The 55,621-nt window shown below is 43.1% G+C and carries 52 protein-coding genes and 1 pseudogene; 52 read left to right on the top strand and 1 reads right to left on the bottom strand.

The genetic code is table 11. The features are described from left to right. Nucleotides 1-341 precede the first annotated feature (341 nt). The 12 genes from DSBG_RS11915 to DSBG_RS11865 all read left to right on the top strand — a co-directional run bounded on the left by DSBG_RS11915 (nucleotide 342) and on the right by DSBG_RS11865 (nucleotide 15,181). Entirely contained in the window at nucleotides 342-698 is a 357-nt protein-coding gene (locus tag DSBG_RS11915) for a YraN family protein (RefSeq protein ID WP_068964550.1), read from the top strand. A 118-nt stretch (nucleotides 699-816) separates the two neighbouring features. After that, nucleotides 817-1,506, top strand: coding sequence for a response regulator transcription factor (locus DSBG_RS11910; protein WP_068964549.1), 690 nt, complete (start codon nucleotides 817-819; stop codon nucleotides 1,504-1,506). Further along, the gene (locus DSBG_RS11905) at nucleotides 1,506-3,329 is read left to right on the top strand and encodes an ATP-binding protein (RefSeq protein WP_068964548.1); all 1,824 of its coding nucleotides are present in this window, start codon (nucleotides 1,506-1,508) and stop codon (nucleotides 3,327-3,329) included. Before DSBG_RS11910 ends, DSBG_RS11905 begins: the two co-directional genes overlap by 1 nt. Nucleotides 3,330-3,410: 81 nt before the next feature. Then, the gene (locus DSBG_RS11900) at nucleotides 3,411-4,970 is read left to right on the top strand and encodes a YifB family Mg chelatase-like AAA ATPase (RefSeq protein WP_141694300.1); all 1,560 of its coding nucleotides are present in this window, start codon (nucleotides 3,411-3,413) and stop codon (nucleotides 4,968-4,970) included. A 337-nt stretch (nucleotides 4,971-5,307) separates the two neighbouring features. Continuing rightward, nucleotides 5,308-7,497, top strand: coding sequence for a YcdB/YcdC domain-containing protein (locus DSBG_RS11895; RefSeq protein ID WP_083236838.1), 2,190 nt, complete (start codon nucleotides 5,308-5,310; stop codon nucleotides 7,495-7,497). Nucleotides 7,498-7,817: 320 nt separating this feature from the next. After that, nucleotides 7,818-9,047 (top strand): polysaccharide deacetylase family protein, encoded by a 1,230-nt coding sequence (locus tag DSBG_RS11890; RefSeq protein ID WP_068964545.1) that lies wholly within the window; start codon nucleotides 7,818-7,820, stop codon nucleotides 9,045-9,047. A gap of 93 nt (nucleotides 9,048-9,140) precedes the next feature. Further along, nucleotides 9,141-9,839 carry a winged helix-turn-helix domain-containing protein gene (locus DSBG_RS11885; RefSeq protein ID WP_068964544.1) on the top strand — a complete coding sequence of 233 codons (699 nt, stop codon included), beginning with the start codon at nucleotides 9,141-9,143 and terminating at the stop codon, nucleotides 9,837-9,839. Then, complete coding sequence (locus tag DSBG_RS11880) at nucleotides 9,840-11,234, top strand: sensor histidine kinase (protein WP_068964543.1); 1,395 nt, start codon at nucleotides 9,840-9,842, stop codon at nucleotides 11,232-11,234. Beyond that, on the top strand, nucleotides 11,227-12,720 hold the full coding sequence (locus tag DSBG_RS11875) for a hypothetical protein (RefSeq protein ID WP_068964542.1): 1,494 nt from the start codon (nucleotides 11,227-11,229) through the stop codon (nucleotides 12,718-12,720). Before DSBG_RS11880 ends, DSBG_RS11875 begins: the two co-directional genes overlap by 8 nt. Nucleotides 12,721-12,777: 57 nt before the next feature. Beyond that, nucleotides 12,778-12,960 (top strand): hypothetical protein, encoded by a 183-nt coding sequence (locus tag DSBG_RS11870; RefSeq protein WP_068964541.1) that lies wholly within the window; start codon nucleotides 12,778-12,780, stop codon nucleotides 12,958-12,960. 324 nt (nucleotides 12,961-13,284) lie between these two features. After that, on the top strand, nucleotides 13,285-13,422 hold the full coding sequence (locus tag DSBG_RS23100; RefSeq protein ID WP_176716260.1) for a hypothetical protein: 138 nt from the start codon (nucleotides 13,285-13,287) through the stop codon (nucleotides 13,420-13,422). A 1-nt stretch (nucleotide 13,423) separates the two neighbouring features. Then, the gene (locus tag DSBG_RS11865) at nucleotides 13,424-15,181 is read left to right on the top strand and encodes an alpha-glucosidase (RefSeq protein WP_068964540.1); all 1,758 of its coding nucleotides are present in this window, start codon (nucleotides 13,424-13,426) and stop codon (nucleotides 15,179-15,181) included. A 117-nt stretch (nucleotides 15,182-15,298) separates the two neighbouring features. On the opposite strand, the gene DSBG_RS11860 is transcribed toward DSBG_RS11865, so the two are convergent. Continuing rightward, nucleotides 15,299-15,484 carry an alpha/beta-type small acid-soluble spore protein gene (locus tag DSBG_RS11860; protein ID WP_068964539.1) on the bottom strand — a complete coding sequence of 62 codons (186 nt, stop codon included), beginning with the start codon at nucleotides 15,482-15,484 and terminating at the stop codon, nucleotides 15,299-15,301. A gap of 345 nt (nucleotides 15,485-15,829) precedes the next feature. Here DSBG_RS11860 and ku point away from each other — a divergent pair, with 345 nt between their 5' ends. From ku to DSBG_RS21845, 40 genes and pseudogenes are all read left to right on the top strand, one after another. Further along, complete coding sequence (gene ku, locus DSBG_RS11855) at nucleotides 15,830-16,765, top strand: non-homologous end joining protein Ku (protein ID WP_068964538.1); 936 nt, start codon at nucleotides 15,830-15,832, stop codon at nucleotides 16,763-16,765. A gap of 173 nt (nucleotides 16,766-16,938) precedes the next feature. Next, nucleotides 16,939-18,057, top strand: coding sequence for a DNA-processing protein DprA (dprA, locus tag DSBG_RS11850; RefSeq protein ID WP_068964537.1), 1,119 nt, complete (start codon nucleotides 16,939-16,941; stop codon nucleotides 18,055-18,057). Between the two features lie 223 nt (nucleotides 18,058-18,280). Then, nucleotides 18,281-20,371 (top strand): type I DNA topoisomerase, encoded by a 2,091-nt coding sequence (gene topA / locus DSBG_RS11845; protein ID WP_068964536.1) that lies wholly within the window; start codon nucleotides 18,281-18,283, stop codon nucleotides 20,369-20,371. 45 nt (nucleotides 20,372-20,416) lie between these two features. Next, nucleotides 20,417-21,736: a methylenetetrahydrofolate--tRNA-(uracil(54)-C(5))-methyltransferase (FADH(2)-oxidizing) TrmFO gene (gene trmFO, locus DSBG_RS11840; protein WP_068964535.1), complete on the top strand. Its 1,320-nt coding sequence runs from the start codon at nucleotides 20,417-20,419 to the stop codon at nucleotides 21,734-21,736. A gap of 4 nt (nucleotides 21,737-21,740) precedes the next feature. Then, nucleotides 21,741-22,655: a site-specific tyrosine recombinase/integron integrase gene (xerA, locus tag DSBG_RS11835; RefSeq protein WP_068964534.1), complete on the top strand. Its 915-nt coding sequence runs from the start codon at nucleotides 21,741-21,743 to the stop codon at nucleotides 22,653-22,655. Between the two features lie 84 nt (nucleotides 22,656-22,739). Then, entirely contained in the window at nucleotides 22,740-23,270 is a 531-nt protein-coding gene (hslV, locus tag DSBG_RS11830) for an ATP-dependent protease subunit HslV (RefSeq protein WP_068964533.1), read from the top strand. Nucleotides 23,271-23,281: 11 nt separating this feature from the next. After that, on the top strand, nucleotides 23,282-24,667 hold the full coding sequence (hslU, locus tag DSBG_RS11825) for an ATP-dependent protease ATPase subunit HslU (protein WP_068964532.1): 1,386 nt from the start codon (nucleotides 23,282-23,284) through the stop codon (nucleotides 24,665-24,667). Nucleotides 24,668-24,728: 61 nt separating this feature from the next. Next, a complete protein-coding gene (codY, locus tag DSBG_RS11820) occupies nucleotides 24,729-25,526 on the top strand; it encodes a GTP-sensing pleiotropic transcriptional regulator CodY (RefSeq protein ID WP_009622363.1) in 798 nt (265 codons plus the stop codon). Nucleotides 25,527-25,627: 101 nt separating this feature from the next. Continuing rightward, on the top strand, nucleotides 25,628-26,086 hold the full coding sequence (locus DSBG_RS11815; protein WP_068964531.1) for a hypothetical protein: 459 nt from the start codon (nucleotides 25,628-25,630) through the stop codon (nucleotides 26,084-26,086). Nucleotides 26,087-26,242: 156 nt separating this feature from the next. Then, the gene (rpsB, locus tag DSBG_RS11810; RefSeq protein WP_009622360.1) at nucleotides 26,243-26,968 is read left to right on the top strand and encodes a 30S ribosomal protein S2; all 726 of its coding nucleotides are present in this window, start codon (nucleotides 26,243-26,245) and stop codon (nucleotides 26,966-26,968) included. A 227-nt stretch (nucleotides 26,969-27,195) separates the two neighbouring features. Continuing rightward, nucleotides 27,196-27,849, top strand: coding sequence for a translation elongation factor Ts (gene tsf, locus DSBG_RS11805; RefSeq protein WP_068964530.1), 654 nt, complete (start codon nucleotides 27,196-27,198; stop codon nucleotides 27,847-27,849). Nucleotides 27,850-27,953: 104 nt separating this feature from the next. Continuing rightward, a complete protein-coding gene (pyrH, locus tag DSBG_RS11800; protein WP_068964529.1) occupies nucleotides 27,954-28,679 on the top strand; it encodes a UMP kinase in 726 nt (241 codons plus the stop codon). Continuing rightward, complete coding sequence (frr, locus tag DSBG_RS11795; RefSeq protein WP_068964528.1) at nucleotides 28,676-29,233, top strand: ribosome recycling factor; 558 nt, start codon at nucleotides 28,676-28,678, stop codon at nucleotides 29,231-29,233. The genes pyrH and frr overlap by 4 nt, the downstream gene beginning before the upstream one ends. Beyond that, nucleotides 29,230-29,433: a hypothetical protein gene (locus DSBG_RS11790; RefSeq protein ID WP_068964527.1), complete on the top strand. Its 204-nt coding sequence runs from the start codon at nucleotides 29,230-29,232 to the stop codon at nucleotides 29,431-29,433. Before frr ends, DSBG_RS11790 begins: the two co-directional genes overlap by 4 nt. Nucleotides 29,434-29,617: 184 nt before the next feature. Continuing rightward, nucleotides 29,618-30,382 carry an undecaprenyl pyrophosphate synthase gene (gene uppS / locus DSBG_RS11785; protein WP_068964526.1) on the top strand — a complete coding sequence of 255 codons (765 nt, stop codon included), beginning with the start codon at nucleotides 29,618-29,620 and terminating at the stop codon, nucleotides 30,380-30,382. A 10-nt stretch (nucleotides 30,383-30,392) separates the two neighbouring features. After that, a complete protein-coding gene (locus DSBG_RS11780) occupies nucleotides 30,393-31,175 on the top strand; it encodes a phosphatidate cytidylyltransferase (protein WP_068964525.1) in 783 nt (260 codons plus the stop codon). A 10-nt stretch (nucleotides 31,176-31,185) separates the two neighbouring features. Next, nucleotides 31,186-32,295, top strand: coding sequence for a sporulation integral membrane protein YtvI (gene ytvI, locus DSBG_RS11775; RefSeq protein WP_068964524.1), 1,110 nt, complete (start codon nucleotides 31,186-31,188; stop codon nucleotides 32,293-32,295). Between the two features lie 75 nt (nucleotides 32,296-32,370). Beyond that, nucleotides 32,371-33,513 (top strand): 1-deoxy-D-xylulose-5-phosphate reductoisomerase, encoded by a 1,143-nt coding sequence (locus tag DSBG_RS11770; RefSeq protein WP_068964523.1) that lies wholly within the window; start codon nucleotides 32,371-32,373, stop codon nucleotides 33,511-33,513. A 252-nt stretch (nucleotides 33,514-33,765) separates the two neighbouring features. Continuing rightward, complete coding sequence (gene rseP, locus DSBG_RS11765; RefSeq protein ID WP_068964522.1) at nucleotides 33,766-34,836, top strand: RIP metalloprotease RseP; 1,071 nt, start codon at nucleotides 33,766-33,768, stop codon at nucleotides 34,834-34,836. Between the two features lie 33 nt (nucleotides 34,837-34,869). Beyond that, entirely contained in the window at nucleotides 34,870-35,952 is a 1,083-nt protein-coding gene (gene ispG, locus DSBG_RS11760; protein WP_068964551.1) for a flavodoxin-dependent (E)-4-hydroxy-3-methylbut-2-enyl-diphosphate synthase, read from the top strand. A gap of 76 nt (nucleotides 35,953-36,028) precedes the next feature. Beyond that, on the top strand, nucleotides 36,029-37,756 hold the full coding sequence (locus DSBG_RS11755; protein ID WP_068964521.1) for a proline--tRNA ligase: 1,728 nt from the start codon (nucleotides 36,029-36,031) through the stop codon (nucleotides 37,754-37,756). Between the two features lie 704 nt (nucleotides 37,757-38,460). Then, nucleotides 38,461-39,141, top strand: coding sequence for a PspA/IM30 family protein (locus DSBG_RS11750; RefSeq protein WP_068964520.1), 681 nt, complete (start codon nucleotides 38,461-38,463; stop codon nucleotides 39,139-39,141). A gap of 349 nt (nucleotides 39,142-39,490) precedes the next feature. Then, a complete protein-coding gene (gene rimP, locus DSBG_RS11745; protein WP_068964519.1) occupies nucleotides 39,491-39,949 on the top strand; it encodes a ribosome maturation factor RimP in 459 nt (152 codons plus the stop codon). Between the two features lie 42 nt (nucleotides 39,950-39,991). Beyond that, nucleotides 39,992-41,413: a transcription termination factor NusA gene (gene nusA / locus DSBG_RS11740; RefSeq protein WP_068964518.1), complete on the top strand. Its 1,422-nt coding sequence runs from the start codon at nucleotides 39,992-39,994 to the stop codon at nucleotides 41,411-41,413. A gap of 4 nt (nucleotides 41,414-41,417) precedes the next feature. Continuing rightward, nucleotides 41,418-41,681, top strand: a complete 264-nt coding sequence (rnpM, locus tag DSBG_RS11735; protein WP_009624396.1) for an RNase P modulator RnpM — start codon at nucleotides 41,418-41,420, stop codon at nucleotides 41,679-41,681. Then, nucleotides 41,678-41,974: a L7Ae/L30e/S12e/Gadd45 family ribosomal protein gene (locus DSBG_RS11730; protein WP_068964517.1), complete on the top strand. Its 297-nt coding sequence runs from the start codon at nucleotides 41,678-41,680 to the stop codon at nucleotides 41,972-41,974. Before rnpM ends, DSBG_RS11730 begins: the two co-directional genes overlap by 4 nt. Nucleotides 41,975-42,018: 44 nt before the next feature. Next, nucleotides 42,019-44,760: a translation initiation factor IF-2 gene (gene infB, locus DSBG_RS11725; RefSeq protein WP_068964516.1), complete on the top strand. Its 2,742-nt coding sequence runs from the start codon at nucleotides 42,019-42,021 to the stop codon at nucleotides 44,758-44,760. Between the two features lie 24 nt (nucleotides 44,761-44,784). Next, on the top strand, nucleotides 44,785-45,159 hold the full coding sequence (gene rbfA, locus DSBG_RS11720; RefSeq protein ID WP_009616268.1) for a 30S ribosome-binding factor RbfA: 375 nt from the start codon (nucleotides 44,785-44,787) through the stop codon (nucleotides 45,157-45,159). After that, nucleotides 45,152-46,135, top strand: coding sequence for a DHH family phosphoesterase (locus DSBG_RS11715; protein WP_068964515.1), 984 nt, complete (start codon nucleotides 45,152-45,154; stop codon nucleotides 46,133-46,135). Before rbfA ends, DSBG_RS11715 begins: the two co-directional genes overlap by 8 nt. Then, nucleotides 46,119-47,087, top strand: coding sequence for a tRNA pseudouridine(55) synthase TruB (gene truB / locus DSBG_RS11710; protein ID WP_068964514.1), 969 nt, complete (start codon nucleotides 46,119-46,121; stop codon nucleotides 47,085-47,087). Before DSBG_RS11715 ends, truB begins: the two co-directional genes overlap by 17 nt. Before the next feature lie 18 nt (nucleotides 47,088-47,105). Next, nucleotides 47,106-48,032: a bifunctional riboflavin kinase/FAD synthetase gene (locus DSBG_RS11705; RefSeq protein WP_068964513.1), complete on the top strand. Its 927-nt coding sequence runs from the start codon at nucleotides 47,106-47,108 to the stop codon at nucleotides 48,030-48,032. Nucleotides 48,033-48,176: 144 nt separating this feature from the next. Beyond that, nucleotides 48,177-48,443, top strand: coding sequence for a 30S ribosomal protein S15 (gene rpsO / locus DSBG_RS11700; RefSeq protein ID WP_040411474.1), 267 nt, complete (start codon nucleotides 48,177-48,179; stop codon nucleotides 48,441-48,443). 258 nt (nucleotides 48,444-48,701) lie between these two features. Then, nucleotides 48,702-50,849, top strand: a complete 2,148-nt coding sequence (locus DSBG_RS11695; protein WP_068964512.1) for a polyribonucleotide nucleotidyltransferase — start codon at nucleotides 48,702-48,704, stop codon at nucleotides 50,847-50,849. A gap of 89 nt (nucleotides 50,850-50,938) precedes the next feature. After that, on the top strand, nucleotides 50,939-51,694 hold the full coding sequence (locus tag DSBG_RS11690) for a polysaccharide deacetylase family protein (RefSeq protein WP_068964511.1): 756 nt from the start codon (nucleotides 50,939-50,941) through the stop codon (nucleotides 51,692-51,694). 24 nt (nucleotides 51,695-51,718) lie between these two features. Next, nucleotides 51,719-52,870: a D-alanyl-D-alanine carboxypeptidase family protein gene (locus tag DSBG_RS11685; protein ID WP_068964510.1), complete on the top strand. Its 1,152-nt coding sequence runs from the start codon at nucleotides 51,719-51,721 to the stop codon at nucleotides 52,868-52,870. A gap of 27 nt (nucleotides 52,871-52,897) precedes the next feature. Beyond that, nucleotides 52,898-54,169: a M16 family metallopeptidase gene (locus DSBG_RS11680; RefSeq protein WP_068964509.1), complete on the top strand. Its 1,272-nt coding sequence runs from the start codon at nucleotides 52,898-52,900 to the stop codon at nucleotides 54,167-54,169. An 87-nt stretch (nucleotides 54,170-54,256) separates the two neighbouring features. Beyond that, nucleotides 54,257-54,709, top strand: a complete 453-nt coding sequence (gene dut, locus DSBG_RS11675) for a dUTP diphosphatase (protein WP_068964508.1) — start codon at nucleotides 54,257-54,259, stop codon at nucleotides 54,707-54,709. A gap of 106 nt (nucleotides 54,710-54,815) precedes the next feature. Next, on the top strand, nucleotides 54,816-55,118 hold the full coding sequence (locus DSBG_RS11670) for a hypothetical protein (RefSeq protein ID WP_068964507.1): 303 nt from the start codon (nucleotides 54,816-54,818) through the stop codon (nucleotides 55,116-55,118). A gap of 12 nt (nucleotides 55,119-55,130) precedes the next feature. Then, a complete protein-coding gene (locus DSBG_RS11665; RefSeq protein WP_068964506.1) occupies nucleotides 55,131-55,400 on the top strand; it encodes a YlmC/YmxH family sporulation protein in 270 nt (89 codons plus the stop codon). A 110-nt stretch (nucleotides 55,401-55,510) separates the two neighbouring features. Beyond that, nucleotides 55,511-55,621, top strand: a pseudogene (locus DSBG_RS21845) (4-hydroxy-tetrahydrodipicolinate reductase); the annotation flags it as partial.

Raw genomic sequence — 55,621 nt, 5'->3', positions numbered from 1 at the left:
CTATAATAGAACAAACGTCTTAGACAATACAAAAAGGGGCTGTAACTAAACTTGTTATATAAAGTTTGTTACGACCCCTTTTTTGTTCAAAAGTTTATGTCAGCCTAAGGATTGATAATATGCTGAATAATCATCATTCTTTAAGCAGATGTAATTTGAACTTTAGCCAGAGATTTTAGTTGTTGTAACCCCTAATTGTAGGAATATTAGAAAAATCAACGATCTGGTGATATAGTTAAACTAGTTTTTTCGAATTGTAAAGTAATATGTAAAATGCATCAATCATAAGGGAGTACAATAGAAAAAGGAGTACAGAAGAAAAAGGAGTTGTCTGAATTTCAGTGGAGAATAAACAGTCCTTGGGAAAATCAGGCGAAGAATTTGCAGCGCGTTTAGTAACGGAATCAGGGTTATACATAATTCAGAAAAACTATCGGTGTCCTAAAGGGGAAATGGATATTATAGCCCGAGACAGGAAAGTATTGGTATTTATTGAGGTGCGCACTCGACGGTCTGCCTTTAGAGGATGGGGGGAGGAAAGTATAACGCCTCAAAAGGCACAACGCTTACAAGCAATTGCCTCGTACTATGTGTTGCAACAGGGGTATAAAAGCTGGCCAGGACTGAGATTTGATGTGGTTGCGATACGATGGATTGATAAAAACCCTGAGGTAAAATGGATTAAAGCGGCATTATAAATAATCTTTAGTCTTTCATCACAAATTAGTCATGATTGAATGGTAAACTTATTGCAGGGAGATAATTTATGCGATTTTTCCAAAAAACAAATTCAGAGTGGTCATAGGGGGGAAGAAATTGGATCCGATTTTAATTGTAGACGATGAAGAGAAAATCAGGAAGTTAGTTCGTTTGTATCTAGAAAAGGAAGGTTTTGAAGTTGAGGAAGCTGAGGATGGCCGTGTCGCTTTGGAAAAGTTTCGGGCAGGACAATTTTCACTTCTAATCGTGGATCTTATGATGCCTGATATCGACGGTTGGCGTGTTTGTCGCGATATTCGTGAGAGTTCAGCCCTGCCGATTATTATGTTAACGGCACGTGGGGAAGAGTTTGATCGTGTCCTAGGTCTCGAATTAGGTGCAGATGATTATTTAGTTAAACCATTTAGTACTAAAGAATTAGTTGCTCGAGTTAAAGCGCTTTTGCGTCGTTCCACAGGTCAACTTCACCCGGTAACTTCGGAGATAACGGCCGGGAAACTCTGTATCGACAAAGAGCGACATCGTGTTAGCATTGGTGACGAAGTTATTAATTTAACTCCGCTGGAATTTGATCTACTATATTTTTTAGCGAAGAATCGAGGGCGAGTTTTCACACGAGAACAGCTAATGGAAACCGTTTGGGGCTATGATTTTTATGGAGATGCTCGTACGGTGGATACGCATGTCAAAAAGTTACGAGAAAAACTAACTCCTCCAGATATTAAGGGAATGTTAGTTACCGTATGGGGTGTGGGATATAAATTTGATCCCGATCTAGTGCATTAATGAATACAAAAGTGCGTAATTCATGGTCGATTTCAATAAAACTGTGGTTAGCTATGACGCTCCTGACTCTTGCTGTTCTGGGAGGGTTAGGGCTCACGATTACTTGGCTATTTGGGGATTTTTATCTGCAACAGAAGTTAGATTCGCTTAAGACTGAGGCGACAGAAATATCAACTCAATTGGCGGCTATTCCAAGTTGGAGTGAACGGTTAAGCCTATTAGCAACGTTTAAGTTAACTTCTGGGACACAATTAGTACTACTTGATCCACAAGGAAATATTTTAGTGATAGCGGGTTCAAGCTCTCATACACCTCAAGTTCTGCAAGGCGGTATAGGAAGAGACCTTGGAGGACTTATTGGAGGGTGGTCGCGGAACTTGCGACCATCTGACTTTTTTACGGATCAGGATTTGGCACTCGTTCTCTCTGGACAAACTATTAGGATTAATGCCTCACAGGTTAACAGTGGAGGACAGACAATGTTACTTGCTGCCACGCCCGTCGGTTCAAAACCGGTCCAAGGAGTTGTGTTATTAGGGAGCTCTCCCATACCAATTCAAGAGAGTATAGCGACATTTCGCTGGCTTATTCTCTACGCTTCATTAATCGCTGTTTTCTTGGCCACAGTGGTAAGCCTAATTTTTGCAAGACAGGTCACGAGGCCCCTTGCTTTAATGCAGCGAGGAGCGACGCGCATGGCAAACGGAGACTTTCTCCCCATTCAAGGAGTGACGAGTCAAGATGAGATCGGAGAGTTGGCCGAGTCGCTGAATTCTATGGGAGAAAGTTTGAAAAACCACATGGAATGGCTTTCACAGGAGAAAAATCTACTTCAAGGGATAGTGGAAAGCATCAGTGATGCCGTTATCATGTTGAATTGCGATGGATTAATTCTTTATGCAAATGATTCAGCTAAAGCATTATGGCAAGAAAATGAAACCGATCTTCAGGAACGAAAGACCCAAATTGTTAACTTCCTTCAAACAATAACCCAAAATACTGATCAGATTGAAAACTATGCAACGATTACTCTCGGAATTCAGATTCTGCAGGTGGTTATGGCTCCTATGGCGGAGACTGAGAGGATTCGCGGCCATGTTGCAGTCCTGCGCGATGTAACAGCGTCTTTGCGGGCGGAAAAAGCACGACGCGAGTTTTTGGCGAGTGTCACGCATGAGCTTAGGACCCCACTTCACCTAATTCAAGGGTACTTGGAGGCAATTCAGGACGACGTGATACCGGAACATCAACAAGGTGAACACATTGAATTAGTCTTGGAAGAAGCCAAACGCTTAGCTCGTTTAGTTAAGGATCTACAAGATATTAATTGGCTCGAACGTGGACAAAGTATGCAACGAGTTTCTATTGAGCTGGAAGGCTTCATGAGTGATTTGGAGCAACGTTTTCAAGGGCGCGCACAGGAGTTGGGTATAAATCTGGAGATTTCGCAAGGGTCAGGCGAAATATTTGCGGATCCTGATCGGCTCTTACAAGTCTTTATAAATTTATTAGACAACGCAATGAGTCATACTCGCTGCGGAAAAACTGTCCGAGTTTTTCTTGAGGAAGAAGTAAATCAGGTTCGATTTGCTGTCCAAGATGAAGGGGAAGGGATCCCTAAAGAAGCTTTGCCCTACATCTTTGATCGTTTCTTCAGGGTCAATAAAGCAAGGTGTCGAAAAGATGGTGGAATGGGCTTAGGTCTAGCTATAGTGCGACAGATTGTAGAAGCACACGGAGGGCTGATAAAAGTTGAAAGCGATATGGGAATAGGAACGATTTTCTGGATAACTCTTCCACGTAACCCGATAATTAGTTGCTAGAACAATTAATCCATATTTTCATTAATATGGAAGGAATATAGAGCGTTGCAGCGAACATTCTAACCAATGGGAGGGGATGGAATGTACGCTGCAGTATATGGAATGACAGTTATTGGGTTGCAAGCACACTTAATTCGTGTTGAAGTTGACGTGTCAAACGGTCTGCCAAGTTTTGAGATTGTCGGGTTAGCCACGACGGCGGTGAGAGAGGCTAGAGACAGAGTTCGCTCAGCAATTCGAAACTCTGGTTACCAATTCCCCTTACAACGGGTAACCGTTAATTTGGCACCCGCTGATCTACGCAAAGCAGGATCAGGTCTCGATTTGCCGATTGCGATAGGGATTTTGGCAGCGACAGAACAATGCTTATGCTCTACCCTTATTCAATATGTTTTCACCGGCGAATTATCCCTGGAGGGGACACTTCGTCCAGTACCGGGGGTATTGACAATGGCTATCGGATTAGACCGAGAGCATAATAAACATTCAGCGGGGGAGAGAGTCGCTGAATGTTTATGTCTGATTGTTCCTCCCGATAATTTAGCTGAAGCTCGTCTTGTGACTGGTCTTGAAGCGCATAGCATCTCTACATTGAGGAGAATTACTCAGGCACTTGAAAAAACGAGTGACTTTGAAGATGAAATGTTATCTCAACATCCTCAGTCTCAAGTATATAATAGCAGCCAAGTGGATTGGACCGATATTCATGGCCAACAACATGCCAAAAGAGCTTTGGAGATCGCAGCAGCGGGCGGTCACAATGTTGTTTTGGTTGGGCCTCCAGGATCAGGTAAGACCCTCCTGGCCAAGGCATATTCAGGCATACTTCCCCAATTAAGCGAGCAGGAAAGTATAGAAGTTACGCAGCTCTACAGCGTTTGTGGGTTACTAAATTGTAATGGTTCCCTGGTTCAACATCGTCCTTTTCGCAGTCCTCACCATACTATTACTAAGGTGGGGATGATTGGAGGAGGGCGTGATTTGCGTCCGGGTGAATTAAGTCTTGCAAATTATGGTGTCTTGTTTTTGGATGAGTTACCTGAGTTTGCTCGAGAAGTTTTAGAGTGTCTCCGCCAACCATTGGAAGATCGAGAATTGACGATAACTCGTCAATCAGGCAGTATTACCTATCCCGCTCATGTCAGTGTCATTGCCAGTATGAACCCTTGCCCCTGTGGTTTTTTTGGCGATCAGGGACGAGCGTGCCATTGCACACCTATGCAAATTCAAAATTATCGAGGAAGAATTTCTGGCCCACTCTTAGATCGTTTTGATATGCATATCGAGGTTCCAAGGCTGAATTACTCGGAGTTAAAGAGCAGCAATGACAAAGTTCCCTCCAGTGTGGTTAGGGAACGAGTGATGGCAACCCGTCAGAGACAATGGGCTCGGTTAGGATCAGGCAAAACCAATGCAGAAATGACAGCTAAAGAAACGAAGGAATTTGGTAAGTTGACTCCAAATGGAGAGTCACTGTTACAAAGGATATTTGATAGCCAACATCTTAGTGCCCGCGCTCATGATCGAATTTTAAGGGTTGCGCGCACGATTGCTGATCTAGGTGGTTCTTCGGATATTCTTCCAGAGCATCTAGCTGAAGCAATACAATTTCGTGCTTTGGATAAACGGTTACTGATATAATCTTAAAGAAAATGAACCTCGGAGGACCGAGGTTCATTTTTTGTGACTAATGCGCTAGTGACTGCAGCATTTAAAGAAATACAAATACCAATATATGTAAATTAACAAAATCAAAAGAAGGAATATTTTGGTAAATAAAGAATATAAAGTACTTATAGGCAGTGTTAATAAAATGGTTTTTCTATATTTCTTTAATTTAGTAACTAAAGAGAGGGGATGGATTAACTGCTCTAAGTTTACGGAACGTTGTTTAGTTGATTGTATTCTTCTAGAGTAGCCTACTAACAAGGTCAAGGTGAGAAAGGATCGATGGAAATTGTTGAGGAAAATACGTGCTTTGAATAGTCTAGTTGTGTTTATGTTCCTTATACAATTCGCAGTTTATCCTGCAAATGTTTTTGGAATTGAAAAAGAAACAAAAGTGGTTGGTTCTACTCCAGCTAAAATTACAATTACGACAGATCAGGCTGTTCAGCTGGTCAAAGATAACTTTACGATTCCGACAAAATACACACGACTGTCTACAGGATATAATGATTATAACAATCGGGCGACCTATTCGCTCAATTGGAATTCAGTCGACCAACCAAGCGGGAGTTTTAATGCTCAGGTGGATGCTACAACTGGAGAAATCATCAATGTCAGCCAATGGGATGGACCGTTTCAATCGGCATTTAGACTACCTGTTTTATCTGAAGGGGAAGCTGAGAAAATAGCTACTGCTTTGGTCACTAAATTAGTTAGCAAACATCAAACGGAAATGCAACTTGTAAAAGAGGAGCAACAAGGTTTTGTATTAGATAATGCTCAACCTTTTACCTACAATTTTCACTGGATTCGCTTTGTTAATGGTATACCTTTTCCCGGCAATGGTCTGAACGTTGATGTCAGTGGAGATGATGGGGCGATTAAAAATTATAACTTGAATTGGACTGAGGATCTCGTTTTTCCTGAGGCAAAGAACGTTATATTACCAGAAAAAGCTCTTCAGGTTTTTATGGGCACCCCGATGCTCGAATTGCAGTATTACATACCTCAAATGATGGACCCTCAAAGCCAAGCCCCTCAACGTGCGCTACTAGTGTATCAGTTGTCTAATAAATACTGCGGAGGAGCTATCGATGCTCTGAGTGGGAAGCCGGTGACGCTTGGTGCGCAGGAGGGGGCTAATCAAACTATGGCAGGAGCAAGTACTGTTTCCGCAGGAATACCCACAGAAGCGATGTCTCTAGAAATCACAACGCCCGGTCAAAATACTTCAGAGGCTACCCAAATATCTAGAGATGAAGCAGTCGAGATTGTTAAGAAAATTGTTGACATACCTAGTGATCTCGTCTTACGAGGTTCTAACCTGAATCCAGATTGGCAAAACCCTAATGAACAAGTCTGGAATTTGGATTGGAACAATCAGTCTAGTAATATGGGTGAATTTAGCTTTATAAATGCACGTGTGAATGCCAAAACAGGAGATTTTGTCGGTTTTGGTATGTCAAGTCCAGCAAACTCAGGAGATAAGTCTAATCCACTTAGTCGTGCAAGTGCTCAGAAATTAGCCGAGGGCTTTCTCCAACGCGTACAGCCAGATCGGTTTAAGCTTGTTGAATTGGACACCGAGAACTTCTCTGGTGGAGGAACATCTGAAACTATTCAGAATTTCCATTATGTAAGGTTAGTTAATGGTCTTCCTGTTTCACGCAATGGAATGGATCTAACTGTCGATGCAGTCGCAAAACAAGTGATTAATTATAATCTGAACTGGTCAGATCTTAATTTTTCAAGCCCTTTGAATGTGCTCTCTCTTAATCAAGCGACAGAACGATTCTTACACAGACGTCCGCTGGTATTGAATTATTCTCAAGTTTTTCATCAAAACGGACAACAGGAAGTTCGACTAGTCTATCAACCTAATACAGACAACAATATGTACATTTCTGGAATGTTGGATGCGCAAACTGGTGAACCAGTGGATTGGTATGGAAAATTACAATCTCAATGGGCTCTCTCTCATCACTTTACGGATATTCAGGGAAATTTCGCGGAAAAAGAAATAAGTATTATGGGCCTTGCTGGAGCATTCGAGGAATATGGTGATTGCTTCCATCCGGATGAAAAACTCACCGTTGGATCGCTCTTACGGGCTATGTTAATCGCAGGAGGAAATGGTCGGGATCGGGATCTAAGCGATCAAGATATTCTGAAGATTGCCAAAGATCGTAACTGGCTTCAGGAGGATTTGAAACTAGGTTCTTATATAGACAGAGCATCTCTGTCCAAATTTATGATTCGGCTGATTAATATGGAGGCATCCGCTCAGATTAAAGGAATTTATAGTGTTCCGTTTGTTGATGCTAAGATAATTCAATCGGATTCATTAGGTTATATTGCTTTGGCTTGGGGGCTGGGGATTCTAAGTATTGAGGGAGATTACGTGCAGCCGGATAAGACGGTAACAAGAGCAGAAGCTGCTTACGCTTTAGTTCATACCTATGCGGTTGAGCTTCCAAAGAATTACTATATGAAATGGTAACATGCTCTGTTCTATTTGGTAAGAATCTTCTTTAACATGTAAATTCAAAATCGATTGGCTAACCGATTGTTGAGGTTGGTTTGGTTGTGAAAATGTGGATGACTGAGTAATAATCTGAATTCTCATCTAAAAAATATAAATAGTTAAGAAAATATAAGAAAGACCGCGATGTCGGTCTTTCTTATATTTTCTTAACTATTTTGTAACTATTATTAAGAACTTTGTAAAAAAATATTGAGTTATAAAGTGTAATGTAGAAGTATCACGATTCAAGTCTTTTTAGAAGTTGAGAGAAGATGCGGAGAAAAAGGAGAGAGAGCATGTCTAGAATGAAATTAGTAAGCACTACGATATTTACGGTGTGCTTTCTTAGTTTTAGTGCCTTGCTTGTCGGAGTATTTCCGTATTGGAGCATGGCTACACAACCAATAATTCTGCAGTACGATGCGATGTCGTTGAGTAAGGATCTAAAGTCTATGTCCGCCAGTCCAACAGCCACAAATCAGGTAACTGAGACGGCTCCAAATTTTTCACAATCTAATAATGGGGAGTCTTTAACCACAGAATCTTCATCCCAAACTGGCAAAGGCCAGTTGTTACCTGAAGGGGCTCAAACTCGTATAGAGGAAACTCAGACTCAAACAAAGGAATCCCAAACTCAATCAGAGAGTACCAAGGCCCAAAATGAAAGGGCTCAGTCCCAATCTTCAGTCACGAGTTCATCGTCTCCGGTTGAGAATTCTGAGATGCAAACCACCAAGACTCAATCAGTAACAGGGCTACAAGTCCCAGTGATGTTCGTGGATTTGTTGCCTACTCCATCCCCAGGATCTCCGGGAACGCCCATTCATTCCTATTACGATGCTGCTGGAAATCCTCCTACGGCACCAGGCTTAGCTATGCGTCCACGTCAATTCCAGCCTGAACCTGAGAAAGTAGCTTATTTGACCTTTGACGATGGCCCATACCCCAGCACAACTCCCAAGATTCTCGCTATTTTAGCAAAAGAAAATGTTAAAGCCACTTTCTTTGATGTTGGTCAGCAAGTTGAACTTAATCCAGATTTATTAAAGGCAGAATATTTACAGGGGAATGCGATTGGTAACCATACATATTCCCATATTATGGCCGAAGTGTATAAGGGGTCAGAGCCATTTTTATCGGATGTGAAGAAAGCAGAGGATATAATTTATAATACTATTGGAATTCGTCCACAAATAATTCGTGCCCCAGGTGGAACCGTAGGTCATTTTAATATTAATTATTTTAACGCTGTAGATGAAGCAGGCTATCTAATGGAGGACTGGAACATTGACTCAGGGGATACTGATGCCAGTTTAGTACCAGAAAATCTGTTAATCCATAATATTGAACAACAAACGCAAGGGAAAACCCGGGTGATTATTTTGATGCATGATCTTGCTGGTAAAAATACGACAATTCAAGCGCTCCCCACTATTATTGGCCTGTTAAAAAAACAAGGTTTTACATTTGGAGTATTGGGCCCTCATGTTCGGCCTATTGTCTTTCCTGAGGGCTTGCATAATTAAGGTAACAGAAAAGTTACCTATGACGCCTTAGTTGGTTTACAATAAAGAGGCAGGAATGAATAACCTGTAATGCCCAATAAATGGAGTGATCCGATGAACGAGAAAAAGGTAAAAATACTGGTAGTTGAAGATGAAGAATCAATCCGACGCTTTATAACACTCAACCTTAGTGCTGTAGGATACCAGGTAGGTGAAGCTGCTACTGGTGAGGAAGCTATCGCTATGCTTAAGGGGTTCATCCCTGAGCTGGTAGTGCTGGATCTTATGTTACCAGGCATTAGTGGGCTAGAAGTCTGCCAACAGATCAGGGAAACTATGCCTGAAACGTTGGTAATTATGCTGACTGCAAAGGGGCAGGATACTGACAAAATTCTTGGATTGGAACTTGGTGCGGATGATTATATGGTAAAACCGTTTAATCCTTTTGAACTCATTGCCCGAATAAAGGCAGTGCTCCGGCGTAAGGCGGGACTTAAGGAAACAAAACAGGTACTTAGTTATCGAGAATTGTATTTGGATATTACTGCCAATAAATTTTTTAAAAATGATATCGAGATTGAGTTAACTCCTACGGAATTTGCTTTATTGAAGATGTTTATGGAGAATCCGGAGAAGGCTTTAAAGCGTAATGAAATGTTAAATGCTGTCTGGGGGGAAGATTATTTTGGTGATACTAAAACATTGGATGTGCATATTAGGCGTTTGAGGGAAAAAATTGAGGCCAATCCATCTCAACCAAACTATATTAAAACAGTTTGGGGTTCTGGGTATCGATGGCAACAGGAGTCTTAAATGAAAGGTATTAGAGCAAGACTGACTGCTAATTTTATGGTCGTCATTATCATCACAGTTACGATACTTGAGGTACTACTTATTTATACGGTTCGGCAAAATTACTATGGCAGTTTGGAAGGTAGTCTCACAAACCAGATCAAGATCTCGGCTGTTTTGTATGCTAAGTATTTTTCGGACACCTCTCTGCAGGAAAACGTTCTTTATAATGTTGATGCATTCTGGAATCAAAGTAATGCTGAAGTCGAGATTGTAGATCAAGATAGCCACATTGTGATGGACTCGCTGGGTGTGATCCCAGCGGGAAATGTAGACGTTAATGATATCCAAGATGCCTTAAATGGTAAAACTGGGAGATGGATTGGAACATTAAATGGACAAAAGGTCATGGCTGTTGCTTATCCTTTAACAGCCAATAATCAAATAGTGGGGGCTTTACGTTTTATCACTTCTTTGAGTGCCGTTGATCAGGATATACAAAATACAGCGTATATTTTTATTTCCATAGGTTTAGTGGTAGTTTTTATTGTTGGCTTCATAAGCATCTTTTTAGCCAATACAATTATTGTACCATTAAAGGAAGTAACGGAGGCGGCTCAAGAAATGGCAGCAGGCAATTTTAAGGCCCGGAGTGAGAAAACCCATGAAGATGAGATCGGCAAGCTTTCGGATACGCTGAACTATATGGCTGATGAAATTGTAAAAAAAGAACAGTTGAAAAATGATTTTATTTCGTCGGTTTCGCATGAGCTACGAACTCCACTGACATCGATTATGGGCTGGGCAATTACTTTACAAAACGAAAAATTCCAACAGAAAGAGATGCTAAATGACGGTCTAGGTATTATTGCCAAAGAAAGTGAACGATTAACTCATATGGTGGAAGAACTATTGGATTTTTCCAAGTTTGTCTCTGGCCGAATCAAGCTGCAAAACGAAGAGATCAACATGGTCAATCTTATGGAATATATCCACAAACAACTAACCCCAAGGGCAGTGCGAGAAAAAGTCAATTTTACCGTCCAATACCCGGAATATCTGCCATCCCTAATCACAGATTCCAATAGGCTCAAACAGTTATTTATTAATATTTTGGACAATGCTTTCAATTTTACGTCTGCGGGCGGCTGGATTACTTTTAATGTTGAGATTCAAAATGAAGGGTTTATTTTTACAATTACGGATACTGGCTGCGGAATAGCAGATGACGAGCTACCTATGGTTAAAGAAAAGTTTTATAAAGGGAAAAGTTCACGCTCCAAAAATGGAATCGGGCTATCAATTTGCGAGGAGATTGTTAATTTAATGGGTGGTACGTTGGAAATCACCAGTGAGGTTAATCAAGGGACAGTCGTTGTCATTAACCTAATTAAAGGGGCGAGTTCCTGTGGTTAGGATCTATAAGGTGTTGATTGTCGGTCTTGTGCTCCTCTTGCTCAGTGGATGTACCAATCTTTCCTGGACAACAGCGGGTAAAATCATCCCGCCGCTTAAAACCGTTTGCGCGCTGGAAGGGAAATGGACGGTAATCCAAGACTTGAAGAGCAGTGGGAACTCCAGTGAGGGTAATCAAAACTGGGTAGGTGAAAGCGCTCAATTTACACAGAACGCAGCCATGTTGGGTGATTATGTCTGGAGCAATCCTACCTATAAGATCAAAAAGGTAAATTCTACAGATTATCTAATGACTAAATATCTAAATCTTTCAAGCACCTTAGTGCCCGAAAGTGAAGAAGTTGATGTCATTACTGTATCTGCAGCAGAGAATTTCTTGGGTGAATTTATGAAAATTGATGATTCAAAGATTATAGGCTTTATCCAAAACAATGCGCTCTACCTCCAAAAAGTTTCGGATCAGGTGGATAATTCTTTAGCAACGGCCAACCCCAATGAATTTAATACAAACGATCAGAGCAAGCCGGGAACATCGGGTGTTCTGGTAGGGCTTAGAGTACCGTCAGAGTCAGATAGCAACAGCGGACTAGAGAATGACTTCAAGTATCAGACATTGTGGATAGCAGCGGACAATAAAAAGTTGCATTCGGTTTTAACGGATAATAATATTTTCTTCCCGCGTAGTAGTGGCTTTTGGGAGCTTCAGGTGCGTAATGCCCTGAATGGAACAAAAATAGAAAATGAACTATCAGCTCACGACGTTACTACCAAGATACCAGTTAAGCAAGAACGGGTTATGGGAATTAATCAGAAAATAGTTGATAAAGGGACTTTTATTAAAACAATTGATTATGTTGGCAATGATTACGTGGCTATAGAAAACGATTCAAGGGACATTAAGCATTTGCAGGTACTACCCGTGGATAAAATCTCTGCATCAAGTGGAATCAAGCTGTCAGATTTACTGGGGACCAACGGGTTAACTGCTTATAGAAGCGCCAGAGCCCGGCCCCTCAGAGTTTTAAGCAATGAAGGGATTAGCTTGGTCGATGAGGATAAATTTGAGGAGAATTTTGGGCTCACCCGAAAAAATGGGCATTGGTACCTCCAAGGAAGAATTAACTATCAAAACGAAGGTAAACTTCACTATATGGACTACAACGTTAATCTGATTCCTCCAGCTAAATTGACTTATTATGATACATTGTGCTTAAGTTGGCAGAACATTAAAGACCGAATTCCAGACGCTATGGATGCTTTTACCTCGCCCAATCGTGATATTGCCCTGGTTATAACGAAAAGTAAGCTATATGTCTACGGAATCAGTGCTGATTTACTAGATAGTGAGCCATTGACTAAAATCGACATGAACATTGGAGAAACTGTGGTTATGGCTGAGTGGGCCACAGGATCTTATGTCGATAATTGGGAGAAAGCATTTCTTGCCAACGGTGCTAAAGTTATGTCTTATGATAATGAGAAATGACCTCTAGTGTTAATGAACTATTTTAAAAACGAATTCTGGGGAGGAGGGTATTCATTAATGGACTTTGATTTTTTTGTAACGGCCTCCTTGTTTTCAATCTTAGGGTACGGGCTTTGTTATATTACTATGGCACAAAAAAAGGAGATAGCAACAAAAAATCGACGTGAAGTCAAGGGTAACATTGCTGGCCCTAAGCCCGTTGAAACTATGGATCGTGAGGCAATAGAATTAATCTATTAAATAATGAAACCACGTGTGTTTAAGGAGTTAGACAAATGACAAAAATTAAGTTGTCAGTAAAAATGCCGAAAAATGCGGTCCTTGGTTGTTTGAAAACAAGTTGAAAAGGAAGAATTATGGTTTCTATATTGGCTACAGGTGATATGAACCGGATAGATTTCTTTGTGATGCTGAAGACGAATATTGAATATGGGTCGGGCAGGCGCACAGTCACTTACCAGCGTTCATATGCATAATTATGAGGAAATATTGGAATTACTAGCGAGGTTGGTTAAATCACCTAGCACAAGGGAAATAGAATAAAGGCTGGTTTGGAGGAAGAAAATGACCGAACGAGAAAAACAGATTGCAGAAGCTATTTTAGCCTTAGTGGAACTCGAGTCTTTGCAAAAATTTGATGGCATTTCGCCGGATGAGGCTAACGATACATTTACTATATCAACGACTTCAAGGGGTGCCTAAGATGCAAAAAGCTTGGTGGAAAGAGGGTACAGTTTATCAGATTTATCCGCGTAGTTTTCTGGATAGCAATGCTGATGGGAACGGGGATTTAAAGGGAATCATCCAAAAGCTCGATTATCTGCAGTTTCTCGGGGTGAACATTATTTGGCTTTGTCCAGTGTATAAGTCCCCGTATTATGATAACGGATATGACATTAGTGACTATTATAAAATAATGGACGGATTTGGCACAATGGATGACTGGGAAGAGTTATTAAACGAAGTTCATCAACGAGGTATGAAGTTGATCATGGATCTTGTAGTTAACCACACTTCTGATGAACATCCTTGGTTCGTGGCTTCTCGTTCTTCGCTAGATAATCCTTACAGAAACTATTACATTTGGCGAAAAGGTCAAGACAATGGCAGGGAACCAAATAACTGGGCTTCGGAATTTGGAGGTTCAGCCTGGGAATATGATCCAATAACGGGAGAATATTATCTCCATCTATTCTCCGATAGACAGCCGGACCTCAACTGGGAGAACAAAGCTTTACGTCATGATGTTTATGATATGATGACTTGGTGGTTGAAAAAAGGGATAGATGGTTTCAGGATGGATGTTATTAATCTAATTTCCAAGGCTGAAGGACTGCCCGATGCCTCCGGAGCTAAAGAGGGACCTTATCAGTGGGGAAGAGATTATTACCGTAATGGACCGCGTCTACACTATTTTCTACGGGAGATGCATGCAAAGGTTCTCTCAAAGTTTGATATTATGACAGTGGGTGAGACTCCGGGTGTGAATTGTGAAAAGGCTGAGCTTTTGGTCGGTGAAGATCGTCATGAACTTAGTATGGTGTTTTTGTTCGAACTATTAGAACTGGACTATGGCGACGGAGATAAATGGAAAATAGTACCTTGGAAACTTATTGATTTCAAAAGGATTATCAGTGATTGGCAAGATTTTCTTGAAGGAATTGGTTGGAATAGTCTATTCCTCAATAATCATGACCAACCGCGTGCTGTATCCCGTTTTGGAGATGACCATAAGTTTCGGGTACAGTCTGCCAAAATGCTGGCAACAATGCTTCATACTTTACAGGGAACACCGTATATTTACCAAGGTGAAGAGATTGGGATGACTAACGTCAAATTCCCTGATATCTCATATTACCGGGATATTGATACACTCAATTTTTATAAAGAAGCCATTGCCGCCGGAATTAAGATGGAGCAAGTTATGGACATAATACATGCGCGCAGTCGGGATAATGCACGCACACCTATGCAATGGAACAACTCAGAGCATGCAGGTTTTACGGCGGGTAAACCATGGATTAATTTAAATCCTAATTATCCTGAGGTTAATGTCGAAGAAAATTTAGCAAACCCAGACTCAGTTTTTCACTATTATCGTCAACTTATTAAGCTTAGAAAAGAAAAAGCTGTTCTCATTTATGGGGATTACCGTCTCCTATGTCCAAATGATGAACATCTCTATGTATATTTACGTGTTCCCAAATTAAGAAGAGTTCCGGGCTGTGGAAAAAAGAAGCTCGCAGAAATACAAAAGGCTGAAAAGGACATTTTCGGGAATAACAGCGAAGAGAAGATACTTGTCATTCTTAATTTCTCTGCAGAAGTTAAGTGCTTAAATCTCTCTGAAGATATCAGATATCAGGAGAGTCAATTATTGATCAGCAACTACAGTAGCACAAATTTCGCATTAGAAATAGAGGTTAGACCCTTCGAAGCTAGTGTTTATTCTTTAAGCTAATGGTTTTAGCGTAAGGGTAGTATATCTAAAATGTATTTTAGTAATGATACTGAAGATTAAATAGGCCGAGCAAGATAAATATTGCTCGGCTTTTAAAGTGAGATTCAAACCACATTGTTACATAGGGTTGTTCCCGGGGAGTTTGCGTTCTGCCATTTCAATGGCCATTTTCACCATGTTGCCACAGTCTCTTGAAGAAACCCCTCCAAATCCTTCTTGGCGAAGGGTCCCCGCAAAACCTAACTCTTGAGCAATTTGTTCCTTCAACTCGTAAGACATGATGCTTTTACGTTGTCTTGACATGAGAATCCTCCTTCCGATTGGACAGTTTCTTTCAACAACACTGTTGATGAAAGTGATATTAGTATAGCTTGATGTCCAAGATAGTATGTGTGAAAGAACTCGAATTTTCTTGGTAAAGTAGGAACGAGTAACCATAAAATTATCATTGATACCACAGTATAATTAATTTGAGATTTGTTTATGATGAAGTCAAGTAATAACTGTATAATTAACTATACCCCAATAAGGAGAATTTATTAACTTTGTTCAATAAAGAACAGAGTTTTTGTCTTTCTAGGGAGGTCTTTAATGTGGTTGCATTAATAAACCTTTTCATGTTTACACTAAAGTCGGGAGGAATGTTAAATGCATACGTTATGGAAGGGATCAATCAGTTTTGGTTTGGTTAATGTTCCGGTTAAAATGCATGCGGCTACAGAATCTAAGGAGTTTAAGTTTAATTATCTTCATAAAGACTGCCACCACAGGATTCGTTCGATCAAGAAATGCCCATCCTGTGATCTGGAAGTTGAAGCTGCAGATTTAATTAAGGGATACGAATACGATAAAGACCAGTATGTTGTTTTAAATGATGAGGATCTTGCTGCGCTGGAACAACCTATGAGCCGCTCAATTGATATTCTTGATTTTATTGATTTAAAAGAGATTGACCCTATATATTATCAAAAATCATACTATTTATCCCCTGAAGAAACTGCCCAGAAGGCTTATCGTTTACTATGTCAGGCTATGGAGGAGAGTGGGAAAGTCGCTTTGGCACGGGTAACTATGCGTTCCAAACAGCATTTGGCTTGTCTACGTGTTTTTGAACAAGGCCTTGTGATGGAAACGATGTATTATCCGCAGGAAATCCGCCATATGGATACAGTCTGGGAGCGGGTTGTTCCGACAGAAACAGAATTGACAATGGCTCGTCAATTAATTGATAATTTAGCGCGTCCCTTTGATCCTGAAAAATATCACGATGAGTTACATGAACAAATGTCGGAATTAATCGAAAGCAGAGTAACAGGTCAGAACTTTAAAGTAGAGGCTCCAGAAAAAGGAAGAAAAGTAGTCGATCTTATGGAAGCCCTGCGAGCAAGTATTGCGCTGACGGAAAAAGAAAAGGGTAAACTGGCGACTACTGAAGCATCAAACGTAGACAAGCCAGTGTTATCAGAAGCTCCAAAAGCACCAGTTGAGAGTGTAACGTCAGTCGAAGATCAACTTAGCGTTGAGAAACCGAAATCTACCTTGACCCCTCGAAAACGGACAACCAAACGGGCCAAAGGAGCATAGAGGTAAGTAAAGCACAATTTACCATCAAAGTTATGAAGCCAATACGAGTTGAAAAACTGTGGACTACATTGTTTTTGCTGCACTATTTCACCTAAAACAAGAATATTCGACAATTCTCTACGCAGGAGATACATCCTTTTGTCCCGAAAAGGAGGGCAAGGGAGGGAATATGCATGGGGATAGAAGAGGAAAAGATTATTCGAGCGGCTTTCCGCACGATTAAAGGTGTAGGAAGTCAACATTTACGGCAGCTTATTGCTCACTTCGGTAGTGCAGTAAAAGCATGGGAGGCTCCACAAAGCAGCTATCTTCAAGTTGCTAATCAGGAAAAATGGATTAGAGAAATTTTAAAGGTAAGAAAAGACATTGATCCTCAGGAGATTGGAGCGGCACTGAGTCAACAGGGAATTATGCTGATCACGCCGGATGAAAGTAATTATCCCCATCTGTTACTTGAGCTGGCGGGGGCACCCCCTCTGCTCTATTATCGGGGGTATCTTCGAGGTGATGCAGAGGTGTTAGCTTTTGTAGGCTCACGCCAAGCGACCACTTATGGTAAATCTGCAGCACGAGTCTTGGCGCGTGACGCTGCAGCTAAAGGGATTGTCATTGCCAGTGGTCTCGCCAGAGGGATTGATACTGCTGCTCATCAAGGCGCTCTCGACAGTCAGGGGACGACTTGGGCTTTTCTTGGCTGTGGTCTTGACCGAATTTATCCTTTGGAAAACCAGCGCCTAGCTGAAGACATTTTAGAAAAAGGCGCTTTAATTAGTGAATTTACGCCCGGTACTCCACCGAATGCGTTGCATTTTCCTGCGCGTAATCGATTGATTAGCGGGTGTTCTTATGGGGTTGTGGTCGTGGAAGCAGCGGAAAGAAGCGGAGCTTTGATTACAGTTGATTTTGCTTTGGACCAAGGACGAGAAGTATTTGCAGTCCCAGGGCCGATCTTTAGTCCAGTGAGCCGGGGGCCTCATCATTTAATACGCCAGGGAGCAAAAATAGTGGAAAGGATCGAAGATATTTGTAATGAGCTACCGGCATGGTCCAAATATGCGACCCAAATTTCATTGAACAAAGAACTTTTACCTAAAGAAACGGTGCATCCTGCCGAATTGGATCATCTGTCAATTCTACAGCAGTTAAGCGATGTCCCTCTGCATATTGATCAAATTGCTATCCATTCAACATTGCCAGTATCCACCATTTCGCTGGCTTTATTAGAGCTACAATTAGGAGGAAAAGTCAAACAATTACCAGGCCAACATTATGTATTAGCCCGAGAGTGCTAGACATACTATGAAAAAGACGTTAAGATAGGGCTTAGTTTTACCAACGTTCAACCATTATGCTTAGAATAATTGAAATTGGAAATAAGTGTAATATTAGGAATGATACAAACTTTATCTCGTAACCCTTGGTCTTCTTTAATAATTCGAGTTCGAACTTCGCGCATCGCGCCTCGAACCTCGAACTTCGAGTAAGTGTGTCTTTAAGTTTATTTGAGGTGAATTTATGTCAAAAACGTTAGTAATTGTAGAGTCGCCCGCCAAGGCGAAGTCAATCAGTAAATTCCTGGGAAGCCGTTACACGGTTAAAGCTTCAATGGGACATCTACGGGATCTGCCGAAAAGTCAATTGGGTGTTGACTTAGAACACGACTTCGAACCGAAATATATTGCGATTCGCGGGCGAGGAGATTTAATCAAAGATTTACGAGTAGCGGCTAAAGGGGCAGATAAAGTGTTCTTGGCTTCTGACCCGGACCGTGAGGGAGAAGCTATAGCTTGGCATCTTTCCCATTTGTTGAGACTTAACTCGGGTGATAAGAATCGAATTGAATTTCATGAGATTACCAAAGGGGCAATACAGGCGGCTATAAAGCATCCTCGACAGATTGATATGGATCGGGTGGATGCCCAGCAAGCCCGCCGAGTTTTGGATCGTTTAGTCGGTTATCAGTTAAGCCCTTTGCTCTGGCGGAAAATTAAGAAAGGGTTAAGCGCAGGCCGAGTTCAATCCGTAGCTGTACGCTTAATTGACGATCGGGAAGAGCAAATTAGAGCTTTTGTTTCGGAAGAGTATTGGAGTCTAACAGCTAATCTTCAAGCGACCGGAGGGAAATTCTTGGCCAAGCTGTTAAAGAAATCTGGGCAAAAAGTTGCTATTTCCTCGAAAGCTGAAATGGAAATCATTCTAGGAGATATCGCTGGAAAAGATTTTCATGTTTCCGATGTCCGTACGAAAGAAAAGAAAAAGCTCCCTGCACCGCCCTTCATAACGAGTAGCTTGCAGCAAGAAGCTCATCGCAAATTGAGTTTTTCGCCGAAACGCACGATGATGTTAGCACAGCAATTGTATGAGGGTCTTGACCTAGGTAAAGAAGGAACCGTCGGTTTAATCACTTATATGCGTACAGATTCTGTCAAGATCGCCGAAACTGCCCAGGATGAGGCTAAAGAATGGATTCTGTCACACTATGGGAACGATTATTATCCTCCTGAACCTCGCCAGTTCGCAAATAAAGGACGAGCGCAGGAAGCGCATGAAGCGATCCGCCCGACACTGCCCTTACGGACTCCGGATTTGTTAAAGGGCATTTTGTCACGAGATCAGTTACGATTATATCGGTTGATTTGGGAGCGCTTTATTGCGAGTCAGATGAGTGTAGCAATCACGGATACCTTGACGGTCGATGTCGTGGTGGGTGACTACTTATTTCGGGCGAATGCTACAACGGTCCGTTTTTCTGGGTTTTTAGCTGTGTATGAAGAAGGAAAAGATGAAGAGGAGACTGTTGATGAGGAACAGAATTCATTGACGCTTTCCGTTTCTTCAGGAGAAATACTTAAGCTTGTCAAAATTCAAGAGAAACAACATTTCACTGAACCGCCGCCTCGATTTACGGAAGCTTCTCTCGTTCGTAAAATGGAGGAAGAAGGTATTGGAAGACCGAGTACATATGCACCAACTATTGAAACAATTCAAACTCGAGGTTATGTAGTTAAAGAGGAGAAACAACTCCTACCTACAGAACTTGGAGATATCGTGATAACCTTACTTAAAGAATATTTTCCGGATATTTTAAATTTGGAGTTCACGGCTAACTTGGAAGAGAAGCTTGATCTAATTGAGGAAGGTAGCGCACCATGGAAGTCTGTGGTCAAAGACTATTACACGCCATTCGCAGTGACCTTAGCCTATGCTGAAGAACAGATTGGCAAGGTTAAAATTGAGGATCAAGTCTCCGAAGAAATTTGTGACCTATGTGGACGGAATATGGTGATCAAGATGGGACGTTATGGTAAATTTTTAGCGTGTCCTGGATTTCCAGACTGTCGAAATACGAAACCACTGCTTGAAGAAGTGGGTGCGAATTGCCCAAAATGCACGAAACCACTTGTGATCCGTCGCTCAAAAAAGGGGCGTAAGTTTTACGGCTGCAGTTCATATCCAGATTGTGATTTTGTATCTTGGGAAATGCCAGCTCCTGAACCATGCCCAGAGTGTCAGCAGTTAATGGTGATTAAATCTTCAAAACGACAAAAAAAATATGTATGTACAAATCCGGAATGCCGTTATACAAAAATGATTGAAGAAAGCTAGATTTTGGTTGAACGGATTCTATTGAGATAAGGAGAGAATGGACACATGCAGCAATCTATAACTGTCATCGGAGCAGGCCTCGCAGGTTCAGAGGCCGCTTGGCAGCTGGCTGAGCGCGGGGTAAGGGTCGACCTATATGAAATGCGTCCGCATAAAACGACTCCCGCACATCAAACCGACCAGTTTGCAGAACTAGTTTGCAGCAACTCGTTACGAGGGGCTGGTTTAGAGAACGCTGTGGGGCTATTAAAAGAAGAAATGCGCCGTTTAGGGTCCTTCATTATGGGGGCAGCAGATCATAATGCTGTTTCCGCGGGTGGAGCTTTGGCAGTCGATCGAGAACTATTTTCGAGTGAGATTACCCAACGATTAGAACATCATCCCAACGTACATGTTCATCGGGAGGAAGTGCATCAAATACCGCAAGAAGGAATCACTGTGGTGGCGAGCGGTCCTTTGACTTCCGATGATTTAGCGGCAGATATCCGGAGGTTAACCGGAGAAGAAGCACTTTCCTTTTACGATGCTGCTGCCCCGATTGTCACGCTTGAATCAATTGATTTAGACAAGGCTTTTTGGGCTTCTCGTTACGACAAGGGAGAAGCAGATTATCTAAACTGTCCTATGACTAAGGACGAGTACGACTCGTTTTATAACGCGTTGATAGAGGCAGAGACAGCTGAAGTTCAAGGCTTCGAACAGGGGAAGGTTTTTGAAGGCTGTCTGCCAGTTGAAGTGATGGCCAAGCGTGGTCCCCAGACTCTGACGTTTGGTCCCTTAAAACCAGTTGGACTGTTGGATCCTCGAACAGGGCGGAAATCTCACGCCGTTGTACAGCTTCGTAAGGAAAATCAAGCAGGAACACTTTTCAATTTAGTAGGTTTTCAAACTCATTTGAAATGGGGGGAACAAAAACGGGTCTTTTCGTTAATTCCCGGCTTGGAACATGCTGAGTTCGTGCGTTATGGTGTGATGCATAGAAATACTTTTCTCAATGCCCCTAAGGTACTTAAAGCAGATTTTAGTTTAAAGACAAAACCAACGATTTTCTTTGCCGGTCAAATGACTGGGGTTGAAGGATATGTTGAATCTGCAGCGAGCGGGCTTCTAGCAGGCCTTAACGCTTGGCGGCGGTTGAATCAGAGAGATGGCCTCGTTTTCCCAGCAGAAACGACGTTGGGGGGGTTAGCTCGTCATTTGGAGGGTTCTCCAAGTCAGAGTTTTCAACCGATGAATATAAACTTTGGATTGCTCCCACCTTTGTCCAAAAGAATACGGGATAAGCGCGAAAAAAATGGACAAATTTCTGAACGCGCTTTGACTTTTCTTGAGGAGTTCTGTGGGCGGGAGGATTTAGGGAGGTAAGCAAGTGCTGGTCGATGAAGCGTTAAGCTTATTTGCAGGTTATCAATCTTCTCAAAACCGATCAGAGCATACCATTGTTGCTTATCAGACTGATCTAGGTCAATTTTTCCGATTTGCCGCACTCGAACAGGGTTTGGAACCCGAATCACTCATGGTGGATATGATTGATGTCTATATTGTTCGCAGTTTTCTAGGTGTTTTAGCAGAACATGGATTGGCTAGAAAAAGCATGGCGCGTAAGCTTGCTGCGCTAAGGTCGTTATTCAAATTTCTATGTCGTAAAGAAATTCTTTTAATAAATCCGGTACAGCGGGTAGCAAGTCCAAAATTAGGACGTAAACTCCCGCATTTTCTATATCTAGATCAGGTAAAGGTGCTGTTAAAGGCTCCCGATGGTACAAGTCTATTGGGTTCACGCGATCAAGTAATTATGGAGTTGCTCTATGGCTCTGGGCTAAGGGTCAGCGAACTCATTGGCTTAAATCGAGAGGATCTTGATCTAGAAAGCGGGCTAATCAGGGTCCTAGGGAAAGGGAGCAAGGAGAGGGTGGTCCCGGTAACCAACTATGCAATTCAGGCAATTAGGGTTTATCTGGGATTACGTTCAGATGACAATCAGGCTCTTTTGCTTAATTATCAGGGGGCGCGTCTATCGGATAGGTCGGTCCGGAGAGTTTTAGACAAATTGGTCGCCAAGATTAGCCTGGAACAACATGTGAATCCACATATGCTCCGTCATTCATTTGCCACTCATCTGTTGGATGGTGGAGCTGATTTGCGAAGTGTCCAAGAGTTACTGGGGCATCAGAAACTTTCATCTACTCAAATCTATACGCATCTAACTCGTGAACGACTTAAAGACGTCTATGCTCAATCTCATCCTCGAGCGAAGGACTTACGTATGCCAGAAAAAAAGTAAATTTTCACAAAAAGGGGTAAATTGCCTACAATTGACTTGACACGCCGAAAATGCGCGAGTAAACTTCATTAGGGAGGGTTAATCATGTTTCATGCAACGACTATAGTCGCAGTTAAAAAAGGGGAACACGTAGCCATAGCAGGGGACGGTCAAGTGACCTTTGGTCAGGCAACCGTAATGAAACATACAGCCCGGAAAGTCCGTCGTTTGTTTCATGGAAAAGTGATTGCAGGGTTTGCGGGATCCGTTGCGGATGCGTTTACGCTTTTTGATAAGTTTGAACAAAAACTGGAGGAGTATCATGGGAATCTTCAGCGCGCGGCGGTGGAGCTTGCTAAGGAATGGCGAACCGACAAAATGCTAAGGAACCTTGAAGCACTACTTTTGGTTGCGGATGCCCAAAACCTTTTGATTTTATCGGGTTCAGGTGAAGTCATTGAACCCGACGATGGAATTGCCGCAATCGGATCTGGTGGAAACTATGCTTTAGCTGCTGCTCGTGCCTTGGCAAAACATACTGATTTGCCTACTACGGAAATTGTACGTGAAGCGATGCTTGTAGCCGCTTCAATTTGTGTTTATACTAATGAGCAGATCACTGTAGAAACGTTATAGGGGGTGAAACTATGGACAGCTTGACTCCACGTGAAATTGTCCGTGAATTGGACCGCTATATTGTAGGACAAGATGCGGCAAAACGTGCTGTTGCAGTTGCTTTGCGTAATCGTTATCGACGTTCTTGTTTAACAGAGCAATTGCAAGAAGAAATTATACCGAAAAACATTTTGATGATTGGTCCGACTGGCGTTGGGAAGACGGAGATTGCCCGGAGGTTGGCAAAGCTTGTTCGCGCCCCATTCATTAAGATTGAAGCCACGAAGTTTACTGAAGTTGGTTATGTGGGCCGGGACGTGGAAGCCATTATTCGTGATTTAGTCGAAATTGCTTTGCGCATGGTGAAGGTGGAGCGTGCAGATAAGGTTGAGGCGCAGGCGGCGATCAATGCCGAGAAACGTTTGGTTGAGTTATTGGTTCCAGAAAAACGCTCGGAGAGTTCATCAAGCAATCCTTTTCAGATGTTGTTCGGGCAGGGATCAGAGCAAGAAAAGAAAATTGACGTGACTCCGGAAATTGAACAAGAGCGCAAGATAGTGGCGGACCGTTTGCGTCTTGGGGAACTAGAAGAGCATGTTATTGAGATATCTGTTGAAGAAAATACACCACTTTCCGATATGTTAGGTAACAACAACATGATGGAGATGGGCTTGAATATTCAGGATATGATGTCTGGGATGCTCCCTAAGCGGCACAAAAAGAGAAAAGTTACCGTACGCGAGGCACGGAAAATCTTAATTAATGAAGAAACTCAAAACTTGATTGACCAAGATGAAGCAGTTCAAGATGCCATCCGGAGAACTGAGCATGAGGGAATTGTTTTCTTAGATGAAATCGATAAAATTGCAGGACGCGAAAACGCGGGTAGCTCAGACGTTTCCAGGGGAGGAGTACAACGTGATATTCTCCCGATCGTTGAGGGCTCTACCGTCGTCACGAAGTATGGACCGGTCAAAACCGATCACATCCTGTTTATTGCTGCGGGAGCTTTTCATCTCAGCAAGCCTTCCGACCTCATTCCTGAACTGCAGGGAAGATTCCCTATTCGTGTGGAACTTGAATCGTTAAGTGTAGCTGATTTCAAACGTATTCTCACAGAACCTCAATCGTCGTTAATTAAACAGTACAGCGCTTTATTGGGAACTGAAGGAATAAAGGTAGATTTTACAGAGAATGCTATTGATGAATTAGCAGAGGTCGCCTACAAAGTGAATTCTTCCACTGAAAATATTGGGGCCCGAAGACTGCATACGATTGTCGAAAAAGTACTGGAAGAATTATCGTTTGAAGCTTCTGAACTGCCTGATGATTACACTGTCACAATAAATCGCGAATATGTTCAGCATCGTTTGGGTAATGTGGTTCAAAATCAAGATTTGGCGCGCTACATCCTGTAGATAAATGGTTGAAGTAATAATATAACTCATGAAACAAGTTTAAGGAGGATAACTAAAACTTATGGACAAAGCGACATTGTTAGAAAAAACGAGAACCATTAATAAGTTGATCCAGCGTGCTGCTGGAAATCCGGTTGATTTTGAGGAAATGGCTAAAGTTCTCCAGCAAGCTGTGCTTGCCAACTGCTATATTGTGGGACGACGAGGGAAAATTCTTGGGTATAGTTTTATGGACCATTTTGTTTGTGGAACAATGGAGGAAATTGCAAGGAGATCGGAACGCTTTCCTGAAAGCTATAATGAAGGTCTAATGAAAGTCACCGAGACTTTAACGAATACTTGTCAGGTTGCCAATGGCTGTGTGTTTAATTCTAATGAACGATGTCATTTCACTAATAAACTTACTACCGTTGTACCGGTTTTAGGTGGAGGCGAACGCGTTGGGACGCTCGTGTTAGCTAAATACGACGTAGAGTTTAATGAAGACGATCTTGTGCTTGCCGAATACGGGGCAACAGTTGTAGGAATGGAAATTCTGAGGGTAAAGGCGGAACGCGCAGAAGAAGAAGCTCGTAAAAAGGCTGCAGTCCAAATTGCTGTAGGAACCCTATCGTACTCTGAACTAGAGGCAGTAGAGCATATCTTTGCCGAATTGGGGGGCGGAGAAGGACTGTTGGTAGCCAGCAAGATTGCTGATCGAGTGGGGATTACTCGTTCTGTCATAGTTAATGCACTGCGTAAATTTGAATCAGCCGGTGTGATTGAATCCAAGTCGTTAGGCATGAAAGGAACTTATATCCGAGTTCTTAATGATTATTTGCTGGACGAACTTGATAAGCATATCAAACACACTAAGTAAAACGGAGGTCAGAAGGCGGAGGCCAGAGATCAGAAGGGGAATACCCCGTCTGACACATCCGGCATCTGATTTCTGACTTCTATTTACAGGAGGGTAATTTCATGGATGAACATGATTACGTTTACCAACTGAGACCGCTTATTGTGCCAGGCCTCATGTTTCTGATCCTCTATCCCCTTATTATGGGTAGTGTGCATTTCTTTAGAAAGTTGCCGACCATGGAACTAAGGGTGCTTATCGGAATCTATGTTGTTTCCGGGCTGGGAATCCTAGCCTTGTGGGTTATTGGCAAAAGTAAACATGTGCAAATAGAAGAGGAGCAAATTGTCTTTCAATCGTTGCTTGGGGAGCACATCTTAGAACCAAAGGATATTCGAAGAGTTGCGTTTTATTTCGATGGAAAAGGGCAGGAAGTTGCTCAGATTCGTGCGAATGATGAGTTTTATTACGTGAGCGAATTCTATTTCCCCTTTCCCGAACTTATGAGTGACTTGGAAAATTTTATTCAGAAGTACGGCTTACGTTCTAACCTTCAGAGTTATGTGGGCTTGAATAAATAGGTTTGCAATGAATTGTAGAATGTGCTATTCTGTAGTCAGTGTGATTTAATGACACACGCAATGGGATTATAGCGCCAGTTCCCTGTCGGGAGGCAGGGGGCGTTATGAGATGAACTTGCGGAGGAAAAAACAAACAAGAAAGAGGTTTTAAACACAATGGCAGTTATTTCGATGAAACAATTATTAGAAGCGGGTGTTCACTTTGGACACCAAACGCGACGCTGGAATCCGAAAATGGCTCGTTATATTTTTACGGAGCGGAATGGAATCTACATTATCGATCTCCAAAAAACCGTAAAGAAAGTTGATGAAGCTTTTAATTTTGTTCGGAACCTTGCTACTGAAGGCGGTACCATGTTGTTTGTAGGTACTAAGAAGCAAGCCCAAGAATCTGTCAAAGATGAAGCTGAACGTTGCGGTATGTATTTTGTGAACGAGCGTTGGCTCGGTGGTATGCTGACAAACTTCCAAACGATCCAAAAACGTGTCGACCGTTTGCGTGTTTTGGAACGGATGGAGGCAGAAGGCGTATTTGAAGTGCTTACCAAGAAAGAGGTTTCCGCGCTTCGTCATGAGATGGAAAAACTGGAGCGCTTCTTAGGCGGCATCAAGAACATGAAAAAGCTTCCTGACGCGTTGTTTATCGTAGATCCACGTAAAGAACGTATTGCGGTTGCAGAAGCACGTCGTTTGCATATTCCAATTGTAGCAATTGTTGATACAAACTGCGATCCTGATGAAATTGATGTTGTCATTCCAGCTAATGATGATGCAATTCGTGCTGTCAAGTTGCTCACTGCGAAGATGGCTGATGCGATTATTGAAGGGCAACAAGGCAACCTAGATGAGGTTGAGGAATCTGGGGAAGTAGCCGAAGGCTAAAATCGATATATGAAGCACGAGGTTCGATTACCACGCATAGTGCTTCGTGAATATAGTTTTAATGAAGGTTCGAGGTTCGAATATCGCGCCTCGGACCTCTATACGTGCAGAGGCATAAAATATCGCAGATTGCCTCGAACATAGCGCATCGAGCAAAGTACATCGAACTATAGCTCAACTAATTTTACTTATCGTGCATCGTGCATCGAATTATAGGAGGGGTAAGTATGGCAGACGTAAGCTCAGCTCAAATTAAAATGCTCAGGGAACGTACTGGTGCTGGTATGATGGATTGCAAAAAAGCACTTGTCGAGTGTAATGGTGATACAGAAAAGGCTTGTGATTTTCTTCGGGAGAAAGGACTCGCAGCCGCCGCGAAAAAAGAAGGTCGTGTTGCAGCAGAAGGAACGGTTGAGTCCTATATCCATGGTGGAGGACGAATTGGTGTATTGCTCGAAGTAAACTGTGAGACAGACTTTGTGGCTCGTGGAGATGAATTTAAAGTATTAGTTCGCGATCTTGGGTTGCATATTGCAGCAGCGAACCCACAATATCTGACAAAAGAAGATGTTCCAGCAGCAGTACTCCAACATGAGAGAGACATTTTGAAAGCGCAAGCTCTTAATGAAGGCAAACCGGAGAAAATCATCGAGAAAATGGTTGAAGGTAGAATTGAGAAATTTTACAAAGAAGTTTGTTTAATGGAACAGCCTTTTGTCAAAGATCCTGACAAGAGCATTCACGACTTAGTTCTTGACAAAACGGCCATAATTGGTGAACGTATTGTTATTCGCCGGTTTACTCGTTATGAGCTTGGTGCAGGAATTGAGAAACGACAAGATGATTTTGCAGCCGATGTTATGAAAGAAATAAATCGATAAATCAAACCTAGACAATCTATTTAGAGAACACCCCGGTGTTCTCTTTTTCGAATCTGAGAGGTTTCGCTCTCTAGGCATAGAATTAGTTTGATGGAGGTTAATCCATGGAAAAACCACGGTATGAACGAGTTGTCCTTAAGATAAGCGGGGAAGCACTTGCTGGTTCTCAGGGCTTTGGGTTGCAACATGACATGCTAGTTACTGTTGCGCAGCAAGTGGCCGAAATTAGAAGTATGGGGGTTGAAGTTTGCCTAGTCGTTGGTGGCGGAAACTTATGGCGCGGCATTGCTGGTAGTGCTCAAGGTATGGACCGGGCAACAGCTGATTACATGGGTATGTTAGCGACAGTGATGAATGCCTTGGCCTTACAGGATGCCTTGGAAAAAGCTGGTTCAGATACTCGCGTCTTATCTGCAATAGAAATGCGGCAAGTTGCTGAGCCCTATATTCGTCGTCGAGCCATTCGCCATATGGAAAAAGGACGCATTGTGATTTTCGCAGCTGGAACAGGTAATCCATACTTCTCGACCGATACGACAGCTGCTTTGAGAGCAGCTGAGATTGAGGCAGATGTCATTTTAATGGCCAAACGAGTGGATGGAGTCTATGATTCCGATCCGCTCAAGAATCCTCAAGCCAAGAGATTTGATCGATTGAGTTATCTGGATGTCCTGAGCAAAGGTTTGGGAGTGATGGATTCTACTGCGACATCACTTTGTATGGATAATGATATCCCGGTTATAGTGTTTGACCTCACGAATGAGGGTAATATTCATCGTGTTATCATGGGTGAATCTATTGGAACATATGTTGGGAGGGATAGTCAATGATCTCTGAGGTGATTAAAGACGCGGAGGAACGGATGCATAAAGGGGTTGACGCGTTACGTAGAGAATACGCCACAATCCGCGCGGGCCGTGCGAATCCTAGTGTCTTAGACAAGGTTATGGTCGAATACTATGGAACTCCAACGCCCATAAACCAGCTGGCGAATATCTCTACACCCGAACCAAGAATGTTAGTGATCCAGTCTTGGGATAAGTCCGTTCTTCCTGCCATTGAGAAAGCAATTATGAAATCAGATTTGGGGCTAAATCCGTCAAGTGATGGCACGGTGATTCGTCTCATCATTCCCCAACTCACAGCACAGCGACGTGCGGAATTGGTGAAAAAAGTGAAAAAAGAGGCGGAAGAAGCTCGTGTTGCGGTCCGTAACGTACGCCGCGATGTGAATGATAAGCTCAAGAAACTGGAGAAAGACCACGATGCCTCCGAAGACGACATCAAGCGGGCTCAAGAAGATGTTCAGAAGATGACCGATAAGATTATCAAAGAAATTGAACACGTGATGGAAACGAAGGAAAGTGAAATCACCGAAGTATGATGGACGCTTGGCTCGGCCGAGACTGGAATGAAGTTGAAATTGAAGTTAAACGTTCGGGTAAACCTTACGCTTTCCAAATTACGCGACCTCATGGTAAAATGGAAGCGTGGGGAAGTATCCGAGTTGTCCGCGTCAGAGAATTTGATGACCGCCTGGACATCGTTATAGCGCATGAAAAATTTTCGCCTAGGCAACCTTAGACCCCTACTCGTTGTTCGATATTCGTAGTTCGTGGTTCGATACTCAAATTAAGAACCACGAAAGTACGAATTACGAATATCAAATAGGGGTCTTTTCAAGGTTCGTGATTCGTAGTCCGAAGCTTGTAGTTTGAATTTCGAACAACGAATATCGAACTACGAACATCGAGTAGGGGGTGGGATGATGTGGTTCAAACCTTGGAAACAAAATAATGCAGAATCATTGAACCAGGTTGCTAGGGACCGCCTGCCTCGTCATATTGCCATTATTATGGATGGTAATGGGCGATGGGCCCAGAAACGAGCACTACCTCGTTCAATGGGGCATCGGGCAGGTGTTGAGGCCTTACGCAAAATTGTTAAGACCTGTTCTAAGCTGGAAATTGAAGTTTTGACAGTTTATGCATTTTCTACAGAGAACTGGCGAAGGCCTAAAGATGAAGTAGGCGTGCTCATGAAATTACTCACAGAATATCTGAAAAAGGAACTTGCGGAGCTTGACCAAAACAATGTTGTGATTCGAGCGATAGGGAAAATTAATGACCTCCCTCGTGAGGCGCAGCATGAATTAGAGCAAGCGGTGGAGAAAACTCAAAATAATACAGGACTCATTCTCAATCTGGCCTTAAATTATGGTGCGCGATCTGAAATTATAGATGCCGTTAAAAAACTTAGTAAAGATGTCATTAGTGGCAAGCAACGTATTGAGGAAATTGATGAGGAACGATTTAGTAAAGCGCTCTTTACAAGTGGGCTTCCTGATCCGGATTTACTTATTCGGACCTCAGGAGAAATGAGGTTAAGCAACTTCTTACTCTGGCAGCTTGCTTATACAGAAATTGTCGTTGTCGAGGAGCTTTGGCCAGATTTTGGTCAAAAGGCTTTACTGGATGCAATTGAAGTGTACCAGAAACGGGATCGCCGTTTCGGAGGAATACATACAAATTGAGGAGTAGCACATGTTTAAAAGAACAATTAGTGCATTGATTGGTGCTCCAATTTTTTTGGGACTAATATATTTAGGTGGACCATATACGGCTTTTCTAGTTGCTGTGTTAACCTTATTATCGTTGCAGGAATTTTTGCAAATTGGTAAGCATATGGGTATGCGCGTTTGGTATAAACTAACGATGTTGGTCACGGTTGTTTGGCTGATCAATCTGTTTGCCGGTGGTCAACAATGGATGATGCTGGTTCTTGTTTTCTGGCTTCTCATCGGGCTTGGACGGCTTGCCTTGACTTATCCGAAGACGCCATTATTAGAAGCAAACTTTAATTTGTTATCGGTCTTGTATGCAGTGGTTTTGTTATCGCATATTTATCTGCTTCGGCAACTGCCGAGAGGAATGGAATGGACTTTTCTTACGATTCTGATGGTATGGGCGACGGATATTGGTGCATACCTTATAGGGAGACAATTCGGACGTCATCTTTTAGCACCTCAGGTTAGTCCAAAGAAAACTTTAGAAGGTTCTTTTGGAGGACTCGTATTTTGTATTACGGTGGCTTTAGTGTTTGGGCACTTAATTGGCGGCGCTTCCTGGATTACGTATATAGTATTGGGTGGGGTTGTTGGAATCAGTTCCCAAGTAGGTGATTTGTTCGAGTCGGCCTTGAAAAGAAGCGCAGGGGTAAAAGATTCTGGAAAGCTTATTCCGGGGCATGGGGGGGTCTTGGATCGGTTCGATAGTCTTATCTTCGCACTTCCGTTGGTATATTACGGCGTGATCCTATTATCGTGAGGTGAAAGAGTTGAGTTTCAACCATAACCATCCTCTGTGGGCAAGTATCAATAGGCTTGCAGTGGTTACAAGTGCACTTGTCCTGTTGAAAGTTTTTACATATTTCTTCCAAGAATTCTTGCCTGTTTTTGGCGAGGTCATTGGTAAAACGTTTAGCGCCTTTTTACCGTTTATTATTGCTCTCCTTTTGGCCTTTTTACTTGAACCGCTTGTTGTGCGTCTGATGAGATCTATACGCATTCGTCGGCCGTATGCGGCGGTACTTACGCTCAGTTTGGCTATTGCAGTATTGAGTCTTTTTGTTTTTTTGATTGTGGCCCGCCTTTATACAGAGTTATCAGAGTTGGCGATTACGTTGCCTAATTATGGCTATGTTGTGGATTTAGCAACGAAGCAAATAGACTCAGTTGAAAGATTCGTAAAGGTTAATCCTCAAATTCAAAGCACTCTATTTACTTCGACAGAGACCTTGGCTAGAACTCTGCAAGAGTGGGCTAAATCGGGGAGTGTGTTTCTGCTAGGTTTTCTGGCGGCGTTACCTCGTGTATTTATTGTCCTCATTGTGTCCCTGGTTGCTACATTGCTTATGAGCTCAAGTTATCCAAATGTAAAACAGTTTATTTCTGACATTTTTCCCCGTCGTTGGCACGTCAGTGCTCAGGCAATTAGTGAGGGTTTGGGAGCAGCAGTCGTGGGATATATACGGGCTCAAGCTATTTTAGTATCCGTGACGGCGCTTACGACAATCGTCGGTCTGTTGCTCATTGGCAATCGTTATGCAGTTACACTCGGGGTGCTGGCTGGATTTTTAGATTTGGTGCCGATTGTTGGTACAGGCATTTTGTTTGTACCTTGGATCATCGGGTTACTAATCTTAGGATCGTTTGGAGAAGGACTAAAGCTGTTAGTGATGTGGTTTATTACAGTTGTCGTACGTCAGTTTCTGGAGCCTAGAATCATGGCTAAAGGAATTGGGCTCCATCCGCTGCCAACCCTCATTTCGATGTACGTCGGCCTCCAATTGCTTGGAGGAGTTGTAGGTCTTATTGTTGGACCCGGGCTAGTGATAAGTTATGAAGCCTTACGCAAAGCAGGTGTTTTTGGACCTCCTAAAGACTAAACTATTTATTTATAGGTTGCTTTTGTTACCAGTTGGATGAGTACAAACTTTTAAGTACAGGAAGAGATGATTTACGTGAAAACGCTGACTCTATTAGGATCAACAGGCTCGATCGGACGACAAACCTTGGATGTCGTTCGTCACGCTGAAGGGCGCCTTAAGATTCATGCCTTGGTGGCAGCCAAAAGTGTCGAACTTATGGAAGAACAGGCTCGACTTTTTCATCCCGCCGTTGTCGTGATGATGGACGAGGCCGCAGCTCGTGAACTTCGTGGTCGGCTGAGAGATTTGTCGATTAAGGTTGAGCAAGGCATGGAGGGTATTGTTAATTCTGTTATCGATGAACAAGTGGATACGGTTGTCACGGCCCTTTCCGGTAGGATTGGATTGGAACCTACTCTTGCTGCTATAGAAGCCGGTAAAACGATTGCCCTAGCCAATAAAGAAACATTGGTGGCTGGTGGAGAATTGGTTATGTCTACTGCTAGGAAGATGAATTGCCGAGTCTTGCCTGTGGATAGTGAACACTCTGCCATTTTTCAGTGTTTGGAAGAAAGTCCAGAAACCATAGAAAAGATTATGCTGACCGCTTCTGGAGGACCTTTCTTTGGCTGGTCTAGAGAAAAATTAGCGACAGTCACATTGCAGGAGGCTTTAAACCATCCCAATTGGGATATGGGTGCTAAAATTACGATTGATTCGGCAACGATGATGAACAAAGGACTTGAAGTAATCGAAGCGCACCATTTATTTAATCTGGATTATGATGCAATTGAGGTCCTTATTCATCCCCAAAGCGTGATCCACTCCATGGTCGCTTATCAAGACGGTTCAGTGCTTGCTCAGTTAGGAAGACCCGATATGCGGTTGCCAATCCAATATGCTTTGAGCTATCCAACTCGCTGGAAGAACTCTTTTGAACGCCTTGATCTGCGAGGAAAGACGTTAACCTTCCATGAACCAGATCTGGCAGCTTTTCCAGCGCTAGCTATGGCTTACCGGGTAGGACGACGTGGTGGAACCCTTCCTGCGGTGATGAATGCAGCCAACGAAGTTGCTGTTTCAGCATTTCTTCAGAAGAAGGTCTCGTATCTAGGTATCCACGACGTTGTCGAAAAGGTATGTTCGGAACATAATGTGTTAGATAACTTGGATTTGGGAAACATACTTGATGCGGACACTTGGGCACGTTCTCGAACCGAGGAACTTATTTCGTAGTGCGCTATTCGTTGTTCGACCTACGGGAATGAACAACAAACTCGGATGTACGGGATTCTAACTAAGAATCACGAGATGCAATTAACTCATTCAGCTAAAGCTGAACAGAGACTTCGTGGGAGAGTGAACCCTTACCTAAGCAAAATAAAGAACACCCACATATAGAAGTGAGTGTTTCGGAATAGATTAACATAATCGATATTTGACAATTAGACTTTACGGACTTTGAACCACGAGAAAGGGGGGGGTAAAGTGCTGACGACGCTCGCCATTATTTTTGTCTTTGGAAGCATGGTCATGATTCATGAACTTGGACACTATATGGTCGCCAAATGGATCGGGGTTAAGGTGATTGAATTCAGTTTCGGTTTTGGTCCGAAAATTGTGGGTTATCAGGGCAAAGAAACACTTTATGCACTACGTATCATCCCTTTAGGCGGATTTGTCAAACTTTATGGCATGGACGCTGAAGTAGATGAAAATGGCCGGACGGTTATCGCCCCGATAGAGGATGCGCGGAGTTTTATGAATAAACACGTTTGGCAGCGCATGGCGGTAATCGTGGCGGGGCCGATCATGAACTTTGTTTTGGCTATGATTTTGTTTGTGGGTGTTTTTGCTTATCTGGGGATTCCATCCCCGGGGGACACAAATATGGTTGGTTCCTTAGTTAAAGGAAAACCAGCTGCCACTTCGGGGATTCAACCAGGAGATAAAATCCTTGCTGTGAATCAAGAGCCAACACCTGATTGGAATCGTTTAACAGAGGTCATTCATGCCAGTCCGGACCAAGCTTTAAGTTTAACAATAGAACGGGTTAACGGAAAGCAACGGCAAACTGTGTCTGTGAAGACAGAAAAAGATCCTCAAACAGGATACGGTATGATTGGGATTGCGCCAGAAGTCAACTATATGCATGCCTCTATTTTGCAGTCGACTCGTTTTGGATTGGAGCGGACGTTGGATTTCACAAAGTTTATTGTAGTAACTTTAGCCCAAATGTTGACTGGGAAAATTCCGGCCGAAGTAGGCGGACCGGTCATGATTGCCCAAGCAATAGGAGAAGGAGCTCAGGAAGGTTTGTCCAATTTATTGGGGTTAACTGGGGTTTTAAGCATCCAACTAGGAATTATTAATCTGTTCCCAATTCCTGCTCTGGATGGAAGTCGGTTAATCTTTTTATTGATCGAAGGGTTAAGAGGCAAGCCATTAAACCCAGAAAAAGAAAATATGATTCATTTAGTAGGCTTCGTATTGCTGATGGCTTTAATGATCGCCGTTACTTACAAAGATGTCGTACGCTTGTTTGTCAAAGCGGGGTAATGTACGAGGGAGCTGGAGTAGGAGGCTGACATGATTCAAAGAAAGAAAACAAAACCGGTCCAGGTTGGGCCCGTATTGATCGGTGGTGGAGCCTCGATTGTAGTGCAATCGATGACCAATACGGATACCCGTGATGTGACAAAAACATTAACACAGATTCGGGCCTTGGCTACAGCTGGGTGTGAAGTTGTGCGCCTGGCTGTGTTGGATGAAGATTCTGCAGGAGCTTTAAAAGAGATTGCTACCGCGAGCCCACTTCCTGTGATTGCAGATATTCATTTTGATTATCGTCTGGCTTTGCGCGCTGTTGAACAAGGTATCCATGGTTTACGGTTAAACCCTGGAAATATCGGAGCTCGTTGGAAAGTCCAGGAGGTCGTGCGTGCTGTCAAGGAACAGCGGATTCCGATTCGTATCGGTGTTAACGCTGGGTCACTGGATAAAGAACTCTTAGAAAAGTATGGAGGTCCTACTGCCGAAGGGATGGTCGAGAGTGCTTTAGGACATATTCGTTTACTGGAAGACGAGGGATATGATAAAATTAAGGTCTCGCTGAAGGCCTCGTCGGTTCCCTTGATGCTTGAAGCTTATCGCAAAATGGCTGAGGTTACAGATTACCCGCTGCATTTAGGGGTCACAGAAGCAGGAACAGTACGCTCGGGCATGGTTAAATCAGCGATAGGAATTGGGGCGTTGCTTTCCGAAGGGATCGGAGATACGATTCGAGTGTCACTCACAGGAGATCCCGTTCGGGAAATTCCTATAGCCCTGGAAATCCTGCGTGTTCTCGGCTTACGACAGCAGGACGTGGATTTAATCAGTTGTCCGACCTGTGGTCGTACACAGGTCGACTTAGCAATACTCGCCGAAAAAATTGATGAACGGTTATTACAACTCCCGCCACTGGACAAGCCTTTAAAAGTTGCTGTTATGGGATGTGCTGTTAACGGACCGGGTGAGGCCCGTGAGGCTGATTTTGGAATTGCTGGCGGAAAAGGGATGGGAATTTTGTTCCGGAAGGGAGAGATTGTAGCCAAACTTCCGGAAGACGAATTGCTACCAGCTTTGCTCCATGAAATTGAAGAGTATGTTCGCGTTCATGGCAAGGTTAATTAAAGGTAGTTTGATTTAATGAAAAGTTTAAGTAGTAGGGACAATTCATGTATCCCTATAGTAGAAAGGAATGGACATAATGCGCGTCAGCCAACTATTAAATCCAACACTTCGCGAGGTTCCAGCTGAAGCTGAAGTTATCAGCCATCAACTGATGGTTCGGGCAGGATTGATTCGTAAGTCAGCGGCCGGAATATATACCTATTTGCCGCTGGGGTTGCGTATTTTAAGGAAGATCGAAAACATTGTGCGCGAAGAAATGGATGCCAAAGGTGGGCAAGAAGTTCTTATGCCAGTGATACAACCTGCCGAGTTATGGATGGAGAGCGGGCGATGGAGTGTCTATGGTGATGAGCTGTTTCGTTTAAAAGACCGACATAACCGAGAATTCTGCCTTGGCCCGACACATGAAGAAATTATTACAGACCTTATTCGTGGTGAAGTTCGTTCGTACAAACAGCTGCCACTTCTTCTCTATCAGATCCAGAATAAATATCGAGATGAGCGACGTCCTCGCTTTGGTTTGATGCGTGGACGCGAATTTATCATGAAAGACCTCTACTCTTTTGATCGAGATGAAGCAGGGCTAAATGAAAGTTATCAGAAGATGTATGAAGCCTATTGTCGAATTTTTTCACGTTGTGGTTTAGCTTATCGGCCGGTTGAAGCCGACGCCGGGGCCATCGGGGGAACGGGTGGAACTCATGAATTTATGGTATTGGCTGAATCGGGAGAAAATGGTGTTGTTTATTGTTCGGAGTGTGATTTCGCTGCCAATGTGGAAAAAGCGGAGTGCCGTCCTCAAGTGATAGAGAATGATGTTGTGGTTGAAGGTGAACGGAAGTTAGTGCATACGCCGGATATTAGGATCATTGATGAAGTCTGCGAATTTTTAGCTGTGCCCAAGACCAGTCTTGTTAAGTCGTTACTTTATCAAGGGGATGACAAACTGTTCTTGGTGCTGATTCGTGGGGATCGTGAGTTGAATGAAATAAAATTGAATAATGCTCTTGGTGGGTTTGTTTCACTCGAACTCGCTCCACCGCATGTAGTAGAAGGACTATTGGGGTGTGAACCTGGCTCCGTGGGTCCTGTTGAAGTGCCCATTGGTCTAATGGTTGTTGCTGATGAAGAGGTTCCTATGATGAAAAAGGTCGTATGCGGAGCGAATCAGACGGATTATCACATTGTGAATGCGGACCCATGTCTTGAATTCCGTATTGACCAAATCCACGATTTGCGAATGGTTGAGCCGGGTGAAGCTTGCCTTAAATGTGGTGCCCCACTGAAAGAAGCGCGGGGAATTGAAGTAGGTCAAGTTTTCAAATTGGGAACGAAGTATAGCAAATCCCTCGGGGCCACATTCTTAGATGAAAATGGCGAAGAAAAGCCCTGCGTGATGGGTTGTTATGGTGTTGGAGTCAGCCGTTCGTTAGCAGCCTCTATTGAACAGAATCACGATGATTATGGAATTATCTGGCCGATGCCTATTGCTCCATATCACTGTATAATTGTACCAGTCAGCACAAAAGACGCTCAAGTGGTAGCGGAAGCGGATAAACTTTATCATGAGCTTCAGCGTCTAGGGGTGGAAGTTGTTCTTGACGACCGGGATGAACGTGCTGGCGTGAAATTTAAAGATGCGGATCTGGTCGGATATCCACTGCGAGTGACGATCGGTAGTAAAACTCTGGCGAATGGCCAGGTCGAACTAAGAGGACGGAAAACAGGTGAGACGCAGCTCGTAGCGGTTGAAGATGTTGCTGGGCAGATTAAGAGTTTTATTGAGAAAGCTCTTTCAGCCTAACTTTAGCAAATTCCACTTAAGCGCTCTCTAAGCCAAGAAACTTCCTCTGGCTTTGGGGTCGACAGGGGTTAGGAAAGGAAATTTAAGAATGGAGCGTAAGTGAGAAAGCATGAGCTAGCACGCGCTTGAGTGACTGTTGATTCCTTGGGTAAGGTACAGCTGAGTAGGGAGAACTCGGAAATAGGGAAAACGAGCGAAAACCTACTTTGACTTTAAATCGCCTCTCACGTAGAATATTCTTGTAGAGATTCTTCTCCTTCGATTTTGAAGCGGAAGAAGGCATAAAGTAAGGGGAGTAGCGAGCGGCAGAAATGCCGTGGATAGTGTCGACAATCGGTCCGATGTGGACCCGGCCTATCACCGTTTACAAAGTTGCAAGACCTTACCCGAAGCAGGGGGTGAGGTCTTTATTTTTTTAAGTAGGTGGTGAAACAGAGGAAAGAAGATTAAAATTCATGAAAATTTCACAATTAGTTCATGATTTTGTCTAAGCTCTTTGTTACACTCTTATAGTGATGATTCCTATTTACCCCTTATTAAACGGTGCCTACTCCGATACCTGCAAAAGTTCCAAATTAAAGGATTTCATGGAAGGGGTAGAAATCAAACTCTAAAGTCTAATTCCAACTTATATAAAATTAATGATTAAATGCCCTAGAAAAACTTATCGCCTTATAAGGTATAAACGAAGGGAGAACTGGAAAATGGGATTGTTTACTCGGGTGAAAGACTTATTTCAGGCTAACATTACAGATATTGTGAACAAGGCGGAAGATCCAGAGAAAATGCTGAATCTTTATGTGGATCGGACAACAGAGGAAGTGCGGAGCTTCCAGATTCAAGTTAACCGGGCTGTAGCGGATAAAATTCAGCTTGAAGAGCGCATTGTAACTCTGGGTAAAGAAGTTGCTCAACGGACTGAACAAGCTGGCTTAGCTGTGCAACAAGGCAAAGATGAATTAGCACGGACGGCACTAACCCTGAGAAAACAAGCGGAAACCAGCTTGACAGATTATCAAAATCAATTGGCTGATCAGTCCAAAGCAGTGGAAGATTTACAAGCAAACCTATGTGTCTTAACCGAAAAATTAGAGAAGGCTAAAATGGAGCGTAATAATCTTGTGATGCGCCAACGTCGTGCGGAAACGATGAAAAAAGCCAACGAAGCAGTTTCTGGAATGTCTAGCCATGACCCGATGGCCGGTATGGATCGAATGAAGGATCGGGTCGAGCGGATGGAGGCAGAAGCCAAAGCGTCTCGGACGATGGTTAACACCGGAAATACAATCGACGATCAGTTTGCTGAGTTAGAAAAGAGCAGAGCAAACTCAGAAGTTGAAGATGAACTCGCCAAATTGAAAGCGGAGTTTAAAAAAGAGGAATAGACTTGTTGAGTTTATTCATAGCCATTTGGATGACGGATTTGAATAATAACTTAAGATAAATCAGTTGCCTTTTGTTAAGGCGACTGATTTGTTTGCATGAGAGCAGGTCTATTGATGCAATTTCTGCAAAAGGCCGCACTAAGCAGAGAAACTTCCCTTGACTTGGGTTGCAGATGTCTAGGGGATATGCTATATTAGTATAAGGAAATTTGTAGCGTTTGCTGGTAAGGAGTGGGTTCTAGCCCGCTCCTTCGTTTGTTCAAATCGTGGCTTTAGTATAACTCGAGGGCATCTTCGTTAGACTATGAAGAGTACGTTCTTCAGGCCATGTTTAAAGGAGCGATTTCACATGAGTTCAGTTTTAGAGCAACAGATCAGTTCATTGGTTGAGCCACTAGTTCAAGAAAAAGGGCTGGAATTAGTGTATGTAGAATACAAAAAAGAAGGGGCGTATTGGTATCTACGCCTTTATATTGATAAAGACGGTGGTGTGGACATGGATGATTGTGCAGGAGTGAGCCACGTGGTGAGTGAAATGCTTGATCAGAAAAATCCTATTCCACAGGCTTATATGTTGGAAGTGTCTTCTCCTGGGCTGGAACGTCCTCTACTCAAGGAAGAGGACTTTATCCGTTTTCAGGGAAGATTGATTACGGTACACACGTCCTCTTTGTTCCAAGGGTATAAGGAGTTTACGGGGAATCTGATCGGATTGATAAACGATGAAATCGTTTTAGAATATGAGAAAAAGCGTATGGCAATTCCACAAGCCTTGGCAAAAAAAACTCATTTAGCACTAGATTTTTAGTTTTTTCTTTATGTACAATAGAATGAGGAGGAAAATGGAAAAATGAATATGGATTTCATCGAGGCCCTTCATGAGTTAGAAAAAGGACGGGGAATTTCCGCGGAAATTTTATTCGAGGCAATTGAAGCAGCATTGATTTCTGCGTACAAGAAGAATTTTGGATCATTACAAAATGTTCGAGTTCTTATTGATCGCTTAACTGGTGAGTTTAAAGTGTATGCACGCAAGACTGTTGTGGAAATCGTGGAGGATGCTCGGACTCAGGTCGGATTGGAGGACGCACGTAAACTCGATCCTAATTATCAACTTGAGGACATTGTGGAATATGAAGTCACCCCTCGTGAATTTGGACGGATTGCAGCCCAAACCGCAAAGCAAGTTGTTGTGCAGCGCATTAGAGAAGCTGAGCGAGGCATGATTTATGACGAATATGTTAATCGCGAAGGTGATATTGTCACTGGGGTAGTCCAACGTTACGAGCAGAAGAACGTGATTGTTGATTTAGGGAAGGTCGAAGCCGTACTTCCTGCTCAAGAACAAATCCCTGGAGAAGTGTATCAATCCTTCGAACGTCTTAAAACGTATGTTGTGGAGGTTAAAAAAACAACAAAGGGACCGCAAATTATGCTATCCCGAACTCATCCAGGACTGATAAAGCGTTTATTTGAGCTTGAAGTTCCGGAAATTCATGACGGTATTGTTGAAATTAAGGGTGTTTCTCGTGAAGCGGGGGCTCGCTCAAAAATTGCTGTTTACTCACGTGACTCGAATGTCGACCCAGTTGGAGCTTGTGTTGGTCCTAAGGGAGTTCGAGTACAAACCATTGTCACTGAATTAAAAGGGGAAAAGATTGACATTGTAAACTTCTCAACGGATCCCCAAGAGTTTGTAGCCAATGCACTTTCTCCTGCGAAAGTTGTGGGAGTATATCCCAAACCCAATGAAAAAGTTGCAATTGTCGTCGTTCCTGACTATCAACTTTCCCTAGCGATCGGTAAAGAAGGCCAAAACGCTCGTTTAGCTGCCAAACTGACAGGGTGGAAGATTGATATTAAAAGTGAGACCCAAGCGGTTGGGTTAAATATCATAACTCAAGGGCAAGAAGAAGGGTATGAAAATTACGAGGAATACGGCGAATATGAGGAGTACTCTGAATATGATGAATTCGCCGAAGTAAATAACTATCAGGAATACGAAGAAGACGAATTTGCTGAGAATGATCCGACTTTGCATAATAAACAAACTGCCGGAGACGGAACTTTTCAAGCGTATGACGAGAATGATGCATACAATAACAACGAAACATATGATGAATATGCTCAAGAGCCGGAGTTCTTGGAAAGTGAAGTCACCACGAATGGCATCGAAGGAGCGACTGAAACAGCTTTTGCTGATATTGGGGAAGACTTAAAAACCAATGAGCAAGTAATTGTTAAGGAGAAAAAGAAGAGAGGGAAGGGGTGATGGTATGAAGACACGGAAAGTTCCAATGAGGATGTGTTTGGGATGTCAACAGATGAAGCCCAAGAAAGAGCTTTTGAGAATTGTTAGAACTCCAGAAGGGGCTGTTGAACTTGATCCTACTGGAAAACGGAATGGACGTGGCGCTTACCTTTGTCCTGACTTGATCTGTTTCCAAACGGCCGTTAAAGAACGACGATTCCGTAAAGCTTTTGGAGTGGACGTTGATTCTGAAGTATTTGCCAACCTCGAAGGGAAGATTACTTTGTGAACACACGAATCCAGTCGCTAATGGGGATCGCAAGACGAGCGGGAAAAATTGCTTCTGGAGAAGCAGAAGTAGAAGCTATGTTGAAGAAGAGAAAAGGATTTCTTCTTATAATTGCGGAGGATGCTCACGGGGCTCAGAAAAAGTACGACAAGTGGGCTAGTGATATAAAATTGCCAGTGTTTATCACTGGTACAAAGATGGAAATTGGACATTCAATAGGACTTTCGCCGCGTTCAGCAGTACTTATTTTAGATCAAGGGTTTGCGAAGGCTATTTTACTAGCAAGGAGCTGATGCTTGGAGCGTAATGTGGGAGCCGAATATGTGGGGGTGGTTAAATGAGTATTCGTGTTCACGAATTAGCAAAAGAATTAAATTTTAGTAGTAAAGAAGTGATGACAAGACTTGTGGCTATTGGAACAGATGTTAAAAATCATTTAAGTACAGTCGATCAAAAAGATGCTGATTATTTACGGAACCAACTGAAAGGAAAGGAGACAAATTTGAATCATTCTGACCATAAAAATACCGAGGAAACAAAACCAAATACATCCGAAGCGGAGCAAGAGAGTCGGTCGTTAGAACAACCCCGTTCAGGAACAGAAGGGCGTCCCCAGGGAGCACGCTCAGGAAATCAAGGACAGCCGCAAGGTCCACGCTCAGGAAACCAAGGACAGCCCCAAGGTCCCCGTCCGGGATATCAAGGACAGCTGCAAGGTCCCCGTCCAGGATATCAAGGGCAACCGCAAGGTCCCCGTCCAGGATATCAAGGGCAACCGCAAGGTCCACGTCCAGGAAATCAGGGACAACCGCAAGGTCCACGCCCAGGAAATCAGGGACAACCGCAAGGTCCACGTCCGGGATATCAAGGACAACCGCAAGGTCCACGTCCGGGATATCAAGGACAACCGCAAGGTCCCCGTCCGGGATATCAAGGACAGCCGCAAGGTCCGCGTCCGGGATATCAAGGACAGCCGCAAGGTCCACGTCCAGGGTATCAAGGACAGCCGCAAGGTCCGCGTCCGGGATATCAAGGACAGCCGCAAGGTCCACGTCCGGGATATCAAGGACAACAGCAAGGTCCACGTCCAGGGTATCAAGGACAGTCGCAGGGCCCTCGCCCAGGGATGCCTCAGCGTGCTGGTGCTAGTGTGCCGTCGACACCAACCATTACCGAGCAGGCCAAAAGACAACCGCCAGCAAGTAAAAAAGCTCAAGATAAAGCCTATGAACGGAAACGTGAAGTAGAAAAAGAAAGAGAAAATGCGCTGCGTTCACCACATAGACGTTTTCCAAAGCGTCCTAAAAAAGAAGTGCGGGATACGTCACCGAAACACATTGTGATTCAGGAATCCATTTCTGTACAAGATTTAGCTGGTAAAATGAGCCGTAAGGCTGGAGAACTAATTAAACACCTTATGAACCTAGGAGTCATGGCGACCATTAATCAGGAGTTGGACTCTGAAACAGCAACAATCTTGGCAGCTGAAATGGGTGTTACTGTTGAGGTTAAAGCCGAGAAATCAATGGCTGTTATTGAAGAGATAGATGATGATCCGAAGGACCTCGTTTTCCGCCCGCCAGTCGTAACGGTGATGGGTCATGTTGACCATGGTAAAACGTCGCTTTTAGATGCAATTCGTACAACGAATGTGACTGATTCTGAAGCTGGGGGAATTACGCAACACATAGGGGCATATCAGGTGGAGATTAAAGGTCAAAAGATTACTTTCTTAGATACGCCTGGACATGAAGCCTTCACAGCGATGCGTGCCCGTGGTGCAGATGTCACGGATATTGCAGTTTTGGTGGTAGCAGCAGATGACGGAGTTATGCCTCAAACAATCGAAGCGATCAATCACGCCAAGGCGGCTAAGGTTCCGATTATTGTGGCTATAAATAAGATAGATAAAGAAAATGCAACTCCAGAAAAAGTAAAACAAGGTCTGACAGAGTATGGACTTGTTGTTGAGGAATGGGGCGGAGATACCATTGCTGTTCCTGTATCCGCAAAAACTAAACTGAACATCGACCAACTTCTTGAAATGATACTGTTAGTCGCAGAAGTTCGGGACTTAAAGGCTAATCCAAATCGCCCAGCAGTAGGGACTGTCATTGAAGCTGAATTGGATAAGGGCAAAGGACCGATCGCAACTGTTCTCGTTGCTAAAGGTACGCTTAATATTGGTGATGTTGCTGTTGCAGGGTGTGCATTTGGTCGGATTCGAGCCATGGTTGATGATAAAGGGCGACGTGTTAAAAAAGCAGGTCCATCTATGGCGGTTGAAGTTCAAGGTTTATCCGAAGTGCCTCAAGCTGGAGAAGCGTTTTATGTTGTCGCGGATGAGAAACTGGCGAGACAAATTACTTCTGCACGTACAGCTGTGAGGAAAGTGGAAGAATCTAAAAAAACCCTCTTTAAAGTTAGCTTAGAAGATCTTTTTGATAAGATCAAAGAAGGCGAAATCAAAGAGTTAAACATTATTATTAAAGCAGATGTGCAAGGGTCTGTCGAAGCACTACGGCAGTCACTTCTTCGGCTTTCAACAGGTGAGGTACGTGTCAATCCAATCCACGGTGGAGTTGGTGCAATTAATGAAAACGACATTATGCTGGCAGCTGCTTCAAATGCAATAATAATAGGCTTTAACGTTCGCGCGGACTCTAATATGAAAGCGACGGCCGAACTTGAGGGTGTGGATTTACGTCTTTATCGAGTCATCTATGATGCTATTGGAGATGTGAAAGCAGCAATGACGGGTCTACTTGATCCTACTTTCAAAGAAGTCGTTTTAGGTAAAGTTGAAGTTCGTCAGGTCTTTAAAGTTCCTAAAGCCGGAACGGTCGCAGGTTGTATGGTGACTGAAGGCAAGATTATTCGCTCTGCTAAAGTTCGTGTTATTCGAGATGGTATCGTTATTCACGACGGTGTAATGGAATCTTTGCGCCGCTTTAAAGATGATGTTAAAGAGGTTGCCGAGGGTTATGAATGTGGAATTGGTATCGAAAAATTCAATGATGTCAAAGAAGGAGACATCATTGAAGCGTTTATTATGGAAGAGGTTACGCGCACACTATAGTAAATCAGCCCTGGAGGGATAGGTATGTCAAAACATCGGCCCAATCGATTGTCAGAAACGCTCAAAGAAGAAATTTCTCAACTTATCCTTGTGGAGTTGAAAGATCCTCGAATCGGATTTGTAACGGTGACGAGTGTGGATGTTGCCAATGACTTAGCACATGCCAAGGTGTATATCAGTGTTCTGGGAAGTGAAGATGAAGGAAAAGCATCCTTGGATACCTTGAATCGGGCAGCAGGGTTTTTACGAACTGAAATCGGGAAGCGTTTAAGACTTCGACACGTGCCATCTATCGTGTTTGTCTACGATCCTTCCATACAACATGGTGCACACATTGCCAAATTGTTGCGTGATGTTAGTGTATCCGATGATTCAAGTAAGGATGAATCGCATGAATAAAACCACCCCCATGGAAGAGATGGTAGAAGTCTTAAGAAAAGCGTCAACGGTGGCGCTTTTCTCCCATGTCTCTCCCGATGGAGATTGTATTGGTTCAATGTTGGCAATTGGTCTGGCTTTAGAGAAAATGGGGAAAGAAGTCTCCTTCTTCAATCCAGATCCAGTGCCAACTTATTTGACGTTTTTACCGGGCTCGTCCCGTATACGACAGGATTTTCCTAATCCCCAGCCGAAAACTTTAATATTTGTCGATTGTACAGATCTTCAGCGAGTTAACCTTTTAAGGACTGAAATCTCTCAAGAAAGTACGATACTGAACTTAGATCACCACATCTCGAATCATTTTTTTGGTGACATTAATTGGGTTGATGCCCAAGCTAGTGCTAGTGCTGAAATCGCCTTGGCTTTAATTAACAAGCTAGGCGTGAAAATAGATGGAGATATGGCCACCAATCTCTACACAGCCATTGTGACGGATACAGGCTGCTTTCAATATAGTAATACAACTGCTCAAACCCATCGCTTGACGGCAGAGCTATTAGATATAGGTCTTGATTTGACAGGAATTCATCATAATATCTTCGATCAAAAACCCCTTGCCCAGATCGAGTTACTTCAATATGCGCTAAACGGATTGGAAATCCAGGCAAATGGTCAATTGGCAGTCATGACTCTAAGTTTAGAGGATTTTCAGAAATGCGGTGCAGAGCAGGAATTGAGCGAGGGACTGGTAAATTACGCTCGAAGTATTGCGGGTGTTGAGGTTGCGGTGTTACTGAAGGAGGTCGGGTCTCGGGAGATCAAAGGGGGTCTTCGTTCGAACCTCTGGCTGAATGTCAATGAGATTGCTGCCCAGTTCGGCGGAGGGGGACACAAGCGTGCTGCAGGTTGTACCCTCAGACTCCCTATGGCTGAAGCTAAACAAAGCATAACTGCTGCAATTGAGGAGGCGTTAAAGATTGGAAGGGATCATTAACGTCCTTAAGCCACCTGGTATGACTTCTTCGGATGTCGTTGTCTGGATGCGAAAAATATTAAGAACTAAAAAGATTGGACACACTGGAACGCTCGATCCTGGAGTGGCTGGAGTTTTACCGCTTTGTGTTGGTAAGGGGACACGTCTAGCTGAATACATAACCGAGCAGGGGAAAGCTTATCTGGCAGAAGTTGCTTTTGGTATTACGACAGATACCCAGGATGCCTTTGGAAAAACGACTCAAGTTACTTCAACGGATTTGAGTCAAAGTGACCTAGAACCGGTTTTGCCACATTTTGTGGGTAAGATATCACAGACACCTCCGATGTACTCTGCAGTTCGTAGAGAAGGAAAACACCTTTATGAATATGCTCGGCAGGGAATAGATATCGAGATTTCGCCCCGAGAGGTATCTATTTATAAATTAGAATTGAAACAATGGTATGAAAGGGAATTCCCTCGGGCAATTTTAAATATTGAGTGTTCAAAAGGAACATATATAAGGACACTCTGTCATGACCTTGGACAGGCATTAGGTTGTGGGGCGCACATGTCTAATCTATTGCGCATCCGTTCCGGCCCGTTCAAGATTCAGGAGAGTTGGACACTTGAAGAGATAGAAAAGGCGGTCAGCGAGTCAACCTATTCATTTTTACTTCCGTTGACAGCAGGGCTCGATCTACCACGGGTGTTTCTATCAACTGCTCGCGCAAATGCTTTCCGGCATGGGTTGCCAACCAAGAGAGAATTTGTTATGACTTCTCCTGTTGAAGGAAATTCGAGGTTGGAGGATCGTGGTTTGGCGTTGGAAACGAAATCTAGCGTTCGAACCTCGAACATCGAACATCAAACATCGAGTAGGCCCTATGTTCAGGTAATCGATGATGGAGAATTACTCGGAATTGGGGCCTGGCGCGAGGATAGCCTTTTTCCACATAAAGTTTTTGTATGATTTAGGAGGGTCAATTCCGTGCAAGTTCGAACAAGTTTGCCTATTAACAGAGAGCCCTGTGTCTTAGCGTTAGGTAATTTCGATGGAGTACACTTAGGACATCGTCGCTTGCTTGAGCATGGATTAGAACAAGCTGTACGTTTAGGTGTAAAATTTTGTGTTTTGATTTTTGAGCCTCACCCTTTAAAAGTATTATTTCCTGAACGAGAAATAAAGCTGTTGTCGACAACTCAAGCACGTTTGTTTAGTTTAGAAGAGATTGGGGTTCAAACCGTCTACCTTTTACCGTTTACCGAAGAGATGGCTAACACTTCTCCCGAGCAGTTTGTTGAGCAGATTCTTCTTCCCCTCGGGGTGGTTCATGTCGTGGTTGGTTTTAATTATTCATTTGGTTCTAAAGGTAAAGGAAATCCCGAGTTAATACAATCCTTAGGTTGTACGCATGGATTTGGAGTTAGTGTACTTCAGGCTCAAACGATCGGTTGCCGCGTGATCTCTTCGAGCAGTATTCGCGAAGCATTAATTCAAGGAGATATTCAGTTAGCAAGCTCTCTGCTTGGACGCTCACCCAGCCTGAGTGGGACAGTTGTACACGGGGAAGAGCGCGGACGTCAGCTAGGTTATCCGACTGCAAACCTTCTCTATTCAGAAGACGTTCTAATTCCTAAGCGAGGCGTATATGCGGTTTGGGCTTATTTAGGTGGAAAGCGCGTTGCTGGAATGATGAACATCGGTATGAAACCAACCTTTCACGACATATATGCGATAATCGTAGAGGTTCATTTTTTTGATTTTGAAGGAGATTTGTATGGCAGTGAGATCTCGGTTTACATTGAAGAACGTTTGCGTGACGAATGTAAATTTAATGGTGTCAATGAACTCTTAATTCAATTAAGAAAAGACAGGGTTCAAGCTGAATGTGTCTTAAGGGAAAACCATCTATAGTTTGCATCGTGCCTCTACCTTTACAAAAGTATGCTTACCATGTATACTGTTTTAGAAACTAATAGAACCCACTGACTCGGCTTGACGAAGTCTCCAACGTTGACCTGGGCAGTTGGGAATTATAAAAAAATGGGGGAATTTTCCATGATGACACCTGAAAGAAAACAAGAAATTATTCTAAAGCATGCACGACAAGAAGGGGATACAGGTTCTCCAGAGGTGCAAATTGCGCTTCTCACTGAACGGATTACGTATCTGACAGAACACTTTAAAACGCATAAAAAAGACCATCATTCCCGTCGCGGGCTCTTAAAAATGGTTGGTTCAAGACGTGCGTTATTAACGTATCTGAAAAATGTTGATTTTGACCGTTATCGTAGTATTGTTGCTGCACTTGGCCTGCGGAAATAGGAATGCGTAATGGAAAAAGCGGATCAGATTTGATCCGCTTTTTTAATTTTCAGGACAATATGTCTAAAAATGTAAAGAGTCATCTTTCTATTGAACGCTTGTACCCTATAAATCTGTTAAAAATGGTTAAATTATTGAAGTACATACGAGATTATTCTTAAGTATAGTTTTTTTATGCAAATTGCAGGAAATAATAATACTATGTCGAAGAGGAAACAAGTTGAAAAGAAGGATTGAAAGTTTTAAGGAGGTTCCATTGTGAAACAGGAAATATTTGAAAAGTCACTCTCGGTCGGTGGGAGAATTATGACTTTCCAAACCGGGAAAATTGGTAAACAAGCGGGAGGCTCGATTTTTCTTCGCTATGGGGATACTGTGGTTTCTGCGTTTGCCACATGCAGTGCTGCACCCCGGGAGGGAATTGATTTCTTTCCCTTGACCGTTGAATTTGAAGAACGTATGTATGCTGCCGGCAAAATTCCGGGTGGATTTATTAAACGGGAAGGAAGGGCTAGTGAGAAGGCTACCTTGTCTGCTCGCTTAATTGATCGTCCTATCCGTCCGTTATTCCCAGAGGGGTTTCGTAATGATGTCCAAGTGGTGGCGGCCGTTATGTCTGTGGATCAAGACTGTGCGACAGATATCACAGCTATAAATGCTGCATCAGCAGCTTTAACCATATCAAACGTTCCCTTCGAAGGCCCCATTGCCGCTGTTACAATCGGGCTTGTTGAAGGGGAATTTATTATTAATCCCACCATCGAACAATCAGCAAAAAGTCAATTGCATCTGACGGTAGCAGGAACAGAAGAAGCTGTCATGATGGTGGAGGCTGGTGCCCACGAGGTGCCTGAGGATCAAATCTTGGAAGCAATCGTGTTTGGGCATTCAGAAATTAAAAAGATTGCCAAGTTCATCGCAGATTATCGTCAGGAAGCCTTTGAAATGGGCTTGGCCAAAGAGAAACTTGAAGTGAAGCCCGCTAAAATCCAGACTAATATTGTTGAAGCTGTTAAAGCCTATGCTTATGACAAATTAGATGCCGCTGTCCGTGTGGAAGAGAAGAAAGCACGAGAGACTGCTATTGACGAAGTTAAAGCCGAAGCATTGAGTTATTTCGAAGCTGAATTCCCCGATGACACGAAAACTGTGAAGGATGTTCTGGAAGAGATTGTGCATCTGATTGTCCGCAAATTGATTACAGACGAGCACATTCGTCCGGATGGTCGGGCAGTGGACGAAGTTCGTCCGATTAGTATCGAGGTAGGAATTTTACCTCGTACCCATGGGACAGGCCTTTTTACTCGGGGTCAAACTCAGGTGCTGACTGTAACGACTTTAGGTGCTGCAGGTGATGAACAGATTTTAGATGGTTTAGGCCTAGAAAGGTCCAAACGTTATATTCATCACTATAATTTTCCACCGTATAGTGTTGGAGAAACTCGCCCAATGCGTGGGCCAGGACGTAGGGAAATTGGTCATGGCGCATTAGCAGAAAGAGCTTTAACCCCTGTTTTGCCGGATGAGAATGAATTCCCTTATACGATTCGTTTGGTTTCTGAAGTCTTGGAGTCAAATGGTTCCAGCTCGATGGCCTCAGTATGCGGAAGTACCCTCTCTCTGATGGATGCTGGTGTACCTATTACAGCTCCGGTGGCGGGCATTGCGATGGGACTCATTAAGGAAGGGGATCAAATCGCTATCCTGACCGATATTCAAGGCTTAGAAGACCACTTTGGAGATATGGATTTTAAAGTAGCCGGTACCAGCAAAGGGGTAACCGCTTTGCAGATGGATATCAAAATTAAAGGTGTATCCCGAGAAATTCTTTTAAAAGCCTTAAGCCAAGCTAAAGCTGGACGTCTTTTTATCCTCGATAAGATGTTGGCTGTTATGGACAAACCCCGCCCACAACTTTCTTCTTATGCACCACGAATTATCACGGCATCAATTCACCCGGATAAGATTCGCGATGTTATTGGACCAGGCGGAAAAACGATTAAGAAAATCATTGACGAAACTGGAGTTAAAATCGACATCGAGGATGACGGTCGAGTCTTCATATCTTCTATGAATGGTGATGGAGGCGATCAAGCCTTAAAGATTATCCAGTCTTTAACACAGGAAGTTGAAGTTGGTAAAATCTATCAAGGTAAAGTCACGAGGGTTATGGATTTTGGCGCTTTTGTAGAAGTTATCCCTGGAGTGTTAGGACTTACCGGCAAAGAGGGGTTAGTTCATATTTCTCAGTTAGCCCATGAACGTGTCGAAAGAGTTGAAGACATCGTCAAAGTCGGAGATGAGATCATGGTTAAAGCTACAGCAATTGACAAACAAGGTCGTTTAAATCTCTCACGTAAAGAGGCGATGCCAAATGTGCGCAAGGAAAATCCAGCGATACTTTAGACTATTAATTCATGATCCAATATTATCTAAACGATGATCAGTCTGAGAGATCCCCTCTTCGCATAATGTTAAGGAAGGGGGGAATATGGATGTTCATTAACTTAAGAATCTCGCGGCGAGTACTCTCGTTAGGCGGGATTTTCCTTCTGTTATTTGCTGGAATTGTTTTGGAGAATCGGATCATGGCCTGTAAAGCTCCGGTCTTAAAGCCAATTGAGCAGATCAAGACGGATCAAAAGGTTATGGGTTTAACGATTAACGTGGATTGGGGAGAAGAATATATTCCAGCTATCTTAGACACGTTAGATAAAGGCAACGCCCAAGTTACTTTCTTTGTCACAGGGCGTTGGGCCAAAAAAAATCCAGAATTGTTGAAAATAATGGCAAATCGAGGCCATCAAATTGAAAACCATGGATATTCTCACCCACATCCAGATCAGCTTTCTGTTGGAGCTAACCAAGAAGAAATTAAGAAGACGGAAAGTATTGTTGAAGGCATCATCGGGCGAAAAACACATTTTTACGCACCGCCGTACGGCGAGAATGGTGTTTCAGGACTGCAGGCTGCAGATCAATTGGGTTACAAGACTATTCTGTGGACCTTAGATACTGTTGATTGGCGGGCAGACAGTACGCCAGAGATTATTGCTAAGCGTATTATTAATCCAGCCATACGGTTCGGAATTAAACCGAATAAGTTCGGTGCCCTAGTCTTAATGCATCCAAAAGCCAATACGGTCAAAGCTTTGCCTGTTATCCTGGATCAATTGGCTCGAGAGGGATTTGTTTTTCAAACTCTTGATGGACTAATAACATTTGACCAGACCGGAGATACTACCTCATAACGAAGCAGAAGTTGAGGTGGTTTGATGATCAGGCAAAAGTGGACGCGTGCTTGGTGCTGCGTCTTTCTTTGTATGATAACTACGAGTATTTTACCAGTGAATATTGTATATGGTGCACCTAAAAAACCTGTCAAGGCTGCGGAAGTGGCGGAGGGGCCTGCCAGGGTAAGCGCTGAGGCTGCTGTGTTGATGGATGTTGTGACCGGTGATCTTCTCTATGGTAAACAAGCGGATAAACGTCGTCCTCCTGCAAGTACCACTAAAATTATGACCGCTATTTTAGGATTTGAGTTAGGTCAATCGGATGAAGTTGTAACGGTTAGTCCGAAAGCAGCAGCTGTTGGCGAAGCAACCTTGCATCTTGATCCAGCAGAAAAGATTAACCTCTATGAACTCATCACAGGAGCTTTAGTCCGTTCGGGGAACGACGCCTGTGTTGCGATTGCTGAGCACATCGCGGGAAGTGAAGAACAGTTTGTCCAATTGATGAATCAGAAAGCGTTGGCTCTGGGGGCGCAAAATACTCATTTTGTGAACACGAACGGTTTACCTAATAAGGAACACTATTCCACCGCTTATGATCTAGCCCTGATGGCTCGCCATGGTTTGCAAATTCCTCAATTTGCCTCGATTACCCGTCAAAAAGAAACAAAAATTCATTTTCTGGAGCCGGACGTGTTCATGGATTTGCGTAACACGAATAAACTACTATGGAATTATCCTTATGCAGATGGTGTTAAAACGGGGACAACGACTGCAGCGGGGAAATGTCTTGTTGCATCCGCCACAAAGGAAGGCCGTCAACTGTTGGTTGTAGTTCTTAATGCGCCGGATCGTTTCGGAGATGCAAAGAAGTTGTTGGAATGGGGTTTCGAAAAAACAGAGACGGTTCGGCTTGTAAGTGCCGGACAGGCCGTCGCAGAGTTTCCAAGTTTAAAAGAGACGGTTCAAGTGTTTTGCAAGGATCCGATAGATGTTAGTATTCCTAAAACTGAACGTAAGAATATTCAAACCCGTGTCGTATGGGAAAAAAGCGCGAATTCGCCTGTTCAAGCGGGAGAACGGTTGGGACGTTTGGAAGTCTGGCTGGGGAAACAAAAATTAACCTGCGTCCCTTTGTTGAGCGAAAACGAAGTCGTAGGAGGCCGTTCTTTAATACGATTATTTCCTTTTTAGCAAAGGAAATAAAGAGGAGTGAATTTATTGTATCAAAAAACAGTGTTACCTAACGGAGTTAGAATTATCACGGAAGAAATTGAGCATGTTCGTTCAGCTGCCTTTGGACTATGGGTAGGAGCGGGTTCCAGGGATGAACGTGAAGGGTATGAAGGGATTTCGCATTTTATCGAGCATATGTTTTTTAAAGGGACAGAGCATCGAAGTGCACGTGCTTTAGCAGAGTCCCTCGAAGCCGTTGGTGGACAGCTGAATGCCTTTACAACGAAAGAATATACTTGTTATTATGCTAAGATTTTAGACGAAGACCTAGATCTGGCGATTGATGTTTTAAGTGATATGTTTTTTTGTTCGCTCTTTGATGAAAAGGAAATCGAAAAAGAAAAAAACGTAGTAATTGAAGAAATCAAGATGTACGAGGATTCTCCTGATGAATTGATCCACGATATCTTTTCAGAATATGTCTGGAATGATCATCCTTTAGGAAAACCAATTTTAGGAACCGAGGAGAGCATAAGGGCTCTAAGTCGAGAAAAAATTATGACATTTCTCTCAGAGCATTATGCTCCAGATAATGTCGTGATTGCTGTGGCAGGCAAAATAAAACATGATGACATTGTGGCGAAACTATCTGCCCAATTTGGGACGTTTAAAAGAGGTGGTCGCCGGGTTCTGGAAGAAACTCCTAGCGGTCAGACTATCGAACGCTATCAGAAAAAAGACACGGAACAGATGCATATCATCATGGGAGTTCCAGGCCTTGGGCAAGATGATGATGATATCTATGCAATGCATATTTTTAACAACATTTTAGGTGGAGGGTTAAGCTCTCGCTTGTTTCAGGAAATACGAGAACAGCGCGGCTTGGCTTATTCCGTGTATTCTTATCACTCAACCTACGTGGATACCGGCTTATTTGCGATATATGCTGGAACGAGTCCAAACAATACCAAGGAAGTCATCGAGTGTATACTCCAAGAGTTAAAGGACATTAAGCAAAAGGGAATTACCGCAGAGGAGCTAGAAAGGACAAAGGCTCAAGTTAAAGGTGGTCTCTATCTTGGACTGGAATCGGTAAGCAGTCGGATGAGTCGTTTAGGGAAGACAGAACTTACTTATAACCGTGTTCTTTCGCCGGAAGAAGTAGTCGAAAAACTTGAAAAAGTTACGTTAGCTGATGTTTTACGCCTGATTGGCCGCCTTTGGCAAAAGGATAAAATTAGTATTATGACGTTGGGCCCATCCGGACAAGAAATTGTTTTATCCGACCTACTAAAGCAAACTGGTTGGGAAGAATAGCGAGGCGCTAGGTTCGAATTACAAAAATCCGTAGTTCGAACCTAGCGCACATAACGCTTCGAATTCAAGGCAAGGAGAGTGCCTAAAGTGCCTGATTCTATCATAGTGAAAATTAAAAAGTTGACAAGCCCTTCTTTAGTCCTCCCCACATATGTTACTGCATCGTCGGCAGGAGCTGATCTTTGTGCTAATCTTCAAGAGCAATTGATCGTCGACCCCGGAGAGAATGTCAAGATTCCGACAGGTCTGGCTATTGAACTTCCGAGTCAAGAAGTTGTCGCGCTTGTTTTTGCACGAAGCGGTCTAGCAAGCCGGCACGGGATGGGGTTGACGAATGGTGTGGGAGTGATTGATTCTGATTATCGTGGGGAAATTCAAGTATTGATGCATAATTCGGGATCCGAACCTGTAATTATTAATTCTGGAGATCGAATAGCCCAAATGGTATTCATGCCAGTTTTCCACGCCTTGTTTGAAGAAGTTGCAGAACTTCAGGAGACGGCTCGAGGGATTGGAGGATTTGGTTCAACGGGAGTTTGATTTTAAGTCGGTACTGTGGTCAGAAGGATTAAATATTAAATCCTTCTGATTATTTTGTTCTACGAAAGTTTGTCTGTTCATACAATCCCCATGAGGGGGAGTGAAAATGCAAGCCCTTGGGGTTGTGCTTCTTGCCGTTGGTATTGTTATTTCAGTAAGAGAGCGAAAGTATATGATGATGTGGCGGTCCGAACCTAAGTCCAATCCTTTTGCCACTGCTCTGAGTCAATTGGTCGGCACTGCCGGAGGAATTTACCTTTCTCTAGAACTGCTATTTTCATTTTTAAAAATACCTGAAAATTGGTGGACTGAAACAATATTTATTGTTGAGCCACTTGCTGCCATTTCCTTATTGCTGGCCATTTTACAACCGTTTGGCTTGAGAGCTTGGATAAGATTGCGCAAATAGGGAGGTAATTGGATGCTATTAAGTGATCTCTCTGGTAAAGAAATTATTAATTTACATGATGGAGCGAAACTGGGTTTAGTTGGTGACGCTGATCTGGATATTTCCTTAAACGGATCGGTTGAAGCAATCATTCTAACTTCCCGTGGCGGGGTTGCAGGTTTTTGGAGTTCAAGAGGGGATCGGGAACGCGAAATGTTGGTGATACCTTGGCAAACTATTAAAAAGATAGGTTCTGAGGTTATTATTATTGATTTGCACAATAAATCTGAAAAAATCCGTTAAATTTTAGTTTGACAGAGGAAGGGATTCCCAATAAAATGAAAGGAAAGCTGTAACCCCGCATTGCGTTTTGCTACGGGGTTTTTGCCTTATCATCGCAGGAGGGGTTTCCTTTGAAAAAAATTCGAGTCTTTGTCGCTGGAGCAAGTGGGAAAATGGGTCAAGAAGTGATCCGTACGCTTCTCAAACAGGATGATCTCCTTTTGGTGGGAGCTTCAGATATA

The organism is Desulfosporosinus cupriresistens, from assembly GCF_001707885.1.
Taxonomy (GTDB): domain Bacteria; phylum Bacillota; class Desulfitobacteriia; order Desulfitobacteriales; family Desulfitobacteriaceae; genus Desulfosporosinus.
This window is presented reverse-complemented; position numbering and strand designations above follow the sequence as displayed.

What these genes read in the sequence shown, in the direction of transcription:
- topA (WP_068964536.1), top strand. Translation starts at nt 18,281, where the DNA reads ATGTCAAAAACGTTAGTAATTGTAGAGTCGCCCGCCAAGGCGAAGTCA.
- hslV (WP_068964533.1), top strand. Translation starts at nt 22,740, where the DNA reads ATGTTTCATGCAACGACTATAGTCGCAGTTAAAAAAGGGGAACACGTA.
- rpsO (WP_040411474.1), top strand. Translation starts at nt 48,177, where the DNA reads ATGATGACACCTGAAAGAAAACAAGAAATTATTCTAAAGCATGCACGA.
- tsf (WP_068964530.1), top strand. Translation starts at nt 27,196, where the DNA reads ATGGCAGACGTAAGCTCAGCTCAAATTAAAATGCTCAGGGAACGTACT.
- hslU (WP_068964532.1), top strand. Translation starts at nt 23,282, where the DNA reads ATGGACAGCTTGACTCCACGTGAAATTGTCCGTGAATTGGACCGCTAT.
- DSBG_RS11900 (WP_141694300.1), top strand. Translation starts at nt 3,411, where the DNA reads ATGTACGCTGCAGTATATGGAATGACAGTTATTGGGTTGCAAGCACAC.
- DSBG_RS11665 (WP_068964506.1), top strand. Translation starts at nt 55,131, where the DNA reads ATGCTATTAAGTGATCTCTCTGGTAAAGAAATTATTAATTTACATGAT.
- rnpM (WP_009624396.1), top strand. Translation starts at nt 41,418, where the DNA reads ATGAAGACACGGAAAGTTCCAATGAGGATGTGTTTGGGATGTCAACAG.
- DSBG_RS11685 (WP_068964510.1), top strand. Translation starts at nt 51,719, where the DNA reads ATGATCAGGCAAAAGTGGACGCGTGCTTGGTGCTGCGTCTTTCTTTGT.
- DSBG_RS11880 (WP_068964543.1), top strand. Translation starts at nt 9,840, where the DNA reads ATGAAAGGTATTAGAGCAAGACTGACTGCTAATTTTATGGTCGTCATT.
- DSBG_RS11690 (WP_068964511.1), top strand. Translation starts at nt 50,939, where the DNA reads ATGTTCATTAACTTAAGAATCTCGCGGCGAGTACTCTCGTTAGGCGGG.
- DSBG_RS11890 (WP_068964545.1), top strand. Translation starts at nt 7,818, where the DNA reads ATGTCTAGAATGAAATTAGTAAGCACTACGATATTTACGGTGTGCTTT.
- dprA (WP_068964537.1), top strand. Translation starts at nt 16,939, where the DNA reads ATGGGGATAGAAGAGGAAAAGATTATTCGAGCGGCTTTCCGCACGATT.
- DSBG_RS11790 (WP_068964527.1), top strand. Translation starts at nt 29,230, where the DNA reads ATGATGGACGCTTGGCTCGGCCGAGACTGGAATGAAGTTGAAATTGAA.
- DSBG_RS11885 (WP_068964544.1), top strand. Translation starts at nt 9,141, where the DNA reads ATGAACGAGAAAAAGGTAAAAATACTGGTAGTTGAAGATGAAGAATCA.
- DSBG_RS11755 (WP_068964521.1), top strand. Translation starts at nt 36,029, where the DNA reads ATGCGCGTCAGCCAACTATTAAATCCAACACTTCGCGAGGTTCCAGCT.
- rbfA (WP_009616268.1), top strand. Translation starts at nt 44,785, where the DNA reads ATGTCAAAACATCGGCCCAATCGATTGTCAGAAACGCTCAAAGAAGAA.
- DSBG_RS11860 (WP_068964539.1), bottom strand. Translation starts at nt 15,484, where the DNA reads ATGTCAAGACAACGTAAAAGCATCATGTCTTACGAGTTGAAGGAACAA.
- DSBG_RS23100 (WP_176716260.1), top strand. Translation starts at nt 13,285, where the DNA reads ATGACCGAACGAGAAAAACAGATTGCAGAAGCTATTTTAGCCTTAGTG.
- nusA (WP_068964518.1), top strand. Translation starts at nt 39,992, where the DNA reads ATGAATATGGATTTCATCGAGGCCCTTCATGAGTTAGAAAAAGGACGG.
- infB (WP_068964516.1), top strand. Translation starts at nt 42,019, where the DNA reads ATGAGTATTCGTGTTCACGAATTAGCAAAAGAATTAAATTTTAGTAGT.
- codY (WP_009622363.1), top strand. Translation starts at nt 24,729, where the DNA reads ATGGACAAAGCGACATTGTTAGAAAAAACGAGAACCATTAATAAGTTG.
- rimP (WP_068964519.1), top strand. Translation starts at nt 39,491, where the DNA reads ATGAGTTCAGTTTTAGAGCAACAGATCAGTTCATTGGTTGAGCCACTA.
- DSBG_RS11780 (WP_068964525.1), top strand. Translation starts at nt 30,393, where the DNA reads ATGTTTAAAAGAACAATTAGTGCATTGATTGGTGCTCCAATTTTTTTG.
- DSBG_RS11870 (WP_068964541.1), top strand. Translation starts at nt 12,778, where the DNA reads ATGGACTTTGATTTTTTTGTAACGGCCTCCTTGTTTTCAATCTTAGGG.
- ku (WP_068964538.1), top strand. Translation starts at nt 15,830, where the DNA reads ATGCATACGTTATGGAAGGGATCAATCAGTTTTGGTTTGGTTAATGTT.
- DSBG_RS11715 (WP_068964515.1), top strand. Translation starts at nt 45,152, where the DNA reads ATGAATAAAACCACCCCCATGGAAGAGATGGTAGAAGTCTTAAGAAAA.
- DSBG_RS11905 (WP_068964548.1), top strand. Translation starts at nt 1,506, where the DNA reads ATGAATACAAAAGTGCGTAATTCATGGTCGATTTCAATAAAACTGTGG.
- frr (WP_068964528.1), top strand. Translation starts at nt 28,676, where the DNA reads ATGATCTCTGAGGTGATTAAAGACGCGGAGGAACGGATGCATAAAGGG.
- rpsB (WP_009622360.1), top strand. Translation starts at nt 26,243, where the DNA reads ATGGCAGTTATTTCGATGAAACAATTATTAGAAGCGGGTGTTCACTTT.
- DSBG_RS11750 (WP_068964520.1), top strand. Translation starts at nt 38,461, where the DNA reads ATGGGATTGTTTACTCGGGTGAAAGACTTATTTCAGGCTAACATTACA.
- DSBG_RS11865 (WP_068964540.1), top strand. Translation starts at nt 13,424, where the DNA reads ATGCAAAAAGCTTGGTGGAAAGAGGGTACAGTTTATCAGATTTATCCG.
- DSBG_RS11670 (WP_068964507.1), top strand. Translation starts at nt 54,816, where the DNA reads ATGCAAGCCCTTGGGGTTGTGCTTCTTGCCGTTGGTATTGTTATTTCA.
- pyrH (WP_068964529.1), top strand. Translation starts at nt 27,954, where the DNA reads ATGGAAAAACCACGGTATGAACGAGTTGTCCTTAAGATAAGCGGGGAA.
- trmFO (WP_068964535.1), top strand. Translation starts at nt 20,417, where the DNA reads ATGCAGCAATCTATAACTGTCATCGGAGCAGGCCTCGCAGGTTCAGAG.
- DSBG_RS11815 (WP_068964531.1), top strand. Translation starts at nt 25,628, where the DNA reads ATGGATGAACATGATTACGTTTACCAACTGAGACCGCTTATTGTGCCA.
- uppS (WP_068964526.1), top strand. Translation starts at nt 29,618, where the DNA reads ATGTGGTTCAAACCTTGGAAACAAAATAATGCAGAATCATTGAACCAG.